Origin of the sequence: Tessaracoccus sp. MC1627 (assembly GCF_014164725.1) — a bacterium.
Taxonomy (GTDB): domain Bacteria; phylum Actinomycetota; class Actinomycetes; order Propionibacteriales; family Propionibacteriaceae; genus Arachnia.
The window spans coordinates 1-57,671 of sequence record NZ_JACJGA010000003.1 but is presented as its reverse complement, the minus strand read 5'-3'; the positions used below and the strand labels follow the sequence as shown (position 1 = coordinate 57,671).

Here is a 57,671-nt window from a genome sequence, read left to right as displayed (position 1 = left end):
TACGATCGATCCTCCACCTCACCGGCCAGACAGCGAAGGCATACTTCCGGAACGTGAGCCAGAACCAAAGGATGCTGATTGCATCCAGTCCGAGAAGGATCGCGAAGAGAACCCCGATATCAGATGTGATGTAGGCGGTCGCAAAAATCGCGGCAAGCTTCAGACTCGAAAAGGCTCCATTGCGAACCGCGATGCTCCTTGCGCGGCCCACGGAAACCATCAAGACCTGAAATATGGTCCCCAGGTTCAGCAAGAGCGGCCGAAACGCCAAATAGATAAACACGCCCTGCAACATCGGATTGTCGAAATAGCCAACCAATACGGACTGCAGAAGCAGAATGAGTACCCCAAGACCCAAACCTAGAACGACCTGCAGCGATACGGCCGTCCTTACATATAATTCGGCGTCAGCCGTTAAGCGCTTACGATTATAGAAGTAGTTGACGCCGTCAGCTAAGCCTAGGATCGTCAAATCCGCCCCAAGCATAACCACCATAATGCCCTGCGAGTAGGTACCGTATGCTCGAAGAGACAAACTGTGTGACAGAACGACCGTGCCTATGAGCCCACTAGCCAAGGTGAAGAATTTGACGAGGGCTAGAAGCAAGGAATCAAACGATGCCCCCCGAAACTTCCCCTTATCGCTCACGTTTTATCTGCTTCACGACGCGCGCAGGATTCCCAGCAACGATGGAGTACGGAGGTACGGACTTAGTTACCACGCTATGTGCCGCGACAACGGACCCCGCGCCTATCGTGACCCCCTTGAGCACCATCGCGAACTCCCCGATCCAGACATTGTCCTCGATGATAATCGGGCTAGCCTCGGCCTCCATCCAACTCCATAGTCGACCGCCGTGAGCACCATTGGTCATGAGAAGCCTCTTACCAGGGTCGACCGGATGGTTGTTATTATCATAGATGTGTACATGATTGGATATTATTACATTGGAACCGATGCGCACCGATTTCACCGCGCCAATTGCGGTGGATCCCGCGCCGCCGATCCAGCAGTTCGAGCCTATGTCGATTACTCCATTCCCGACCGTCACCAGCATGCAGTCGAGATACACGTGGCTGCCCACCGTGAGACCGACCGATTCCGGAGACGCGGAGATATTGACGCGTCTGGCACAGGGGCCCAGCGCAATGTCACTCCCGAGTCGACTCGCAGTCCCGAACGTCTGGGAAGCCCGATAAATGCGGGCCCTTCGCCAAGCGCGCTCAACAAGGCCGGTCAAACCCATCATTCTTCTCCTAGCTCGAAGAGTCTCGCACATCCTCCAAGGAACAATACGAGATAGAACATGCCCATGTTGTAGACAAAAATCTCTGTGATTGACATCAGTGTCATGGCACAATAGACGGCGGCGAGCGCCGCCTTCTCCCGAAGTCCGATAGCGGCGCGATCCACTTGGCGTCCCGCAACCAGAAGCAGTAGGATGAAGAGCGCTATCCCCACGAATCCGCCGTCATGCATCAATTGCAAGTACTGGTTGTGCGCCTGCCACAAAATAGAGCCATACCATGGCACGAAAGCACCGAAAGCGTCGTTCACACCGTACCCTACGATCGGAGCCGCGAGGAGAATCGGGATCGCATTGTCCCAGATCACAGTCCTCCCAGTCAGTTCCATAGACTTGCCGAGCCATTCCGAGATCAGAAACTCGAACGAATCGTGCGCTCTGAAAATCACGATCCCGAGGAAGGCGATGATGCCTAGGATGGAGATATTTCTCCAAGAGAAGAGGCTCACACCGCCAGGGATGAAGCGTACCGTGACGTATACCGCTGCCAGCACAACCAACCCTACATATCCCGTGGCGACATCGAGAATTGCGATCTGACTGATTCCGAGTGCTATGGCGAATAGGCTGCGCAATTGCCACCTCGAACAATCCAGAACATCAACCAGCACTGCAGCGAGGATCGCCGGGAAGATTACATCCGTGATACGGGTGCGAATCCCTAGGAAGTACACTGTCTGTTCAAACTCCCCAGGCCCCCAGGATGTCGATAGTCCGGAACCACCCAGGACCATTGCGAGGTTCAGGAACAGATAGAGTAGAAGAAGATTAGCGAGCCCCTTCAGGACGACCATTGCATGAACGCGCCCCTTCCCCAGTCCGTGCTCAAGGAGCACCAACAGCGCGATGAGCCGAACGGACTCGAAACCCCACGTGAGCAGGTCTCCGTTATGAGCTATCGTTCCTGGGAGAAGCGAAGCCCGCAGGGCGACCAGCGCCAGAAACACAGGGGAGACGGCTCTCTTGCTCTGTACGAGTCGCAGCACGAGATGCACGAACAGCAGGCCAGCGGCCAGTTTTAGGGCTCCCGACAAGGCGGGGTTACGCAACGCGAGGTGTGGAGGCAACAGCACAGCGAATACCACAGAGTACCCAAGCATCAGCCCAAAGGACTGATGCTTTACGCGGGCCAGTTCACGCTTCATCGATCGTCTCGGCAATCAACCGGACGGTCGTCACGAATAGGTGTCAAGATAGCCACCCATCATACGCTCCAGAGAGAAACGCTCTGCAGTCTCACGAGCACAGGCACTGAGACTTGACCAGCGTGCAGGATCTCTAGCGAGGTCGCTCAGGAGTTGGGCGATCTCTTGATGATCGAACCCAACAAGGTATCCATTCTCCCCGTTCTGCACCACTTCTGACATTCCGCCCACATTAGTCGCAACGACGGGCACACCGGCGGCCATCGCTTCTAGTACACTCATGGGAAGACCCTCGTACCGTGAAAGAAGAACAAAAACATCCGAGTCGCGATAGAACGACTCGGTTTGGCTTTGCAGGCCGGCAAAGGATACCAGTGACTCAACGCCCAATTGAGCCGCATAGCGCTCCAAGTCCTTCCTCATGCTTCCCTCTCCCACGAGCACCAACTTGAATAGTTGTCCCGTATGGGCGCCTTGCAGAGTGGCAACCACGTCCAACAAGAGTCGATGGTTCTTCACGGGCTCCAGCCGCGCCACGCACAAGAGTCGCATGGTGTGATCACTGGGAAGTTCCTTTTCGAATCGGAACCGGGACAACTCGACACCGTTCAGCACGGTCCTTACGCTCTCACTCTTAACTCTGTATAGAGCCAAGACAGAATCACGTACCTCGTCGCTCGGGGCGACCGCGACGACACCACTGCGAATGGCGACCCAGTTAACAATTCGGGTCGTAGGTCGCCGGGTCTCCATCATGGCAGTGCTGTGGAAGGTATGAACGATCCTGATTGAACGGCCACGCCAGCGAGCGGCCGGAAAGACATAGGGCAGGACCGGCAAATGCGTATGGACTACCGTTGGCTGGAAATCCCGGATCGCGCGGCGAAGCCGCGGAATCACACGAGGATCAAACCCAGGGTGCTTCTCAATGTGGTAGACCGAGATGCCACCTTGAAGCAAGCGCGATTCGATTGTGGATTGCACGCGGGCGAGTGGAACGACGACGACCGCGATCCCGTGTCGATGAAGAGCCTCCGCCAGAGAGGCAACCATTACCTCCGCGCCTCCGGTCGAGAGCGAGTGGACCACAAGCATGACTCGAAGCGGAACGGCGTTCACGGCCGTTCTCCAGTCAGGTTCATGTCGTCCAGCATTCGAGCGACGATGACGTCGGGAGCATAGTCACGAGCTTTCGCCAGACAATTCAGTCGCATGAGATTTCTTTCGGTTCTAGTCTGCGCAGTCAAGCGTTCCAACAGCCTAGCCAGACCTGCTACGTTCCCCGGCGATGTACTGAATCCGGTGATACCTTCCGTCAGCATCTCGTCGTGAAATCGCCATCGATAGGAAATGATCGGAACGCCAGCGGCTAGAGCATCGATTATCGACCCGGGAACACCCTCACCGCGCCACCTAGTTGGAAAGACGATGGCGAAGTAGCCGTTAAGAACGGCGGCGGCATTCTCAGGCGGCACAACACCCAAGTAGCGCACATATGGATTCTCATCCAGGATGGCGGAGAACTCCTTGCTGAAATCTTCTCCCACCGGCCCTATCACGTCCAATGTTGCGGCTGTCCCCTTAGCGTTGAGCATCCTGATCGCCGCCGCCGCATCCGGGATTCCCTTCTCCCGCGTCACGCGGCTAAGAGTACAGAAACGGTGGGGCGGTGCATCGTAGTCTTGCAACTCCGTGGGAGTGATTTTGGCAATCTCCTTAGCATTCGGAAGATAGCAAGCGTTGCGGACCCCGAGAGTCCGCAATTCGGCCGCAAGTCCTTCGGATTCCACCCAGTTGATTTCGAACGCATTGAGATAGGTCAGGAGTCGTGGTGATTCCTCAATATCCTGCACGAGGGCCCCCCCGATGAGGCTATGGTATACGCGAGTTCTCCTCAGGCGAACTGCAACATACAGAAGAGGAAATAGCGCTCGGCGTCCACCACGGGAGAGAAGGACGACGATGGCTTCACACGTCAGTACACAGTGAATGAAACGGAGAGTCACACTCAACCAGCGCCGAGCATAGCCCGTAGTATCAACGGAAAGGATACTCGCATCACCAAGTTGATTGATCATCTCTCGATGAACGGTCCGTGTCTTCACGGACTGCCCATCGATCATTGTTCCATCTGGATCGATGCGTCCAATCAGACCGATTCTCGTTGTCAACTGAATCACAGCATGACGCCTTTGAAAGTCTTCTTCTCAGGCAGGTTAAGCCGCGACCCGAACTCGCTGTCGTGCTCAATAGGATCGAAATCCGACAAACCATTACCCGGAGTGAATGTCACCTCACCAAAATACACCCGTCCATCGACCTCATAGAAGTCCACGCGGACCAGCGGGAAATCCGAACTCAAGGTCTCGGCAATTTCCACCATCTCGCGGAGAGCCTTCGGTCTCGCGATATCGTGGGGTTCGCCGGCTCGATAGCCGTAGTCGAAAGGCATGCGGCGCCAATGCCCGTCGTAAACACCGCTCTGCTCGTGCGTATACCGTCCTTGGATAGCGAGAATGAACTGAAGCTCGCCATGAATCATCATGAACTTGTAGTCGCGCAAACCCCCGCTGTCATCTGCCAGGTGCGCCTCGGCGATGACGCGTGGCTCACTGAACTCGTAGTGGAGCTCAAAACCGCCTGTCATGGCCTTTCTCATGTTCATCCATTGGGATACGCGTTTGCGGATGACCCGCTCTCTCAGTCTGGCTCGATCCTCAACAATGACGTTCCATCCAGAACCGTGCGTTGCCTTTAGTGCGAAGCGCTTGGGAAGCCCCTGGAGGGTGAATGTCTCATCATGCCCCCAGACACCGACTAGAGGAACTAAGTAATGCGCACCGATTTTGGCTTCGACCCACTCCCGTACGAGATACTTGTCAGCGAGCTGACCCTTCATCGGTGTGCTGTCGTAGAGTTTCAGCCATTGGATCTTCTCGCTCAACTTCTGGGGATCGTCCAGATTGCAGGACCAGCCCTTCGTCAGTCGAAACCATTCCGTAAGGGCCCGCCGATATTCCTGCGGCTTAAGACGAGTATTCCTTCGATAGAGTGACTTTCTCAGGAGATCTTCAGCCGCTGAAGGTAAGAGCGCTTGCGCGACGTTTTTTGGCCGTATCACTGGTTTCTCTCTGGTAGTCGCCCTGCGCGAATGACGCAAAGCCGTATGTTTCTGTAGGGCTAATGGCCCGTGTCTCATGAACTCGTGATTCGCCTATCGGAGTGGACGTGCGACCGAGGGTCGCCTGAATGACACAATCCCCGGTCTTCGCCTTCGGGTCGCATTGTAGAGTTGCGAGAGTAGGAAACCCAGTGCTGACGGAGCCTTCAGTCTTTCCACGTGCCGGTAGGTGTGCCAGGTCCGCCTGACTGCCTGTAGCTTGCTCGAAGATAGAGATCCAGATCGCCTGCGATATTTGGCAAGGGGTTCCTCGAGGCCGTGGAGTGTGTGGCCTGCTCGCAGAATCTGGAGCCAAGTTGCCGTGTCTTGGCCGCGCCTAAGATCTGGCATCCAGAGGAGCTCATGCGCGACCACGTTCGTGTCAATCACGATGCTTAGAGTAGACGTGATCGGATTGCGAAGGAATTGATTGTAGTTCATGCACTGGGGAACGATCACGAAGTTCCTGTGGTCTCCGTTCTCTTCGATCGTTTCGTATGATGTGATTGACACGCCTGCATTTTGCTCAGCCATGAAAGACAATTGCATCTCAAGCTTTTCGGGAAGCCAGCAGTCGTCGGAGTCCAAGAAGGCGACGTACCGTCCGCGAGCCTCATCAAGCCCGCGGTTCCGAGCGCTGGCGACTCCCGAGTTTTCTATCTGTCGCAAGACTCGGACTCGTCGGTCCGTGGAGGCAATCCTGTCAACCTCTCGGAGCGTCTCATCTTGCGAACAGTCGTCGACAACAATGAGTTCCAGATCAGGCATACTTTGAGCGAGGACGCTCATCATTGTCTCTTCTATGAAGTCCGCGCTGTTGAAAGTGGGAATGATCACAGAGACACATGGCAATTCCGATTTCGTCATCATCGTCGAGTTGGGTCCTTGCGATCTAGATATTCGAGCAAGTGCGCGCGACGAAGGAGGGCGCATGGTGCGCCTGCGAGCCCGTGCCCCTTCGTTGCCGGTCTCACGGACGGATGGTTATGAGACCTGCAGTCGATTTCAGGTCGATGGGGGCCAGGCAGAGCGTCAGTATGCGCCACTGGGGAACAACACCACCTTGATTGTACGAAGGATAATCGCGATATCGCCGGTCAGGGACCAGTTCTCCACGTATCGGAGGTCCAGTCGGATGCTGTCCTCGATGGACAGCCCGGAGCGTCCACTCACTTGCCACAGGCCCGTGATGCCCGGCTTGATCAGGAGACGGCGGTGGGCGGTGGGCGTGTACTCAGCGACCTCCCGGCCGACCTGAGGGCGAGGCCCCACGATGCTCATGTCGCCGTTTAGGACAGTCCAGAACTGAGGCAGCTCATCCAGTGAGAACTTGCGGAGGACCCGACCAACCCTGGTGATCCGTGGATCGTCCTCCATCTTGAACAGCAACGCGCTCCCGCCTGCCTGCTCGATCATCGCTGCGATCTTCGACTCTGCGTCCACGCACATAGTCCGGAACTTGTGGATGACGAACGGCTGCCCACCACGCCCCACCCGCTGCTGGCGGAACAGGATCGGGCCTCCGTCGTCGAGCTTGATGGCGATCGCCACCGCCAACAACACCGGCGCGGTCAGCACCAACGCAACCGCCGCGAACGCGATGTCAAACGTCCGCTTCATCCAGAAGTGGAGGCCCGAGTAGCGGGGCAGATCCACGTGGATCAGCTTGAGGCCCTCCACCGTGCTGTAACGCAGGCGCGGCCCGGCCACGTCGGTCATCCGTGGCATCACCATGAGCCGGACGCGGGAGCTCTCAAGGTCCCAGGCCAGCTTCCGGGTGGCCCCGCGGCTGAGGCCACCGGCCACGGCGACGGCCCCGAGGTGCATGCCCTCGAGCTCATCCGGGATCCGGTCGAAGTGAACGACGGGAAGGTCGAGCAGGCTCTGCGCCCCGCCAGTGCGCGGATGATCAGTCACGCACACTGCTGCTGGGAAGAAACCCGCCTCGGGGTTGCGGCGGATGTCGCTCACGGCGCCGTAAACGTCGTCCGCCGATCCGACCACCAGCGTTGCCACCAGGGCCTCCCCGCTGCGGCGCTTCGCGTTGAGACGCGACCGGCTCACCCATCGGACGGCTAGCAGCGCCAGGATGCCAAGAGGCAACAGCGCTATGAAGAAGAGTCGGGAGAGCTGCGCTCCAGCCAGGTACGAGACGACGGCGATGAATCCGAAGGCGTAGAACGTGCCCTTGATGACCCGCCGGTACTCCTCGGGTCCGGCCCCCAGGATCTCCCTGCTGCGAGACTCGTTGGCGGCGAGTGCCACCCACCACACCAGGCCGATCAGTGCGCCGGCGACGGGATAGGTGATCGGGGCCCCGGCAACGGTGCCCTCCGGCGAATCCCCAAACCGCAGAAGTCCCGTGAGGAGAATCGCAGTCAGAATGGCGATGAAGTCCAAGAGCGAGACAACTCGCTGATAGTTAGTTACCCATCGGCCGGCATCCACGGCAGCCTTTCGGCCTTCACCCACTCCACGAGCCGCGTCTGCCTGCTGGCCCATATCACGGTGGACACCAACGCGCTCTTCCTGAGCTTGAACGGCCTCAATCATGCGATCCCCCGATGCGCCTGTTGTGTGCGAGGCATCCATTCGGATGTCTCACGCGAAATCGTTACACGAAATTGTTACGGCAAGATGAACGAAAGCGTCAGTGTGCCGCTGAATAGTATGCGGCATAGGCTTCACCGGCGCGGACAGGGACGTCGTTAAGGACAACGCCCAGGAGGCTCACGTCCGCGGTGTCCATCATGTGAATGGCCTCGGCCACGTGTGCACGCCGCACGACACCGGAGCGCGTCACCAACACCGCACCACCGGTCTGGGCGGACAGGACGATGGCGTCTGTGACCGGCAGCAGAGGCGGCGAGTCGAACAGCACAAAATCATACTGACGCTCAACGGACGCGAGCAGTTGGGCCATGGCCTCAGAGCCCAGCAGCTCCGAGGGGTTCGGCGGGATGGTCCCCGCCGGGAGCACATCGAGCGTCCCGGCCCCCACCTTGAAGACCAGGTCCGAGAAGCCGGCCCTGCCGCTCAAGACATCTGAGAGACCCAGCTCGCCATCCAGGTGCAACCGTGCCCCCACCTGAGGCCGGCGGAGGTCCGCGTCGATCAACAGCACCGACTCACCGGCCTGCGCCAGGACGCGTGCCAGGTTGATGACTGTCTCCGTCTTGCCCTCGCCGGCCGTCGCGGACGTGACCACGAAGGACGATCTGCGCTCACCGCCCAGCCCGAGGAACCCGACGTTGGTTCGGAGCCGACGGTAGGCCTCCGCGTTCTGCCAGTGTTGACCGTCGTCGTCTGCAGCTCGCCCAGCGCTGGTGATGATGCGCCCCACAGACGCAAGCACGGGGGCGTCGGTGAGCGCCTCGATGTCCTGAGTGGTGCGCAGACGGGTGTCCGCCAGACTGCGCAGCACCGCTTGGCCCAACGCCAACATCAATCCCAGGACTGCGCCAAGAGCCAGATTCACGGCCGGGCGTGGGGCGGTCGGAGCGATGGGCACCTGCGCTGTGTCGATGACAGTCGCGCTCACGAGCGCGGCCCCGTCGGGGCTGGGTGGCGCGAGTTGTCCAACCGCGGCCTGCAGGCTGTCGGCGACGCTGTTGGCGAGGTCTGCGGCCAGCGCTGGGTCGCGGTCCTCTGCCTGGATCTCGATCACCGAGGTTGCGATGGGCGCGGTGACGGTGAGCTTTCCGGCCACTTCTCCCCGAGTAAGGTCTAGCCGAAGGTTACTAATAACCGGCTCGAGAACCATGGCGGAAGTGGCCACAGTCACAAACGATTTGACCTGTCGCTCGGCGTAGGTGGCACCCTGAGACAGCTCCCCTGCGGTGCCCCCACTCTCCACTGCGAGGAAAACGGAGGCAGTTGAAGAGTAGGTTGGCTTCTGCAGCAGAGTGACAACTGCGGCTATCGCGATGCACGCAAACAGCGTTGCCAGCGAGCTTCTCCAATACCGCTGCACGATTCGCAGGTATTGCTCCAGCTCCATTAGCCATCCTCGGGTGTCCGCCGCCTCAGATCAGGCAGCCTTGGGGTTCTCGGGGCACCGCGGGACGCGGCACGTCCCTGTGCGCCCTACAGTAATGTGGCTTCGAGCTAATGCTAAATCGGCCGGGAAGAGATCCATGAAATCACTGCGTGACGTCAGTAGGCTCAGTGCCGTCGGGTTGATCGTCCTCGGCCTGCTTGCCGTCGCCCTCAGCGCGTTGGCCCTCACGCGGTTCCGGCCGGTGGAAGCGGAGCCCGCGCCGTCGTCGAGCCGCCCTGCCAACCCGTCCGTTTCGGCTACCGCTTCGGCGTCGTCCTCGCCGTCGGTGGCGCCATCCTCATCGCCTCCCGCGAGCCCGACACCGAGCGCGACGGTCTCGTCACCGGCCCCCGTGAGTGGTCCCACCGTCGTAGTTGTAGGAGATTCGTTCTCGCTGGGTGAGCCGTCGGACACCTGGGTCGGCACCGCCGCCGAGGAACTCGGCTGGGGATTGGTGACCAATCTCTCGTCCCCCGGCCGTGGGTACATCACCGCGCCGCGCTCCTGTGACTTCGCGCCGTGCGACACGTTCATCGGCACCATCTCCGCCATCGCTGAGGCTCAGCCCGACATCGTCGTGACCTTCGGGGGCACCGCTGACGGCGACTACAGCCTGGCCGACCCGGCCGCCGAATACTTCGAGGCGCTGCGCGCCGCCCTGCCTCAGGCTGAACTGGTGGCCATCTCTCCCATCACGACTGAGGACCCGGCGCCGTTCTTCCTCACGCTGCACAACGACACGATCCGCGACGGCGTGGAGGCCGTGGACGGCACGTTCGTCGACGTGGGCCAACCCGGAGTGGGAGACGGCGAAACACTCTCCGGTGATGCACAGGCCGAGATCGCGCAGCAGGTCGTCGACCAACTGAAGTAGCCTCCGTCCCCCAGCCGAAGGAGCCCTCGTGCACGAGCTTCGAGTCACCCCCACCGAGATCCCCGGCCTACTGATCCTGCACCTGGGGGTGCAGTACAACGACGACGGCTGGTTCAAGGAGAACTGGCACCGCGCCAAGATGACGGCTCTTGGCCTGCCCGACTTCCATCCCGTGCAGCACAACGTCACCCACGTGGTGCAGCGCGGCGTCACCCGCGGCTTCCTCGCGGAGCCCTGGGACCGCCTCGTCGGCGTGGTGCGCGGCCGTGCGATGGGCGCCTGGGTGGACCTGCGCGCCGGGGAGGGGTTCGGCCGCACCGTCGTGGCGGACCTCGACGCGAACACGGCCGCCTTCGTCCCCCGCGGCGTCGCCAACGCCCACCAGGTACTCGAGGACGACACCACCCTCACCTACCTCATGGACCACCACTGGAGCCCGCAGGCGCGCACCAGGTTCTCGTCGGTCAACCTGTTCGACCCCGCCCTCGTCGTTCCCTGGCCCATCGGCCGGGATCGCGCCATCGTCGCCCACCGAGACGCCCTGAACCCGCTCCTCGCCGACGCCACCCCCGTGGAGCCGCGCCGCACCCTGGTGGTGGGAATCGAGACCCCCCTTGGCCGAGCGCTGCGCGCCGAACTCCCCCGCGCCGACGGCGCCACCTTCGCCGACATTGATGGCACGGATGCCATCGACACGTCCGCCTACGACACCCTCATCCACGCCCACGGCGAAGGCGCCACCGGCCGGCCGGATGCGGTTGCGGCGCGTGAGAGGTGGAGCGCCGCGGCGGAGCGAGCGCTGCACCTGGCCAACCTCGCCCGCCGGCACGGGATGCGCTACGTGCACGTCTCCTCGGATTGCCTGTTCGACCGTCCCGCCCCCGAACACCCCGAAGGCCACACGCTGAGTCTCGCCACCGGGCACGGACAGGCGTTGGCCGCGAGCGAGACGGTCGCGGCGGGGGTGCCGAGGCACCTCATCGTGCGCACTGGCTGGGTGGTGGGCCAGGACGAGGGGTTTGTCCACGACCTGGTGGCCTCCGCCCGCCACGGGCAGCGCATCACCGTCGACGGTCAGCGCAGTGGAAGGCTGACGTTCGCCTCGCAGCTGGCCGCCGGCATCACCCACCTGCTGGACTCCGGCGCGGCAGCGGGCACCTACAACGTGACCGGAGACGGCCGCGTGGTGACCTGGGACGAGGTGGCCCGACGGGTGTATCAGGCGATGGGGGCGGATCCTGGGCTGGTGCAGACGGCTCCGGCTGGCGTCGCCGCTGGTGGCGGTGTGAACACGGGCCGTGGAGCCGGGAGCCACGGGGTGCTGAGCCTTGAACGGATCAAGGGCACTGGATTCCGGCCCGGCAACGCGTGGCTGGAGCTGATCGACCACCTCCCCCGGCGATCTGGCGGCTCTGCACGGGCTGGTGCTGACGTCGGGAGCGAGGCCGGCGCCGAGCCGGCGGCGGCCTTGCGGCGAGCAAGGACGTACACGGTGCTGTTCGTGTGCACTGCAAACATCTGCCGGTCCGCGTACGCGGATGTCGCGGCTCGTTCCTCGGCGCCCGAGGGGATCGCGTTCGTGTCGGCGGGGACCCGAGCCCTCGTCGGCGAGGGGATGGATCCGCCGATGGCCGCTGAGCTGAAGGGGCGCGGGGAGCCAGAGGCGCATCTGGCGCGACAGCTGACGCGCTCGATGGTCGAGGAGGCGGACCTTATCCTCACGATGGCCCCCGAGCATCGTCGCTACATCCTCGACGAGTGGCCGACGCTCGGGCGCAAGGCGTTCGTCATCGGGCACGCCTCGCGGGTCGTGGCCGAACTCCCCAAGGATCTGAGGCTCGACGGGGTGGTGGACTACCTGTGGCATCATCGGACGTCGGAGGCGGGCGACGAGGTGGCGGATCCGTACCGACGCGGTGAGCAGGCTGCTGAGGTGGCGGCGCGGAGCATCGACGCGCACCTGGATGTGATCGTCGGGGCGTTGTCGCGGCTGGATGCGATCACAGGGTGAGCCCTCGCGAGGACTCTGAGGCGCTCGGGCAACCGCCCTGGTCCTGAGGCCTGCTCGGTTACGCGACGGGCCGCCGCGGCCCCACCGCGGCGGGCTCGTCGGCCCACTGCTCCTGGCCTAGATCGGTGACGCGCCTCGGCCTCTCGCCGCGGCCCTTCGTGCGATCGTCCGGCTCAGCCCGGTAGTACTTCGAGGTGTAACTGCCGTAGCCGTAGCCGAAAGTGGCCTCTCCCAGGTCCTTCTTCTCCACCTTGTTGAGCACCACGCCCAGGAGCTTGCCGTCCACCTGCTGGATCTTGCGCACTGCGACGCCGAGCTGTTCAGCCCTGGTCTTCCCGGACTGCACCACCACGTCGGCGCCGTCTGACGAGGAGGTGAGAAGCGCGGCGTCCGAGACAGGCAGGAGCGGGGGTGCGTCGATGAGGATGGTCGGCTCCCCCGCGTCGGCCAGCATGCCGGCAATGTCGGCCGCGAGCGTCGACTTGCCCTCCCCTCTGTGGAGGACGTGATCACGATGCTCTTCGCTGGGCTGTCGACGCTCACGAAACGGAGGTTGGTCCGAATCTGGCGGAGGGCCTCGGCGGCTGCTCCGGTCCCGGAGATCAGACCCATCTTCCCTCTGAGCTCGGGGCTGACGGGCACGATCCCCAGCGCGCTGGACTCGGCGATCTCCCTCCGCATCGCTGGCGTGCCGGATGACCCCGCTCCCCACAACGTGCGGCGGCCCGACAGCCGAGGTGACCGGCCGCGGCCATCGATGCTGGCTCATTGCCTAGCAGATGTCCTCTACCCTGGGTGGCCCGACTACTGCGCAGGGAATCGAGCCACCACCCCACCGAGGGATCTACTTGAACCAGATCTGAATCGGGTTCACAGGCGCATCGACCGCCTCCGATGCCGATTGGGCTGTGATCCAGTCCGGACTGCCCATGCCCGATTGCTGCACCGTGATGTGGTAGGGGTTCGCGGTTCGAGCGAGCTTGGGAGTCTTCAACACACAGACGTACTGGAGCGCGGTCGCGTCCCACCTACATGGAGCCATCGCCAATATGACCCCCTTGGCGTCAGCCTCCTCTGTGAGAACTACGCGAACCTGTCCACGCTCCGCCAACTCCTGCGAGATCGAAGGAAGCAGCAGGCCGTCCACGTCTCGGAGCGTGAACTTGACGGGAATGGTCGATCCGGACTTCGACCACGTGCTCTTCGAAAGAGGCGGGCCGTAGGCCTCGAGAGGGGCCGCCACCTGGTACTCCGCGGTCTCCGTGGCTGTGTTTCCGGCCAGATCACGTGCGTGACAAGTCAGCGTGAAGGTACCCAGATCGGCTGCGGACCCGGGCTCGCAGGTTGAACCCGTCTCATAAATCCCTGAGCCAGGCATCGGGTCTTCGGAATTCGGCGTTGACGACACGACCCCACCCCACACCACTGGATTCGGCGACACAGTTGGCGCCAAAACGGGAGCTGTGGCATCACGCTTGATCGTCACCAGCGACTTAGTCGTACCGCCGGCGTTGCTCGCGGAGCACGTGAGAGTCACACCATCGTCGTCTGTGTCAGACGTGATCGCTTGGCTCTCGCAGCCGACTGTGGTGGCCGACGTCGGCTCAACGGTCCACGAGACGGTCACATCGTCGGTGAACCACTCGTTGTCGCCCAGAGTCCCAGAGACGTGGGGCGAAATGACCGGTGCGGCAATCTCCGGAGTGATGAGGATCGAGATTGTTGCCGGGTACGAACGCAACAGGCCCGCCTGCACACTCACCTGAAGTGACTCAGTGCCCGAGACACCTGCGTTCGCCGAGTACTTCAAGCCAGTAGGCGTCACCTCTGCCGTACCGAGTGTGGGCGTTGAGAGGATGACATAAGAGACGCTGGCCCCGTAGGGATCCGCGCCGTCCAGTTGAAGTTCGACAGACTCTCCGGCCCTGACCGTGGCCGTGCCGTCACTGATGGTTGGATACTGAGGTGCAGCGGGAGCGCCGAAATCATCGAACCATTGAACCAAGGACTCAGGATCCGTCATCCTCATGATTTCCGTGACATCGAACTCCACCGACTTCTCACCGAACGTCGCCAGTTTCTGATCCGGTTGTTCGTTGTAGAAGTTCATACTCATTTCTCCGTGCTGGCCAGCCACGAATGTCAGACTGCCGACCTGCTGCCCAATCTTCCAGTCCAGCATGGGCGCATCGTCATCGAGACACCCTGTCGCACCGCCGTCACGGGAGTAGTCGATGATCCTTCGGCCATCCCTCCTGAACCCGAACTGACTGTAGGAATAAGACATGATGCTCTTGTAACTCGCGCATTTCTCCGGTTCGGCCGTGCGGTTGTGATGCTGAAGGCCAAGCAGGTGCCCCAACTCATGGGCGCCATTTGATGCCTGGGCGAACGAAGCGGCCTTTGAGAAATTTGCTGCATCCCAGCCGTCGAGCGAGTAGTTCCTGATCATTGCACTGAACCAGTTCAAACCCCAGCCGGTCCACCCGAAAACACCCTTGACATAGGCCTGACCAATCGTATTCTCCAAGTGCGATGGTTGGGCCAGGTTCATGAGTGACTTGAAGATTACAGGAACGCCACCGCCCCCATAACCCGGGCTGTTCAGATAGCCCGTGTAGGTGCCGACGCGCTGGATGGCTGCTCCCTCGAGAGAGTAGTAGCCGCTGTCGATGATAGACGCGGGAACCTCCGACCCTAATTCGATGTGGAGATTGATCCCTGAGGACTCGTCACCTTCAAGCGCCGGTGCCGCGGCAAACATCTGACGCATGTAGTCGAGTGTCTCTTGTGTGGGTTGATGACCCGACTCATAGTCGTAGCGTACGAAGAGGTCCTTCTTGTTCGGATCTGCGCCGAGCCCCGGGAGATCCAAATGCTTACTCTTCACCCAGACCCCATCGGTCTCCCACTTGTCCGGCAATCCATCCATATCACCGTCTGGCCAGTCCCACCAATTAGAATCAAGCGCGAACGGGGTCGGCACGTTGCGGGGATCATTCTTCACACGTAGGCCGTGCGTGCGCACCAACTGGCGGCCAGGATCGATGCTCACGGCGCGTACCCTGAGGGTTGGCATTGTCGTGACGGCTGCAAAAGAGATGGACACCTCACAAACATAGGTGGCGTTCGGTGGTCGAAGAGTGTAGGTGCATGAGGCTGAGACCCCGTCGCTGGCAACGTGCTCAAAATACGGCCCGCCACCCGAATCAACCGTAGCGCTCCACGTGTATGTGCCCGGTGTTAGAAGGGAGCAGTTCTCAGGACCGCCGGTCCAACTCAAGCCTCGGTCGGGCTCGTCAGAGCAAAGGCCGTTTCCAGAAAGGAAGTTGGCCAGGTTCTCAATGATCGGCTTTCGCGACTCGGCACCCAGCCAGTCAATGTCCATGAGAAGAGCGACCCTTCCCTTGCCCGACTGCATGTCAAGTTCGTCCCACACTCCGCCCACAACGATAGACGCGCTGCTCGCAAGAACGTTGCGGCCGGACACACCGGAGATGCTGGCTGTCACCATGCCACCAGGCGATTGAGGCACGAAATCAGTGAGCAGGTTCGGCTTGGACGCCACCTCGCTGAGCGCACCCCCGTTGAAGGCAAACGGGCCCGTGACATCACCCATTCCTCCCACTGTGACCTGCTCATTGAGAACGCGCCTGAGGAGGGTCGTGACCGAAGCGTTGAGCGCCTCGCAGCACGGGCGCTCGCCTGTCAAGTACAGATTCCCGCCAGCGTTGGCGTATTCGACCATCAGGTCAACCTCGCCGTTCGTGAGCCCCTCGTACGCTTCCACATACCAAATGCTCTGAAACTCCATGAGGTCCGCGAGCATCTCCGCGTGGGGCACGCCGAATCCCCACACATCAGTCAGGTTCTCTCGGACCCGAAGAGCTTCGAGCCCGAGCCCTTCAAGAGTCGACGCTAAGTTGTCGGCCTCGTACCCGTTGTCCCCTGACCCCAGCACGAGCGCTCTTTGGTCACTTGCGGGGGCCCCAACTACCGCCACCGCGAGAGATGGCGAAGTCAGCAGCGAAACAATGAGCGCGCAGGCCGCTACCAGCGACACGACGCGGATCTGGAGTTGGCGGCTGCGCCCTGGCCGCAGCGGTGTACTTCTCATGCTTTTCGATCCCCCCGGTTCGCGCTGGGCGCCATTGCCCAGCTTCGCCATCCGCTGTGACGGCTCGCCGTCATTCTGGCAGAACCGGTGCCGTAGCGTCAGTGATCTGGACGAACTTCCTGCAGCCTTGTCGGGTCCTTGATCTGCCACCAGCTGTGACGCCAGCCCCGCGTCTTGGTCGCTGTGTTCTCCAGACAAGTCGCATCATCCCAAGTCAGAGGCACCTTTCGCCATGAACCCGCCGCCAACCGTCGCGCCCTGACCGGCGCCGTGTCGATGGCGATGCCAGACGCAGGTTCGGCCCTTCCGTGCATGACCGTGGCCAGGTGTCACCGATGTAGCGGTGCTGCTCGCCGACGGCGGTGAGGCAATCTCCGACATTGACGTGCTGCGCCACCAATCCAAGGCGTTGGGGCCGGTCGCGTCGGCGCCGACGGTCTGGCGGGCGTTGGACAAGGTCACCCCCGCCAGGCGCATGAAGATCGCTACGGCCCTGTCGGTGTCCGGCACCACGTCGGGTCACAACCGGCGGCTGCGGGCGGAGTCGCGGCGAAGATCGCCGGCACCGATCTCGGCACCACGGTCGTGTTGGATGTTGATGCCACGATCGTGGTGGCCCGAGGAACCTGGAAAACCGCAGCCCGGCAGCGTCAGCCGGCCAACAGCCACGCACTCAACCGGCCCAGCGCTCAACCGCGACAGTTCAAGCCAGAAAGCAGCTCTCAAGCCGCCTCATGAAAGAGGGAGGCTAGTTGGGAAGTGGCCCGGGCCGTCGTCGGGCGGCAGCCCGGGCCTCACTCGTGTCAGCGAACAATGTTTACGGCGTCCTCTGCGTAGAACGGGGTGCCGTTCACTAGCATGCCCGCAAGATACAACGTCGTTGTATCGGTTGTGGCGTCGCCAATCTCTCGGTTGTGGACGCGGCAGATCAGGTCGAGGAGACCGTCGTTGTTCACGTCCTCGCCCTCAGAGGCGCAGGTCACGACGGCTTCGGTGCCGGTCGCGCCGAACCGCAGCGTGTTGATTTGCAGCGCGGTGAACGGGTCGAACTCGCGGGTCCCGAGGACTGCCAGTGGCGTGACCCCCTGCTTACCAAGGTTGATGGAGCTGGGCCAGGAGCGGGGCTTCACGTCGAGGGGTCCCCAGACTGCGGCGGCTGTGTCTGAGTCGACGGCGTGGGGGTCCTCGGGTGCGTTGCTGAGGATCGCCTCTACGTCGATGACTGATCGGGCTGAGCCGTCACACGTGACATGTACAGTGGCCGACTCCGCCACCGTCTGGTTGGCGTCGATCTGCCGAGTGATCAGGCTGGGCTGGGCCTCGACGCTGCAGCCGGCCTCCGGAGTAAACACGAACTGGGTCTGGGTCTGCACCGCCGTGGCCGGACCGTTGTTCATGGCCGCCAGTTGCGCTGTGCACATGAAGTCATTGGCGGTCGCTTCGCGCTGTGTGCAGGACACCTGGGTGAATGACGCCTCAAGGTCGACAGTCTCGAAGACCTCGGTTGTGGCCGTGGCTCCCATCGAGTTGTTGGCGAGCGTGTGGTCCTCCGCATGGTTATAGGTGGAGTTGACGGCGGCCGTCATGGTCGCGGGGTGGTAGCTGCGGTGGTCGCACGTCAGTTCCCACATGCCGGTGAACTGTTCGCTGCCGTTGAGTGCGAGGTTGCCAGTCCACACTCCGCCCGATGTCAGCTCGACTGTGCAATCGTCGAGCGCGTCGAGAGACAGGGTTGCACTGCTCGGGGTCGGTCCGAACGGGCCGTCGTTGGTGAGTGTCGCCGTGCCCTCGCAGGTGAAGGGTGTGTTCACCTGCGTTTGATCGTCGCAGGTCAGGGTGGCGCTTGTCACCGCCAGGTCGGAGTCGTCGAAGACTTCGATCGTCGCTGGGACTGTTCGCTCGTTGTTGGTGAGATCGGGGTCGAGGATGCCGACCTCACCGGCGAGTTCATCCATGGCCGTGAAGTCGTGATCCGACGGGTGTGCGCAGTTGACGGTGAACGTGCGCGAAAACGTTGTGGACGCCCCGGCTGCCAGTACGACCGGCACGGTGTAGGAGGCGGGGTTCACGGTGCAGTCATCCTCCGCGAGAAGGCGGATCTCGTCAGTGAAGTGACCTGGGCCGTCGGGGCCGAGGTTCGTCACAGTGGCCTCGACTGTGATCGGCGTGTCGACCCCGACATCGAGTCGCGTTGGGATGTCGACGAAGTGGAAGCCCGTCTTCGCCGCGTCCATCTGCTGCGTGACATCCACGGGGTGGAAGTTGCCGCACATCAGTGCAATGAACGTGTTCTCATCGCCGATCACCGTGAAGGGCATCCCGACCCAGAAGAGGCCCGACATCAGACTGTCCCTGACCCCCGCGATCTCGCAGAGCCCGTTGTCGGGGGTATCGTCGCATCCGCTCCAGCGGATGTCCTCGGTGACGTAGATCGTTTGCATCGGCGCATTCTCGATGAAGTCCCTCGTGAAGCCGTAGTGCTCGTAGAGCGCCAGGTTGCGGAGGAGGTCCTCGCGCGTGAGGAGCGAGCCGCTCGACGCGACAATGGAGGTGTCGACACACCCAGGCTTTGTGAGGAATTCCTCCTGCGAATAGCCGCAGCCAAGGTAGTCAGCGGACGCCGTGTCGACCGCGGGAGCGAGGGATGTGAGGACGAACACCGCGAGGGCTAGGAGAAGTATTCGGAGTGATCGTCTGGATCTGGACGTGATTGGCATTTGAGCCTCCTTGGCTTGGGTATGCGCGACCCAGGGGTTTGGGCAACTGCTCGGGAAACCGCGCTGCGCAACTTCTTTAAGCGCGTGGGTTTGGCGGCCATCGAGCCGTGTTCGGGGGATGAGAAGGGGTCAGACCTATTGCGTGATTGCGCGCCGAACTTCTCGAAGCCCCTGGCAGAAATCGTGGATCAGATGAGGCAGTGGCAACTAACGATCGGCGACGACGAACTGGAGAATCACAAGTTTGCGGGGCAATCCACTCGAGACCCGCACCGCTGCATCACAATGCAAAAGGTCGCCGTCGCATGACTGAAACGGTCTGATGAAGAGATCCTCACTTCACCTGCGGCGATGGAGGCGAGGGAATCACCAGTCATCAGGAACAAGGAAGGGCACAAACACAATCGGCGGACACCTTGCACACTTCGTCAACACAATGCCCCCCAAGGACAAACGCAAGCCTGAGAGTCATCATCATCGTCGACAATGGATATCCGCGTCGGATCTCTCGCGACGAATGCTACTGCACATGGGGATTAACTATTGGACAGATCTCCCCCATGACTTGAGTCTCGGTCCGTTGTGCGGAATGGAGATGCTGCCGGTGATCAGGGAGAGGGCAGCGGGATGAGCACGTCGACGGTGAAGGCGGCTGCTGCTGCAGGGTTGCAGGGTGGGGCCCCGGGGACGCAACGCGGCCGGCCACCGTATGGTGACCGGCCGCTGCCGTTGGTGTTGGACGGGCCTACTTGAAGATGTCCTTGACCTTCTCGCCGGCCTGCTTGATGTCGGCCGAGACCTGGTCGGCCTTGCCCTCGGCTTCGAGGCGCTCGTTGTCGGTGGCCTTGCCGAGGCCTTCCTTGACCTTGCCACCCGCTTCCTCAGCGGCGTTGCGGATCTTGTCGTCGGCTCCCATGATTCCTCCTGTGGGATAGATGGTTACCTGTCTCGTACCCACATTTGCGGGACTCAAACGGTGTGTCGCGGTGGGGTCGGGTCTCAGCACCGGTGCATGGGGGTTTCGACGCGCGCTGCGCCGCTGCGCGGCTTTGCCCGGCTCAACCAGCGAGGGTCCCCGGCCTTGAGGAGCGGAACGACGCGGCTGCGCCGCTTCGCGGGCGTGTGGCTCAACCAGCTGTAAGTCTTGATCTTGGCTGGCCTGGGGCTGGCTGGCAGGGTTCAGGTGTTTGCTCCTGGACTGGTTCGTGACTCTTCAACCAGCTGACCCGCGGTGACGTGTGTCTTGCTCCCGACATGTCCGTTCCAGTGCAGGGCTGACACCTGGACCCGGCCCACCACGGTGGCCTGATCAGAAGCTTGTCCAACCCGCTCCGTTCACGAGCAGGTTGTGACTCATTACAGGTCTGCCTCGTAGTGACCGTTCCCGGGACCCAGGCGTCAGCATTTCAGCGAGCGCACATCCGAGAGAGGAACACATCGCCAATGTCCATAGTGGCAGACCAGTACACCTTCGTCGTGGGTGTCGACACCCACGCCCGCACCCACACCTACGCCATCCTCACCGGCGGCGGCCGGCTCGTCGACCAGAAGGAGTTCCCCACCCAGCCCGCCGGCGTGTCCCGCGCGCTGGACTGGATCGGTCGCCGTACCGCCGGTGACATCTCCGGCACACTGCTCTCGGTCGAGGGCACCGGCAGCTACGGCGCCCAGCTCACTGCAACCGCCGCCGGGCACGGCTACCGGGTGGTTGAGGCCCCCCTCCCGACCCGGCACGGGCAGGGCAAAACCGACAGCCTCGACGCGCAGCGCGCCGCCCGCAACGTTCTGCCCGTCGAGCAGGACCGGTTGCGGGACCATCGCCGCCACGACGGCCAGCGTGACGTGATGCAGGCCCTCACCGTCGCCCGTGACCATCTCCAGACCCACCGCACGGCCACGATCAACGCCCTCACAGCCCATCTCCGAGTCCACGACCTCGACCTCGACGCACGCAAGGCACTCACCCCCGCCCAGATCCGCACCATCGCCGCCTGGCGCACCCGCAACGAGGATCCCTCCACCGCAGCCCTGCGGCAGATCGCGGTCGACTACGCCCGCGACATCGCAACCCTCGACGAGAAACTCGCCACCAACCACGCCACCCTCGACCAGCTCACCGCCCGCGAAGCCCCCGAACTGCGCGCCATCACCGGCATCGGGCCCGTCACCGCAGCCGTGATCCTCGCGGCCTGGTCACACCCCGGGCGGGTCCGCGACGAGGCCGCGTTCGCCATGCTCGCCGGCGTCGCCCCGATACCGGCATCCTCCGGCAACACACACCGACACCGCCTCAACCGCGGCGGTGACAGACAACTCAACCGCGGCCTCCACACCATGGTCAGCACCCGCCTCAGCCACAAGGACCCCGCCACGATCGCCTATTACCAACGACGCCGCAACGAAGGCAAAACCGACAAGGAAATCCGCCGCTGCCTGAAGCGCTTCATCGCCCGCAAGATCTACCGCACCCTCACCGCCGCCCGACTTGACACGGCATAGAAGCGTCGGGGTTCCGGCCGTGAGGAGCGGGCCACGCGCGTGGGGGCTCGGCTTTGGGGTCCGCGCCGAGGCGCGGCATGAGCCAGAGGCGTATGATCCGATGCCAGTAGCAGGACAGGCAGCGACGAGGAGGACCTGTGTCGTTGAACGGCGCACGCCCTTCAGTGATCGTGATCGGCGATCTCTGCCTCGACCACAACGAGGTGCCCGGCCGCGTGCTCGAGCCGTCGTGGGGGTCGCCCGCGCTGTTCATCGCCAGACAACTCCAGCAGGAGTACGGACTTCGCGCCCTGGTCAGCGGCCCCTACGGCGAGGACCTGCTGCCGTTCCTTGGCGACATCGCGTGCGATCGTGGGCCGTCGGGCCGGCGCTCCTTGTCGTACAAGAACGTCGCCGAGCCGGCACCGCCAGGCGACGATGACACGGCAGCCGCCCCAGGCAGGGTCCAGCACTGGCGCCCCGCAGACCGCCCACTGCAGCCGATCAGCCCCCGAGCCAACTGGTCCGCCTTCGACCTGGTGTACTTCTGCCCACTCGTCCCGGACGAGGATCGGGCAGCAGACGTCACGGAGTTCCGCGCCGCTCGACAGGACGGACACGCAGTCCACGTCCTCGTGGCACAAGGCCTCATGCGGGTCAGCGGCGAGCCGAGCGGCGACCACTACAGGCGGGTGGAGCGCCGCAACATCACCGACACCGAAGCAGCCTCCTGGTCATGCTTCGACATCGTCGTCTTCTCCGACGAGGACCAGAGCGACGCGCTCGCCAAGGCCATCCGCTGGTCGGCCCATGGCGGAGCGGCGGGCACAGGCTTCGTGGTGACCCAAGGGCGGCGGGGCGCCACCCTGTGTTTCCAGGGCAGGTTGATCCCCGTCCCGACGCTGCCGGTCACCGACGAGACGACCTCGGTGGGTGCCGGGGATGCCTTCGCCGCCACGATGGGGCTGGAGTTCTACCAGGCCTACGTGGTCGAAGCCATGAGCAGATCTGCAGCGCTTCATCGAGCGACGGTGAGGGCCACGGCAGCGGCCTCCGCGCGCGTGCTGGCCGGCGTGGCAGCATCGACCGGGGCTCAGTAGCAGGGGTCCTGGCGGCCGCGGGGGTAGAGTTGAGGATCCCCCGGGCCGGCCGTGGCTCTGGATTCATCCGAGGGTGGTGATCAGATGTCTGAACAGGTCGCGGATCAGCCCGTCGTCGACGGATCGGAACTCGACGGGTTCCTGACGTTCGCCGAGGTGGCGGCGCAGTTCGATCAGCTGGCGGACCGCCTCCGGGCGACAGAGAAGCCTCTGGCCAACGCGTTGGTTGAGGCCGCCATCGAGATGGCGGGCGCCCAATGGGGCACCATCACCCTGCAGGACGGCAACGAATTCCGTTCCCTGGTGGTCAGCGACGACTTCTCCCTCCAGCTCGACCTCCTGCAGTACGCCTTCGGCTCCGGGCCGTGCCTGGACGCCATCAAGCACGACACCCCCTTCATGGTGCCCGACCTCCGTCACGAGAACCGCTGGCCGGAATACACCGAGAGCGCCCGCAAGATGGGCGTGCGCAGCATCTTCGCCCAACCCCTCCACCTCATGGATCAGGACCGCACCATCGCGAGCCTGAACCTGTACGCGGACACCGAAGACGCCTTCCGCGACAGGGCCAACACGGGCGAAGCGGCGGTGGTGTCGACGTTCGCCGCCATGGGCACCTCGATCGCGCTGGGCCAGTCCAAGGCCGAGCAGCTGGAGAACGCGCTGCGCACCAACCGGGAGATCGCCATGGCGATGGGCGTGCTCATGGGCCGCCACTCCATCAGCCGCGACGCCGCCCTCAACCTCATGCGGCTGGCGAGCCAGAACTCCAACCTGAAGATGTCCGTCATCGCCGACGAGATCATCACCACCGGCGAACTGCCGATGGCCCGCGTCAGACGCGGTGGCGCTGCAACCACATCTCCAGCACGGTCAACTGCCACAAGCCATTGACGCCGGCCGGAAGCGCACTCCCCCGCTGCGCCGCCAGCAGTGTCTCCATCACGTGAGGCTGCAGCATCTCCCGGCCCCGGGCCGCCTGCGAGGAGAGCGTGTCGCGCACCAGGCCGAGCACCGGACCGTCCAGGTTCATCAACGCCGGCAGCAGCAGGTGCCCCTTCGGGCGGTGCACCACGTCGTCGGGCAGCAGGTGCCGGCCCAGAGCCGCCAACACGTCAGATCCTCCCCGCTCCCGCTCGGGGTGTTGCACCGCCAGCTCCACCAGGTGCCGGTCGAGGAACGGCATCGTCGCCTCCACCCCCCACACCCTGGTCATCCGCACCGCGTCCCCCAGCGGCTCGAGCTCCGCCCCAAAACCACTCCGGTGGTCCACCGCACCGCCGAGGACCTCGTCGGCGCCCTGCCCGGACATCACCGTGTCGGTGTGCTCCGAGGCGTGACGGGCCAGCAGATGGAACGCGGGCGCCTCGTGGGCGGCCATCGGCTCGGCCATGTCCTCCACCGCGGCGGCCACCGCAGGCACCAGCTCCGCGGTGGGGACGTGCAGGCAGTGATGGGTGGTGCCGAAGCGTCTAGCCACCACGCTGGAGTACTCGAACTCGTCGCCCGCAACGCCCTCCGAGCTGTCGAAACCGATGCTGAACGTGTTGATCCCGCCCCGATGGCAGTCAGCGAGCAGGGCCACCAGCAGGCTCGAGTCGAGCCCGCCCGATAGCAGCACCGAGACCGGCCCGGACCCCGGCAGCCGGCTCCGGACCGCCGCGAGCAGCGCCTCATGGGCGGCGTCGTGCCACTCGTGCTGCGACCACCGCTCGAGGTCGCCGTCGCTCTGGCGGTCCGGCTTCCAGTAGACGCGGTCCCGGGTGCCGTCGGCGTCGATGACCCGCAGGGTCGCGGGCGGCAGCTTGCGGACCCCCTTCACGATGGTCCGCGGCGCGGGAACCACCGAGCTCCGGCTCAGGTAGTGATGCAACGCCTCCGGATCGATCGACGTGTCCAGTCCCCCGGCCGCCAGCACCGCCGGCAGCGTCGAGGCGAACAGCAGGCCGCCGGCGGTGTCGGCCACATACAGCGGCTTCACGCCCAGGGCGTCCCGGGCCAGCAGCACCTTCCGCTTGGTCCGGTCCACGAGCACCACCGCGAACTCGCCGTCCAGGTGCTCGACGAAGTCATCACCCCAGCGGGCGTAGGCGGCCAGGATCAGGTGGGCGTCGCCGTCGCGGGTGGCGCCCAGCTGTCGGCGGAGCTTCTCGCGGTTGCCGAGATGCGCGTCGACCACGATCGCCACACCGGAGGGGACGTCGACCACGGGCTGCAGATCGTCGCAGTCCGGGGTTCCGGTAAAGCGGTAGGCCAGGATCGCGTGCCCGTCGCCCCAGATCCGCCGCGGCCCCCACCGTCGACCCTCCAGGGCCTCCAGCATCCGGCTCACCGTGTCGACGTCCGGCCGCACCCCTCGCCCGAGGGTCACGGCCCCCGCGAGGCCGCTCATGGCGCCGGGTGTGGCGCGGGGGGTTTTCGGTCTGAACCATCAAAGCGCATCGGTCTCACCTTCCAGCAGGTGGGGAGACACTCGTCGGCTCCCCTGACATGTCGCGGCGAGGAAGGGTCGCAGAAGCGGCCACCCTGACCGCGGGCGGTGAGCCGGCTTCTTGACTCATCGAGCACCCTAACCCAGGCGGGGTGTGAGAGGGAATAGACGTTCGCGGTCAGAGGAGGGATGAGCGGGCGTGCCGCGTGGCGAGGGCTGGCTGCTGGTCGATCAGGGGCCCAGCGCGCCGATCGGGATGGCGACCACCCCGTCGGGCCTGGTGTAGCCGTAGCCGCCGGCGGTGATCACCCCTAGCACGGCCGGCTCCCCCGCCTTCACTGTGTCGACCTTCGCAGCGAAGCTCAACAGCGATGCAGCCGCCCGGTCCACCTGCCCCGGACCCAGCTTCACCTCGAACGCACCCCAGGTCCCATCCCTGGACTCGACGATGATGTCGACCTCAAGCGCGTCAGAGTCTCTGTAGTGGTATATGGAAGCGTCCGCGGCCTCGGCGTAAACGCGCACATCGCGGACCGCGAGGGACTCGAACAGCAAGCCCAGAGTGTTGAGATCGCGGAGGAGCTTCGCAGGGCTGGCGTCGAGTGCGGCGGCAGCGAGAGACGGGTCGACGAGATGCGTGCGTGCCCTTTCACGCAGCCTCGCCCGCGATCGCAGGTGCGTGGACCAGGCCGGCTGGACCTCCAGGAGCATGAGCCTGGCCAGTGCATCCTGGTACTCGTGCGCCGAGGGACGCGAGAGCGAGATGTCTGGGCCATCAGCCTCCGCCGACAACTTGGTCACCACGTGTTCCATCGCAGTGTTCCGGGCGAGCGCCTGGATGAACCGCAGTACTCGAGCCGGGTCTCGCCGAGGTCCCGCGATCTGTCGAAGGTCCACTTCGGCGACGGTGCGCAGATAGTCGCGGTTGGCCGCGGCCGCATCCTGGACCGACAAGCCGAGGTTGATGGGCCACCCGCCCCGGACGATGAGCTCTGCGGCGTGCTGAGGGGTGACAGTGTCGGAAGGCGACGTGGGTCGCTCGCCGGCGAGCAGCGCGCGGAGGGACATGGCGCCCGTGGAATCGGACGACTCGAAGAGGGTGAGCGGACGCATCACGAGACGCGCGAAACGCCCCGCGCCGGAGTGGCGGCGCACGTCGTCATTCGGCACAGCCGACCCGGTGAGGATGAACTGCCCGGGCTTCCCTCGCCGGTCCACCTCAGCCCGCACGTGATTCCACAAGCGGGTGCCATCCAGCTGCCATTCGTCGACCAATCGCGGCGAAGGTCCGCCCAGTACGAGTCCAGGGTCAACGTCCAGCGCACGGATAGCTGCTTCATCGCGGTCCAGGTAGACGGCACTGGCGGCCGCCCGCTCGGCGGTGCGCGTCTTGCCGCAGGCCTTCGGCCCCTCGATGAGGACCGCGCCGGCGGAGTGAAGCCGCTTCTTCAGAAGGTCGTCGAGGATTCGGGGGAGGTAATCCACAATGCCTCCGATCTGGGTTGCATGACGAGAGTTTACACTTTGCAGGACTTATCGTTGACACTTTGCAGGACTTATCGTTGACAGTCTGCGTAGTGCAGGACGCTGGAGTCACACCGTGGCCAGGGGTGCGGGAAGGAGAGAGGTCCTTGTCACTCCCATTGCCTCGGGTGAGCCCAGACCACCAGCAGCCCACTTGTGCGATTATCACGATCGGGTAACAGTCGTGCTGTGCGGCTTGGACCGGGACATCTGTTCGATTAAAATGGAGCCATGCACCAACGGCGGCTCACCACGGACCAGGCGCTGACCGCGCTTGAATCCACGCTGTCGCTGGTTGATCACGCCGAGCGGGCGGCGCTTGATGCGCCAGCCAGGCTCCAGCTGATGCAGCGGGCACGGAGGCTGTCGGAGCGGCTTGAGTCGCTGGCCCACGTGCTGACAGACGAGGCCAACCGGGCGCAGGCGTCCATGAGGGCGGCAGGCACCCCCTTGACGTCCTTCCTCGCGGTGAGTGAGCAGCGCGATACCAGAGAAGCGGCCGCGCAGGTGTTCCGGGCGAGCGATGTGGCGGCGCATTCCCAGGTCCGGCAGGCCGCGCTCGACGGCGACGTGTCGCCCGCGCACGCCATGGCCATCACGAAGGGCATGGCGCAGCTGCCGGCCACCTTGAGCCCAGAGCAGCTGCAGCGGGCGGAGGAGGTGTTTCTCGGCAGGGCCGGGAGCACCACCCCGCGGGAGTTGTCGAAGCTGGCACCGGTGGTGCTGGCGGAGGTCGCGCCGGAGCAGCTGCCCACAGCGGAGCAGCGCGTGGCAGACGTGGAGGCGCAGGCGCGGCGAGCGAAGGCGAAGCGGTCGTTCAGCTATGGCGACGACGGCGACGGCTCTGTCTGGTTCCGCGGGTCGCTGCCGGCCGTGGACGCGGCGCCGCTGATCGCCACCGTCGAGGCCTACGTGCAGGCCGATCGACGGGCGGCGCGGGATCGGCTCACTGGTGTCCGTTCGCTGCGCCCCGGCCCGCAGGCGCTGCGCGATCACGCGGCGGCGGATCAGGGCCGCACCCCCGAGCAGCGCCGGGCGGACGCGTTCACGGTGATGGTCTCCCAGCATCGCGGGGCGCCGACGGTGGCCGGAGACCGGCCCCGGATCGTCGTCACCATCCAGGAGTCAGACCTACGCGAGCGCGCCGAGGCCGTCGGTGTGTTGGCCTCCGGCGCGGTGGTCGCGCCCGGGGACCTGCGCAGGCTGTGCTGCGACGCAGACCTCACCCCCGTGGTGCTCGGCGGCAGGTCCGAGGTGCTGGACCTCGGGCTCACCGAGCGGCTCGTCACCCCCGGCCTCCGCAAGGGGTTGACCATTCGCGACGGCGGCTGCATCTTCCCCAACTGCACCACCCCGGCCATCGCCTGCGAAGCCCATCATGTGGTCCCCTGGTACCTCGGCGGGCCCACGTCGCTGGGGAACATGGTCCTCCTCTGCGCACACCACCACGCGGTGGTCGAACCGCAGCGCTTCAACGACACCGCGGACCAATGGACCATCACCTTCGACCCGGTCACCCGGAAACCAGTCATCGCACCGACGAAACGGATGCAGCTCTACTTGAACGGCAACGGCCGACGACCTGGCCGGGATCCGCGACGCCCGTAGGTTGTGGCGCGCCTCGGCGCGGACAGCAGGCCGGGCCCGGGCCTCGAAACCTCGACAGGTGACCGTGTCCGTCTGAGTTTCCGAGGCTTCGAGGCCGCTGCGCGGCGCCTCAGCCAACTGTAAGTCTTGCCAGGGCGGGGGCTAGGGTGCCGGGGCCCGTGACCGCGACGTCCGACAGCCCCTGCCACTGGGCGGCCTCGGACAGGAGGGGCGCGACCCGGCTGGCCACCTCGTCGATCCTCCCCTGCTGGGCGGGCTCGATGTGGGCGTGCTGGACGCGCAGGACGCCCGCCTTGCGGTCGCTCTTGAGGTCCACGCGGGCCACGATCTGGTCGTCGAGGAGCACCGGCAGCACGTAGTAGCCGTGCTCGCGCTGCTCCTTGGGCGTGTAGATGGAGATGCGGTAGTGGAAATCGAACAGCCGCTCCGCGCGGGGGCGGAACCAGACCAGCGGGTCGAACGGGCTGAGCAGCGCCACCGCCTCGACCCGTCTGGGGACGCGCTGGCCCGCGGGCATCCAGGCGGGCTTCGCCCAGCCGTCGACGGTGACGGGCTCGAGGATGCCGTCGGCGGTGAGGTCGTCGACGGCCTGGCGGGCGGTTGCGGTCTTGAGGCGCGGGTGGTCGGCCAGGTCCTCCAGGGTGGCCACCCCGTGCGCGACGGCGGCGCGGCGGATCAGCTCGCGGACGGCGTCCTGCTTGGGCATGGGTTCGAGGGCCAGGGGTGGGAGTGTGGTGGTGGCCGGAGCGAGGACGCGCTCGAAGCGTTGGCGGCCGACGGTGACCAGCTCGCCGGTGTGGAACAGGCACTGCGCGGCCCAGTGGACGTCGTTCTTGTTCCACCAGCCGCCGCCGAGCGACACGTTCTCCGGATGGTCCAGATCGCGGATGCGCAGCGGGCCGCGGTCGGCGAACTCGGCCAGGACGTCGGCGATCAGGGGCCGGTGTTCACTGGCCCAGTTCTCGAAGCCGGGGCGCTTCGGGGCGGTGCGGTGCCAGTGCCACAGCGGCCAGTCCGAGACGGGGATGATGGTGGCCTCGTGGGCCAGGTACTCGGTGTAGCGGCCGAGGCGGGGCTTGGGGATGCCGTGGTGGAGGAGGGCGTCGAGCGTGGCCTTGGGGTACGGGCCGAGGCGTGCCAGGAGGGGGAGGTAGTGGGAGCGCTCGAAGACGTTGACGGTGTCGAGCTGGAGGACGCCCATTGTGGCGATCGCTCTGGTGAGTGTCGCGGGGGTGGGGGTGGTTGGGCGCGGGGCGGCGAGGCCCTGGGCGGTGATGGCGACGCGTCTGGCTTCGGGGAGAGTCAGATGTCGCGGCATTGGGACAGGATAGGCGGCTAGGGTCAGGGGATGGAGATCCCGGGGCTGACCTTCGTGCCGCTGACCGTGCAACGCGACGAGGACGGCTGGTTCGCGGAAGCCTGGAACGAGGCCAGGATGAACGTGCTCGGGCTGCGCCACTTCCGGCCCGTGCAGCACAACGTGCGCCACTTCAACCGGAGCGGCGTCACGCGCGGGCTCTACGCGGAGCCGTGGGACCGGCTGATCACCGTGGTGCGGGGGCGGGCGTTCTGCGCGTGGGTGGACCTGCGCCCCGGGGAGTCGTACGGCGCGGTGGTCACGGCCGAGCTCGACGCCGACACCGCCGTCTTCGTCCCCAGGGGCGTCGCAAACTCGGTGCAGATCCTCGAGGACGACACCACCATCACCACCCTCCTCGACCAGCACTGGACCCCCGAGGCGCGCGCCCGGTACTCCACCGTCAACCTGTTCGACCCCGCCCTGGACATCCCCTGGCCCATCCCAGAGCGGCGCGCCACCGTCTCCCCCGACGACGCCGCCAACCCGATGCTGGCCGACGCCGTGCCCTTCCGCGTGGCAGGCCGGAGGGAGCAGCCGGCCGTCGACGCGCAGCGGGGCGCTCGGGGGACGGATCCTGGGCCTGTGGGCGAGGGTGGGGGCGCGGTCGGGTCGTTCGGGTCTGGCGGTTCGTTTGGGTCGGGTGGGTCGGGTGGGTCGGGCGATGCGCAACGCGGCTTCGGGCGGTGGGCCGACGCTGCCCCCCGTCGGGAGGAGGCGGACTCCCCCGCTGCACCCACCTCGCCCCGCCGTCGGGCCTACAAGGTGCTGTTCGTGTGCACGGCCAACATCTGCCGCTCGGCGTACGCGGATGTCGCGGCCAACGCGGTGGCGCCGGCCGGGGTCCAGTTCTCGTCGGCGGGCACGCGGGCCCTCGTCGGGGAGGGCATCGACCCGCCCATGGCGCACGAGCTGAAGGTCGACGCGGAGCCGGGGGCGCACCGGGCGCGGCAGGTCACCCGAGACCTCGTGGAGGACGCCGACCTCATCCTCACCATGGCGGGCGAGCACCGTCGCTACCTGCTCGACGAGTGGCCGGCGGTGGGGCGGAAGACGTACGTGATCGGGCATGCCGCGCGGGTGCTGGCTGAGCTTCCTGAGGGTGTCACCCTGGAGGGTTTGGCCGGGCACCTGTGGAGGAACCGGACGGTGCAGGAGGGCGACGAGGTGCGCGACCCGTACCGTCGGGGGCAGGAGGCGGCGAGTGTCGCGGCTCGGGAGATCGACGGGCACTTGTCGGTGGTTGTGGGGGTGTTGGGGACTTTAGTGTCGCGGCGGTAGGCAGGGCGGTGCCTCGGCCGGTGGGACGCTTGCGTTTCATAGCTTCGAGGCCGCTGCGCGGCGCCTCAGCCAGCGGGGTGGGCCGGTTCCGCGGCTCAAACGTCACCTTTCCGCGTCCACAAACGATACCTCTCCGACACGGACGGCCCTGGCCACCTGAGAATCGGCACTTCCTCAGTAGCAACTGACCACCCTCTAACCGGACATTGTTGTCCGGTAGGCTGGGTGCGCGGCCCAGCGCCGACGAGCCAGAGTCCGGGTCGATGGCGATCCGGCAGAAGCGATGGAGGATCCGGCATGCAGATCAACGGCAAGGTGTTCGTCGTCACGGGAGGCGGACAGGGAATCGGGCGCCAGGTGGTACTCGGACTCCTGCGCAAGGGGGCCGAGGTGGCCGCGGTCGACCTCAACGCCGCCAAACTGGAGGAGACACGCGAGCTCGCTGGGCGAGAGGGGCACCGGTTGACGCTGCACGCGCTCAACGTCACCGACCGGGCCGCCGTCGCGGCGCTGCCCGGGGCCGTCATCCAGGCGCACGGGCAGGTGGACGGGCTGCTCAACGTTGCAGGGATCATCCAGCGGTTCGTGAAGGTGGTGGACCTCTCGTTCGAGGACATCGACCGTGTCCTCGACGTGAACTTCTGGGGTGTCGTCGCCATGACGAAGGCGTTCCTGCCCGAGCTACTCAAGCGCCCGAAGGCCGCCGTCGTCAACGTCTCCAGCATGGGCGGATTCATCCCCATCCCCGGACAGACCCTGTACGGGGCGAGCAAAGCGGCTGTGAAGATGTTCACCGAGGGGTTGCATGCGGAGTTGCGGGAGACGAATGTCGCGGTGACTGTGGTGTTCCCCGGCGCCGTGCGGACGGGAATCACGGCCAACAGCGGGGTGACGACGCCCGGCGGTGGCTCGGGTGGAACGGAGGGCCAGGGCCGGATGAAGCTCACCTCCCCCGAGGATGCGGCTCGGCTCATCATCCGGGGCATGGAGCGCGGGAGCTACCGTGTCGCGCTGGGACGGGACGCGCAGATGCTGGACCTGTTCACCCGGTTGGCGCCGGAGCGGGCGATGGCGCTGATCTCTGACCGGATGGGGTCGCTGCTGGACCGGTGAATCGGGATGCCTTGCGCCCTCGAAGTAGGGCCCGCGGACTCCTGAAACCTCGACTTCGATACTGCTGAAACTTCGACTTCGATGCAGCTGAAAACTTCGAGTGGTGGCGCGGAGCAGGGATTGTTCGGAGGCCGCCATTGATTCCCGGTGAGATTCCGGGGAGATGGACCGCATACAGCGCCATCTCCCCGGAATCGCACTCGGATGGTGACGTTGGGTCACCGACCCTGGGACAGCCGGGGCGGCTGCTTGGACTGACCAGGGGGCGGACTGGGCAGGGGCTAGGGTCGGGGCATGGTGTGGGTGGCTGCCGGGGTGGTCGCGGTGGTGGCCGCCGTCGTGATGGCGTTCGCGGTGCCGCGGGTGCGCGTCCTGGACGACGACGAGGCGCCGGACTTCGCCCTCCTGGTCACGCCGTCGAGCGTGGTGGGGGTGACGGTGGCTGCGTTCGTGGCGGCGATGGCGCTGTGGGTGCTGCCGACGGAGCTGTGGTGGCTGTGGGTGCCGTACCTCGGGATCGGCGCCCCCCTGGCCTACATCGACCTCCGGACCACGTTCCTGCCCCGGCAGCTGCATTACGTGGGTGTCGCGGCGATGATGCTCGGACTGGTCGCGCTCGCGGTGCTCGACATCTGGGCAGCGGTGGGCGCCGTCGTCGGGGCGCTGGCGGCGTTCGGGTTGCTGTATCTGGCGTGGCACCTCTCCCCCGGGCTGGGGTTCGGGGATGTGCGGTTGGCGCTGTTGATCGGGGCGGTAGCCGGGCAGGGCGGGGTGTCGATGTGGACGGCGTCGCTGTTCTTCGGCACCGTCCTGGGCGCCGTGCACGCCGTCGGGCATGCGGTGTGGGCGCGGCGGGACCCGGGGCGGCCCGGGTACTTCCCCTACGGGCCGGCGTTGTGGCTGGGCCCGATTGTCGCGGCGGTGTGGATGGGGTTGGTGTGAGTCGTCGCGGGCTGACCGGGGTTTGAGAGCTGGCCCCGCTCGCCCTATCGTCTATCAGTCCTTTGTGTGGTGGCGCCACTATTACGATGGCTCAGGGGCCTCCCTCAGATTCACAACCCATTGACAGGTGTGGCCATAGCCCTATCTTTGGCTCAACCTGCGCCCAGGGTGACAGCCGGAGGAACACCATGAATCAGGACGTTCTGATCGCAATTCTGGTCACTGCATTGGCTGGAGCCATCGGCGGCTTTCTGGCCCGAGTGGTACCCAATGGCGTGGGCAAGAAGCCACTCAAGGACGCACCCGCTGAGGCTGGGGCAGTTGTCTCAACTCTTGCGGGTGCCGCCGTTGCCGTCGCGGCTTTTCTCGCCACCGAGCCCATCTCCGCTGTCGCTGTATTCGCCACTGCCCCTCCCGTCGAGCCCACCACCGTCTGGATGTTCACCTGGGGCGATGTGGTGAATGCCTTCGTGGCCGGCTTGGCAGGCATCAAACTGCTGCTCACGTACCAGGACTCGAAGACACTCCGAACTGCGTTGGGAGTGGCCGCAGCCCGTCCTCCGAGCCCCGATTTGGCCGCCGCGGTCACCGCGACGCCGCGTGAAGTTCTGGCGACCGCTCGCGGCACCAGCCATAACTGACCGATTGTCAAGTGGGGGGAGAAGACAATGCCTGAGAAGGTGCGGATTGCGCTGGTCATGAACGGTGGGGTGAGTCTCGCGGTGTGGATGGGGGGCGTGACTCACGAGATCGACAGGCTGCGCAACGCCACGGTGAATGACCTGAGCCCCTGGGGTGTAATACTCGCTGCCGCCAAGAGGGAAGTGGAGGTTGACCTGATCGCCGGTAGCAGTGCAGGCGGACTGAATGGTGCCATGTTGGCTACTGCCATCGCACGAGGCGGAGAACTGCCGCCACTACTCGACATGTGGCGAGAGCAGGCACGGCTCCAACGAGGGAAGCTCCTTCGAAGCGATCCGGGAGAATCGCCGAACTCACTTCTCGACGGCGACTTCTTCAGTAAATCGCTCACCATCGTGATGAACGGGATCAGCGCTTCGCAGCCCGGAGGCGCGGACGTCACTCTCATGGTGACGGCTTCAGCGCTCCAGGGGTCGAGCAGGGCGGTGATCGATGCTTGCGGCGAGAAATTCGTTGCCTCCGACCATCGGCGGGTCTATCGATTCCGCAGGCGAAACGGCAAGAAAAAGTGGGATCAGATGCTTGGAGCCTTTACCCCATTGCCACTGGACGAGTTCACACCCCCACCAGAAGGTATCCATCCACTGATAGTGGCCGCACGGGCATCGGCCGGGTTCCCCGTCGCGTTCGAACCCGTCCAGGAGACCCCGGCCCTGCACGCGCTCAACGTTGTGGATTCAGAAGGCGAGCCGGCATGGCTGATGGATGGCGGTGTCCTGGACAACGCACCATTCGGCCCCGTGCTTGACGAACTCATCGAACGGCCCCGCGGAGACGCTGGTCCCCGATGGGTGGTCTACGTCGTCCCGCATACCGATTTCCCCGCCCTCCCTACACCTGCCGACCCGAACCCCCGGCCCCCAGCGTGGACCAATGTCTTGGGCGCGGTGCTCACGTTGAGCCGCGAATCCGACCTCCGTTCCGATGTGATGTCGGTCAGCGATCGACACCGGGCAGCGCACAGCACCGTCGCACGCCCCGAAGAGCTGCTCGGCGACGGAGTTCCGGGGGTGGACTGGGCCGACGCAGTTGCGCTGGCTACGGATCTGCTGCCCGTGTACCGTCGCACCACTGCGAAGGAGACTGCCATCGATGTCCTCGGCGCCGGGGCGGCCGGCAGCCCCGTAGCTGCTGTTTCCGTCGCCCCGGTCTCGATCGATGCGGTGCTGGCGCTCAACCCGTCCTGGATCGCCACGAGCTTGAGTCCAACACGACTCATCGGCGACAACTTACTGTGGCAGTGGGGCGTCGGCCGGGCCAAGCAGATGGCTACCTGGATCTCGCGGGCAGTTCGACAGCTCGATCTGGAACCGGCGGAAGCGGAGGTGGCGCTGGCGCAGATTGTCGCGCTGCAGGAGGATCTACTGGCGCTCCACGAGGGGTTCTCTGCGCTGCACTCGGAAGCATTCGCCGCGCCCGAGCCGATCGTGGGCAACCTCGTCGGGTTCAACGAGGCCGTTCAGGAGTCCCCGCTGCTGCCTGCACTCACCACCACGATGAACAGCCTCGTCAACGTGTGGGAGACGTCCGCCGGCCTCAACGGTGGGGAGGGCATGCAGCGGCTCCTCACCGTCGAAGTCTTGAGTCATGCGCTGTCCTGGGGGCAACCCATGACCCCGCCCTTCGATCTGGTGCTCCTGGGGCCCAAGACGCCCGACGGACCGTGGTTGAGCCCCTACGAGATGCGCCCCAGCCTCTCCAAGCTCGACGGGTGGCCCAACCCGAAGTTGTACGGCGACCGCTTCATGAACTTCGGGGCGTTCGGCCGGGACAGCTTCAAGGAGTGGGACTGGATGTGGGGTCGGCTCGACGGAGCCATCACGCTGGCGAAGGCGCTGCTGCCGGACTCCTTGTCGGACGAAGCGACGTCAGCACTGATCACTCCCTTGGTTGACGAGATTCTCAGCGCCTGCGAGATGGATCTGAGCGCGGTGTACGACCACTGTGTCGAGGTTCTGTCGATGAAGCCGTCAGCACTGATTGCGTCCTCCCGCGACTCGGAAGAGACAGATCTCGAGCTGTTGATCGACCGCGCGGCGAGGATGCTGACAGAACATCAGATCGTGACCAGTCTGACGCTGCGTCAACGCCTGGCCACGCGAGGTGCAGTCTGGTGGCTGTCCCGGAAGGCGAAGCGAGCCGCCCGCAAGCCCTGATTGCCCCGCAGGCATAGGTCCTTGCCAACGGCGTTTGCTGCTTCGACCGAGATCCTATTGCCGTACGACTGTTCGATTATCACGATTGGGTAACAGTGCCTCCCCGTGCTTGGATTGGTGCTTGTGTTCGATTAAAATGGGGGCATGCATCAACGGCGGCTCACCACGGATCAGGCGCTCGATGCGCTGGAGTCCACGCTGTCGCAGGTGGATCACGCCGAGCGCGCAGGGCTGGATGCCCCGGCGAGGCTGCGGTTGATGCAGCGTGCGCGGCGGCTGTCGGAGCGAGTGGGGACGCTGGCCCTCGTGCTGACCGACGAAGCCAACCGGGCGCAGGCGTCCATGCGGGCGGCCGGCACGCCGTTGACGTCGTTTCTGGCGGTGTCGGAGCAGCGTGACACGAAAGAAGCCGCAGCGCAGGTCTTCCAGGCGCGGGATGTCGCGGCCCACTCCCATGTGAAGCAGGCGGCGCTCGACGGCGAGGTGTCTCCGGCGCATGCCGTGGCCATCTCGAAGGGCATGGCAGAGCTTCCGGCCTCGCTGACCGCGGAGCAGCTGGAGCGAGCGCAGGAGGCGTTCCTCGGACGGGCAGGCACCACCACACCGCGGGAGTTGTCGAAGCTGGCGCCGCTGGTCCTGGCCGAGGTTGCGCCGGAACAGGTGCCCACCCGGGAACAGCTGGTCGCGGATATGGAGGCCCAGGCCCGGCGGGCGAAGGCGAAGCGCTCATTCTCCTACGGGGATGACGGCGACGGCTCGGTGTGGTTCAGGGGGTCGCTGCCCGCGGTGGACGCGGCACCGTTGATCGCCACCGTCGAGGCCTACGTCCAGGCGGATCGACGAGCGGCGCGAGATCGGCTCACCGGTGTCCGTTCGCTGCGCCCCGGGCCGCAGCTACTGCGCGATCACGCGGCCGCAGACCAGGGCCGCACGCCGGAGCAGCGCCGCGCCGATGCTTTCACCACCCTGGTGGGCGAGCACCGCGGGGCCCCGACTGTCGCGGGAGACCGGCCCCGGATCGTGGTCACCATCCAGGAATCCGACCTCCGCGGGCGCGCCGAAGCCGTCGGCGTGCTGGCCTCGGGCACGAAGGTCTCCGCCGGGGAGCTGCGTCGCCTGTGCTGCGACGCAGACCTCACGCCCGTGGTGCTCGGCGGCGGGTCTGAGGTGCTGGACCTCGGCCTCACTGAGCGCCTCGTCAGCCGCGGCCTCCGCAAAGCGCTGACCATCCGCGACGGTGGCTGTATCTTCCCCAACTGCACGGCTCCGGACACCGCCTGCGAAGCCCATCACGTGATCCCCTGGTACCTCGGCGGGCCAACCTCGATGGGAAACCTGGTCCTCCTCTGCGCGCACCACCATGCCGTCGTGGAGCCACAACGCTTCAACGACGCGGCGGACCAATGGACCATCACGTTCGATCCGGTCACCCGCAACCCGATGATCTCGCCGACGAAACGAATGCGGCTGTATCTGCACGGTCGTGATCGACGGCCGGGCGAGGTCCACCGTCGGCCTTAGGACCCGGCCGCCCGGGTCTGAACGCGCGCGACACGACCCTTCGAGACAGCCGACGGTCGCTCCGCGACGCCGGCCTCCTCAGGGAGCGGGTGCAGGGCCGACCTTCGCGACGCCGGCCTCCTCAGGGAGCGGTGCAGGGCCGACCTTCGCGACGCCGGCCTCCTCAGAGGGCAGGCAGGAACCCGCCGGCACTTCGCCTGCGAGGCTGCGTTACGACCCTTCGAGACAGGGCCACGCCGCTCCGCGGGTGGGCCCCTCCTCAGGGAGCGGGAATGGGCCCCCGCGGTGCCTCAGCAACACCACCGGCGGCTGGGCCCGGGTGTTCATCCCAGGGGGTCTTGAAGGTCACGTTTCACAGGCTTCGAGGCCGCTGCGCGGCACCTCAGCCAGCGGTAGGGGGCCTTGCGCTGTACCTCAACCAGCGGTGATGGGCTGGTCCGGAAGGTCACGTTTCATAGGCTTCGAGGCCGCTGCGCGGCACCTCAGCCAGCGGTAGGGGGCCTTGCGCTGTACCTCAACCAGCGGTGATGGGCTGGTCCGGAAGGTCACGTTTCATAGGCTTCGAGGCCGCTGCGCGGCACCTCAGCCAGCGGGAATGGGCAGCTCGGCCTGCGGGAGAGGGGCCCTGCGCCGTACCTCAGCCAGCGGAAAAGGGCAGCTCCGCCGGCGGGAAAGGTCTCGTCAGCGGTTGGTGGCTTCCACCCAACGGTCGAGGGTGGAGGCCGCGGCGCCGGAGTCGACGGCGTCCTGGGCCGCCTTGAGAGGCTCGCGCATCTGGTCCACCAGCGGCAGCACCGTCGAGATCCCCCGATACGCCAACAAGGCCGCGGCCGCGTTCAACACCACGATGTCGCGCACCGGGCCCGGCTTGCCGGCCAGCATGTCCCTGGCCACCTGCGCGTTGTGCGGCGCGTCACCGCCGTGAAGGTCGTGCGGTGCCGCCGGCTCCAGGCCGAGGTCCTCCGGGTTCAGCACCGTGCGGTGCACGCGACCCTCAGAGATCATCCACACGTCAGACTCCGACGTCGTGGTCAACTCGTCCAATCCGTCGAACCCGCGGAACACCATGCCCCGCGTGCCGCGTTCGGCGAGCACCCGCGCGATCACCGGGGCCACGTCGTCGTTGGCCACACCCAACGCCATCGCCCGCGGCCGGGCCGGGTTGGCCAGCGGGCCGAGGAAGTTGAAGGTGGTCTGGATCCCCAGCGCCTTGCGTACCCCGGCTACGTTCTTCATCGCCGGGTGGTACAGCTGCGCGAAGAGGAACACGATGCCCACCTCGTCGAGGATCCCCGCCTGGCGCGCGGGCTCGACGTCGATCCGCACCCCCAGCGCCTCCAGCGTGTCAGCGGTGCCCGCCATCGACGATGCCGCCCGCGACCCGTGCTTGACCACCTTCGCACCCGCACCAGCAGCGACGATGGCGGCCATCGTCGAGATGTTGACGGTGTTGGCGCGGTCGCCGCCCGTGCCCACGACGTCCACCGCGTCAGGATCCAGCGCGATGGGCAGCGCGTTGGCGAGCATCGCGTCCGCCAGCCCCGCGATCTCGTCCTCGGACTCGCCCTTCGCACGCAGCGCCGTCAGCAGAGCAGCGATCTGCACCTCGGAGGCGCGCCCCGCAAGGATCTCGTTGAGCGCCCACGTCGCGGCGGTGGACTCAAGGCCCTCGCTGCGCACCAGGCCGGTCAGGATGTCGGGCCAGGTGTAGCCCGACATCAGCCGACCTGCGCCAACCGGGCACGGATCAGGTTGGCCGCCTGGACAGGCATGGTGACCGGGTCGATCGGGAAGGGGGCCACGGCCTCAGCACGCGCCCAGGACGCCAGCCACGCGTCCGCCTCACGCGAGACGAGCAGCATCACCGGAGGACAGTCGGCGTACTCCTCCTTCACCTGGTGCGCCAGCCCGAACCCGCCCGAGGGCTGGGCGTTGCCGTCGAAGATCATCACCGCGTAGTCCGTGCCGGCGTCCAGCGTGCGCAGCAGCGCGCCCTGGGTGGCGACCTCGAAGATCTCGATCGGCGGCAGATCGCGGGCGACGCTGCTGCCCAGGGTCAGCCGGACCTGTTCGCGCACCGTTCGGTCGTCGGAGAACACCAGCACCTTCGCGGTGGCTTCGCTCATCTTGGGTCTTCCTTCGCGTTGTCGCCGACAACCGTCGGCCGAGGATCCTTCTGGGGGTCATCGTAGCCAAGACCCGGCTGCCTGGTGCGCTGGGCCTCCTCCCGGTCCAGGGCCCTGTCCACCCGCTTGGCCTCCCGGTTGGAGTCCTTGATCCATTGGATGAAGATCGTGATCATGGCCGCGAACATCGTGATGTCCCCCGTGGCCCACATCAGTCCCCCCGCCCAGGACTGATCCTCCATGGGCGACAACCCCCACGACCGCTCAAAGGCCAGGTACCACTCCTCCGCGATCAGCCGCGTCGAGCCCATGATGGTCACGCCCAGGAAAGCGTGGAACGGCATCGTGAGCAGGAACAGCAGGATCCGGATGGGATACGGCATCTTGATCGGCACCGGATCCACCCCCAGCAGCGGGAAGAAGAACAGGCAGCCCAGAGTGATCAGGTAGAAGTGCAGGAAATCGTGCCAGAAGTCGTTCTGCAGCGTGATCTCGTACCAGCCCGACATGTACAGCGCGAACGGGCTGGCCACCATCAGCCCCGTGGTGAGCGGCGGGAACAGCAGCACCTTCGCCACCGTCGAATGCAGCACCGCCAACAGCCAGCCCCGCTGCCGCTTCGGGAGGGTGCGCAGCGCCAGGGTGGCCGGCGCACCGAACACCAGGAACACGGGCGCGATCATGTTCAGCAGCATGTGCTGGAGCATGTGCACCCAGAACAGCACAGTGTCGTAGACGCCCAGGAAGCTGAAGATCGCCACCGCGATGGTGCCCAACCCGAGTCCGACGAATGACACGGTGCGCATGACCGGCCACCGGTCACCGCGACGGTGCAGCGTCCACACGCCCCACAGGTACAGGCCACCCACGACGAGCAGGCCCAGCACCGCGTAGAGCGGGAATTCCCAGGCGGTGAAGTAGCGCGCACCCACCAGCGGAATGATGTCGTCGTCGGGCTTGGCGTGCAGCGGAAGTGCGGCCAAAGCCTGGACAAACATGCGCGGATTATCGCATGCCCCTCCGCCGCGAAACCAGGGGGGTACCCCTAATCCGGCCGCTGGCGTGACCTCAACGGGTTTTACCGCAATAATGACCTCGTGGCGACCAATCATGACACCCTCATCGCACCGACGGAGCTGCCGACGGGCGCACTCCACGCTGTCCCCTCCGCACGACTGAACAAGCCGATGGGCAGGCCGGACACGGTCGCCGTCGGCACCATCGTGTGGCTCGCGAGCGAGCTGATGTTCTTTGCAGCCCTGTTCGCCGCCTACTTCTGGATCCGCAGCATCACCAACGACGCCGCGGCCGCCGCCGGGGTGACGTCGCTGTGGGACGCCAACACGGTGCACTTGGACACCACCTTCGCCGCCGTCAACACCGCCATCCTGGTGCTGTCGTCGGTGACCTGCCAGCTCGCCGCCAACGCGGCCGAGGCCGGCCGGGTGTCGGGCTCCTGGCTCAACCCCATCAAGTGGGGCATGCGGCAGGGCTTCATCGTCACCGCCACCCTGGGTTCCATCTTCGTCGCCGGCCAGGTGTGGGAGTACTTCACCCTCTTCGGCGAGGGCTTCACCATCTCCACCAACCAGTACTGGTCCGTGTTCTTCCTCGCCACCGGCTTCCACGGCCTCCACGTCATCGGCGGCATCGTCGCCTTCTGGTTCATCCTGGCGCGCTCCTACATGACGCGCACCCACACCCACGAGCAGACCGTCGGCGCCCACGTCGTGTCCTACTACTGGCACTTCGTCGACGTGATCTGGATCCTGCTCTTCGGCGTCCTCTACTTCCTCCGCTGACCGCACTAGACCTGGAGACACCGTGAAGTTCCTGACCAACCTCCGGCGGCATGCGGCGGCGCGTCCCTTGCTGCTGATCTTGGCCCTCCTCGTCGTCGGCCTGGGCTACAGCGTCGTCAGCCCCCAGCGGTCCTCCGCCGAGACCGAGATGACCCAGCAGATCGAGGAGGGCAAGGCCCTCTTCGACTTCACCTGCTCCTCCTGCCACGGCCTCGGCGGCGAAGGCACTTCGCAGGGCCCGTCCCTGGTGGGTGTGGGCGCCGCGTCCGTGGACTTCCAGATGGGCACCGGCCGTATGCCGGCGGCCCGGGAGCAGGCCCAGCTGCCCGCCCGCCAGGTCAACTACTCGCAGGAGCAGATCGAAGCCGTGGCAGCCTACGTCGCCACCCTCGGCGCCGGCCCCGCCATCCCGACTGAAGACCAGTACTCACCCGAGGGCCTCACCGAGGAGGAGATCGCTCGCGGCGGTGCCCTCTTCCGCGCCAACTGCTCCGCCTGCCACGGCATCGTCGGCGGCGGCGGCGCGATGCCCAACGGCAAGTACGCCCCCTCCCTGGTGGAGACCGCACCGGTCCACATCTACGAGGCCATGCGCACCGGACCCCAGCAGATGCCCACGTTCTCCAAGGACGTCATGCCGGACCAGAGCGTCCGCGAGATCATCGGCTACCTCGACGAGGCCAACTCGCAACCCAACTACGGCGGCCTCACCATGGGCGACGCCGGGCCCGTCTCCGAAGGCTTCTGGGCCTTCGTGATCGGCATCGGCGGCCTCGCCATCGTCGCCACCTGGATCGCTAAGAAGGGGGCCCGGGCCCGATGAGCCACGACAACCTGCCGGTGCGTGACCCCGAGCTGGGTCACAGCGTCGCCAACCCCGGCCTCGAGGAACACGTCGAGCGTTACGCCGACGCGGACAAGGGCGCAGGCAACCGCGCCTACACCGCCATCCTCCTCATGCTCGGCGCCGTCCCCCTCCTGTCCATCGCCTTCATCGTGATCTACTTCGCCGTCCCGCGCGACATGGTCATCGACTTCGGCATCCTCCGGGCGAACGCGCAGAACGTGGGCTTCGGCCTGACCGGCGGCCTGTCGGCCGTGCTGATCGGTGTCGCGGTGATCCAGTGGGCGCGCGTCATCATGGACGACCGCGAAATGGTCGAGACCCGCCACTCCGCCTCCTCCTCCCCGGAGGAGATGCGCACCATGCTGCAGGGCTGGGACGACGGCGTCGAACAGTCCGGCGTCCGCCGTCGCAAGCTGATCCTCGGCGCCCTCGGTGGCGCCGTCGGCATGTCGGTGGTTCCCCTCGTGGTCCTGCTGGCGGACATGGGGCCGCATCCCACCAAGGCCGTCCGCGCCGAGACCATCGAGCAGACCATCTGGGCCGAGGACGTCCTCATCCTCAACGACGAGAACTGGCTGCCGATCCGCCCCGAGATGCTGGAGGTGGGTCAGCTGGTCAACGCCCAGCCCGCGACCCTGCGGGACCTGCACGGCGTGGAGGCGCACCAGGCCAAGGCCAAGTCGTCGCTCATCCTCGTGCGGATGGACCCCAACTCGATCCAGATCCCGGAATCGCGCCGCGACTGGCACGTCTCCGGCATCCTCGCCTACTCCAAGATCTGCACCCACGTGGGCTGTCCCATCTCGCTGTGGGAACGCCAGACCCACCACCTGCTGTGCCCATGCCACCAGTCGACGTTCGACCTCGGCAACAGCGGCGTCGTGGTGTTCGGGCCCGCGGCCCGCTCGCTGCCGCAGCTGGCCATCAAGGTCAACGCGGACGGCTACCTGGTGGCCCAGGGAGACTTCACCCTCCCCGTCGGCCCGAGCTTCTTCGAGCGCGACTCGAGCAACGACTTCAAGGATGGTGACCAGTAATGGCCGATCCCACCACAGTCGCCCCGTCGTCGCCGACGATTGAGCCGAAGGTCGCGCCGGTGACCAACCCGGAGGCACCCGGCCTCGTCAAGTGGGCCGACGAGCGGGTCGGGCTCACGAAGCTCACCAAGCCCCTCCTGCGCAAGGTCTTCCCCGACCACTGGTCCTTCATGCTCGGCGAGATCGCGCTGTTCTCGTTCATCGTCCTGCTCCTCACCGGCGTGTTCCTCACCATCTGGTTCGTGCCGTCGATGGCGGAGATCGAATACGACGGCTCGTACCAGCTCCTCAAGGGCATGCCTGTCTCCGAGGCGTTCGCCTCCACCCTCAACATCTCCTTCGACGTGCGCGGCGGCCTGCTGGTGCGCCAGATCCACCACTGGGCGGCGCTGCTGTTCGTGGCGGCGGCCACGGTGCACATGCTGCGCGTGTTCTTCACCGGCGCGTTCCGCAAGCCGCGCGAGGTCAACTGGCTGATCGGCGTCGGCCTGCTGTCGCTGTCGCTGATCGCCGGATTCGCCGGCTACTCCCTGCCTGATGATCTGCTGTCCGGCACCGGCCTCCGGTTCGTCAACGGGCTCGTGCGCTCCATCCCGATCATCGGCACCTGGGCCGAGTTCTTCGTCTTCGGCGGCGAGTTCCCCGGCGACATCCTCATCCCCCGGCTCTACATGGTGCACATCCTGCTGGTGCCCGGCATCCTGCTCGGCCTGATCTCCGCGCACATGGCGCTCATGGTCTACCACAAGCACGGACAGTTCCCCGGCCCCGGCCGCACCGAGAACAACGTCGTCGGTTACCCGATGTTCCCCGTCTACATCTCCCACATGGGCGGCTTCTTCTTCATCGTGTTCGGCGTCCTGGTCCTCATGGGCGGCTTGTTCCAGATCAACCCGGTGTGGCTGTACGGGCCCTACGACCCGTCGAAGGTCACCGCGGGCTCCCAGCCCGACTGGTACATGGGCTGGGTGGAAGGCGCCATCCGCATCATGCCCGCCCTCGAATCAAGCTTCTGGGGCACCACCTGGACATGGAGCGTGTTCCTGCCCGGCGTCGGCCTGATGGGCGTGCTGTTCACCGCGCTCGGCGCGTGGCCGTTCATCGAGGCGTGGATCACCGGCGACAAGCGCGAACACCACCTTCTGGACCGTCCGCGGAACGCGCCGGTGCGCACGGCGCTGGGTGTCGCGGGGATGACCTCGTACGGCATGTTCTGGATCGCCGGCGGCAACGACATCATCGCCACCCGGTTCGCCCTGGACCTCAACGCCATCACGCTGTTCACGAGGGTCGCGGTGTTCGTGGGTCCCATCATCGCGTTCATGGTCACGAAGCGCATCTGCCTCAGCCTGCAGCGTGCGGACCGCGAACGCGCCCTGCACGGCTCGGAGGACGGCGTGATCGTGAGGTCGCCGTCGGGCGGGTACTCGGAGTCCCACGTGCCGGTGTCACACGGGGAGCAGTTCGTGCTCACCCAGCACCTGCAGCACAAGGTGCTCGTCGCGGGGGCCGACACGGACGCCGCGGGTGTCCGCCGCAAGGGTGGAGTGTCGCGGCTGCGGGCTCGACTGTCGCGGTGGTACCTCGGCCACGACATCGCCAAGCCGACCGCCCAGGAGCTTGAGGCGGCTGCGCATCATGGGTCGCATGGGGGCCATGGGTCGCTCAATGGGGTCGGTCCGGATGGCCACGCCGTCGACGGTGTCGCGGTGGAGGGTCGCGAGCTGGACGGTCCTCGCCACGGGGCCGGAGCCGACAAGGCGGGTCTGCACCACTAGATGGGTTGAAGAGTTGGCCGGAGGGCGTCGTCTGAGGACGGCGCCCTCCGTCGCGTTTGGGGTCGCGGCCTTGGGTCACGTCGGGGCCGCGCGGCTGATGTTCCTCCAGAACGCATGTCGAGCCCCCAGGGGGCCCGGAGACCGATCTGGAGGAACGTCAGCCGCGCGGGTCTGCCCCAACCGCCTGGGAGGGCAGGCAGGGTAGGCGGCAGGTTAGGCGCGACGGCGGCGGAAGCGGGGCTTGAGCCTGGTTGTCGGGAGCGGTGGGGCGTCGAGGCGCTGCGTGGCGCCCTTGTAGCCGCGGACTCCGCCGAACCTGTCGTCGCCCGCCTGCCACGCCTCACGCAGCTCGACGATCTCCTCATGGCTCCGTCCGATGAAGTTCCACCACATGACGATGCCCTCCTCGAACGGCTCACCGCCGAGCAGCATGAGGCGGGCGTCGCGGTCTGTGGGGTTCCGGAGGCGGAGATGGTTGAGGCCGGCGTCGCGGACGCCCATGGCGTCCTTGTCGATCAGCACCCCGTCCACCTCGACGGCGCCGACGTCGACCAGCACGCCGTGTTCGTAGCCGGGCTTCACCTCGAACTCCCACTCCGCCCCTGGCCGCAGGATGATCTCGGCGCCCAGCAGGCCGGTCTCCGTGGTGATCGGCGACGAGACGCCCGCCAGCTCCCCCACCATCACTCGCGCGCTGCCGCCCGGGATCTCGATGACGTCGGGGCGGTGATGCTGGAAGCCGCGCTGCATGTCCTTCGCGTGCTCGGGCAGCACCACCCACAGCTGAACGCCGTGGAGGTACTCGGTCTGGGCGGTGGTCACCTCGGAGTGCGAAATGCCGAAGCCGGATGTCATGAGGTTGACCTCGCCTGGGCGGACGAGGTCGTGGACGCCGCCGGAGTCGCGGTGTTCGATCTCGCCGTCGAACAGCCAGCTGACCGTCTGGAGCGAGGTGTGCGGGTGCGGCGCGACGTCCATTCCGCCGGTGGCCTCGACGAGGTTCGGGCCGTAGTGGTCTGCGAAGCACCAGGCGCCGACGAAGGACCGCTCGAGCTGCGGGAGGGTGCGCCGAACGGTCATCGCGTCGGGCCCTTCGCCGAGGCTGACGAGCTTGGGCTCCAACTGCTGGATTTCGGTGGGCGGATGGTTGTGGTGCTCGCAGTCGACGAACTGGGGCGAAGACTCGGTGTTGCTCATGGCACTCCTTGCGCGGGTGCCTCCACGCTACCCGTCGGATGCTTCCTGCACCGGGTGCCAGGGGCTTCGACGCGGTCGGCGGCGCTCCGCGCCCGACCGGCTCACCCAACGGCGAGTGAAGACCGCGGAACTCAGCGCCCGGCTCACCTAACGGGACTCAGGTAGACTCACCCGACGTGCGATTCCTTCATGGTGACCCCAGCTACGACCTGACCTACAGCGACGTCTTCATGGTCCCCAGCCGATCGAGCATCAGCTCCCGGCTCGACGTGGATCTGACCTCCACCGATGGCCTCGCCACCCCCACCCCCCTCGTCGCCGCCAACATGACGGCAGTCTCCGGCCGCCGCATGGCCGAGACCATGGCCCGCCGCGGCGGCTTGGCAATCTTCCCGCAGGACATCCCCAGCGACGTCGTGGCCCGGTCGATCGACAAGGTCAAGGCCGCGCACCCCGTCTTCGACACCGCCGTCACCGTCTCCCCCACCACCACCGTCGGGGAAACCCTCAGCCTGATCGGCAAGCGGGCCCACGGCGTCGCCGTCGTGGTGGACAAGGACCGCCGCATCGTCGGCCTCGTCACCCCGCAGGACGCGTCGGACTCCGACCGCTTCGCGCAGGCCAAGGACGTGATGACCAGCGACGTCACCCGCGTGGCCGCGGACACCACCCCCGCCGGCGTCTTCGCCACGCTCAGCGAGCAGCATCAGAAGGTAGCGCTGGCCGTCGACGCCGACGACCGCCTCGTCGGCCTGATGACCCCCAAGGGCGCCCTGCGATCCGCGATCTACTCCCCCGCCGTCGACCACGAGGGCCGCCTGCGCGCGGGTGTCGCGGTGGGCATCAACGGTGACATCTCGGCCAAGGTCCGCGCCGCGTTGGAGGGTCGCGCGGATGTGATTGTCATGGACACCGCCCACGGGCACCAGGAGAAGATGATCTCCGCGCTGAGCCTCGCTCGGGAAGCGCGAGACGCGTTCGAGGCCGAGACCGGCCGACGGGTCCTCATCGTCGCGGGTAACGTCGTGACCACCGACGGCTGCGACGACCTTATCGACGCCGGTGCCGACATCCTCAAGGTGGGCGTCGGGCCAGGCGCGATGTGCACCACGCGGATGCAGACGGGCGTCGGCCGGCCACAGTTCTCCGCCGTCCTCGAATGCGCCGAGGCGGCCAAGGAGCGCGGGAAGTCGGTCTGGGCCGACGGCGGCGTCCGCCACCCTCGCGACGTCGCCCTCGCTCTCGCCGCCGGCGCCGGCTCGGTGATGATCGGCTCCTGGTTCGCGGGGACGCACGAGTCGACGGGCGACCAGCTGATGGACAACCAGGGGCGCGTGTACAAGGAGTCGTTCGGGATGGCGTCGTCGCGGGCGGTGCGGCAGCGCACCCGCGAGCAGTCGGCGTTCGACCGGGCCCGTGCCGCGATGTTCGAGGAGGGCATCTCGTCGTCGCGGATGTACCTCGACCCGAGGCGTCCAGGGGTGGAGGACCTTATCGACTGGATCACCTCCGGCGTACGGTCGTCGTGCACCTACGCCGGGGCGAGGAGTCTTGACGAGTTCGCCGAGCGGGCTGTTGTCGGGGTCCAGTCTGGCTCCGGTTACGAGGAGGGTCGCCCGCTCGATCAGAGCTGGTGAACGTTCGGTCGCGGACGCCAGGGCGGACCCGCTTGAATGTGCGGTCACGACCCTTCGAGACGAGCCCGCCGCTTCGCGGATGGCTCTCCTCAGGGAGCGGGAGGGGACGTTCACCATCGGCCAGACCTCGTCGTTGACACGCTTGTCGCAAGCAATGGGCCTGTATTCTCTCAAGGCCCTCTCAGGTGTTAAGGTGAGCTAGACCATACGCCTCGGTACAGACGTACCGTTTCAGAGGGGGATCCCACCATGGCTTTTGACTCAGCCGCACCTATCAATCGTCGCACCGTGGCCAAGGGCATCGCCTGGTCGGTGCCCGCCGTCGCCATCGCCGGCACAGCGCCCGCGTTCGCAGCCAGCCGCTGCGTGCCCGAGCCTGTCGCTGACCCCACGAAGTCGTGCAAGAAGGCTGGGCAAGAGCAGTCGTACAAGCTCTACTTCGCCATCAGTGGAGAGACGTGCAACCTTAACGATTGCAGCGGCACCATCACCCAGATTAAGGAAAAGACCGGGCAGGGCACAGTCCTCTGGACCGGCACTGCGGCTCTGGACGGGAACACCCCAGTCATCATCTGCAACACCAACAACATGGCGAGCAGCGTTCTGGTGAACGCCACCATCACTTGCGGAACCACCACCACCACGTACACCGATTTCGAAGTGGACATGCCGAACTTCAACAGTGCTGGCAATACCTGCACTGACAACGTGTTCTGTGGCGCTGCCTGAGCCACTGCGGGGGCAAACAGGCATGGGCGCTAGCGCTCATTAGCTTGGTGAAGGGGAGAGGGCTGACCACCGTCAGCCCTCTCCCCTTCGTTTTGCTCCATGGCAAGCAAGTCCTCAACGCAAAGCAGTGGGGGCCCGGTCCTCATCGAACCAGGCCCCTCTTCGTTCTGGTCGTCAGTGCTTGTAGTCGCCCCGATAGAACTCGAGGATCCAGCCGCTGGCCGACCAGATGCCGATCCCGAAGCCCACAAGGCTGATCCACGGCTGCGACAGGGCAGGGCCCAGGAAGATGACCATGACGGTCAACGCCGCGAAGAACGGCCAGATGCTCTTCGGCGCGAAGAACCCGATGGTGCCCGCCCCCTCGATCACCTCAGCGTCCTCACGATCCTCCGGGCGCGGGTCGAAACTCCGCGCCGTCAGGGTCAAGTAGCCCGCGATCATCAGGCCCAGCAGCCCACTGAACCCCAACACGAACGTGCCGGCGATCTCCTGCGCCATGAACCAGTAGATGGGCGTCACCACAGCGAAGAAGACGAAGATGAACCAGAAGACGTACTTCTCGGGCCTCACAGCTTCTTACCTTCCGGCTCGACGATGGGGTTGACGCGGTCCAGCAACTCGCCCGGGTCTTCCGCGTGCAGGTTCGCAGCCTCAACCAGCTCAGGCCGGTGCATGTCCAGCGCGGGGCTGAGGGAGCGGATGCGCGGCAGCGAATCGAAGTTGTGACGCGGCGGCGGGCAGGACGTGGCCCACTCCAGCGAGCGTCCCCATCCCCACGGGTCGTTGACGCCCACCATGGGCGACTTCCGCGTGATCCACACGTTCCACAGGAACGGCAGCATGGACACACCCAGCAGGAACGCACCGAACGTCGACACCTGGTTCAGGAACGTGAAGCCCTCCCAGGCGCCGTAATCCGCAATGCGTCGCTGCATGCCCTCGACGCCCAGCCAGTGCTGCACGAGGAAGGTGGTGTGGAAGCCGACGAACAGGAGCCAGAAGTGCACCTGCCCCCACGTCTCGTTGAGCATCCTGCCGGTGAACTTCGGCCACCAGTAGTAGAAGCCCGCGAACATCGCGAACACCACGGTGCCGAACAGCACGTAGTGGAAGTGCGCCACCAGGAAGTAGCTGTCCGAGACCTGGAAGTCCAGCGCAGGAGCCGCCAGGATGATGCCGGTCAGGCCACCGAACAGGAACGTGGTCAGGAACCCGATGGCAAACGTCATCGACGCATTCAGCGTCAACGATCCGCGCCAGATGGTGCCGATCCAGTTGAAGAACTTCACGCCCGTGGGCACCGCGATCATGAACGACATGAACGAGAAGAACGGGAGGTTGACCGAGCCGGTGACGAACATGTGGTGCGCCCACACCGACACCGACAGCGCGCCGATGGACAGCGTCGCGAACACCAGGCCGTAATAGCCGAACACCGGCTTGCGGCTGAACGCGCTCAGCACCTCGGTGATCACGCCGAAGAACGGCAGCGCGATGATGTAGACCTCGGGGTGACCGAAGAACCAGAACAGGTGCTGCCACAGGATGGGGCCGCCGGAGGCGGGGTCGAACACGTGCGAACCCAGGACGCGATCCGCCTCGAGCACCAGCAGGCCCGCCGCCAGCACCGGGAAGGCGATGAGGACCATCAGCGAGGTGACCAGGATGTTCCACGAGAAGATCGGCATCCGGAACATGGTGAGGCCCGGCGCACGCATGGTGATGATCGTGGTGATGAAGTTCACCGAGCCGAGGATGGTGGACAGGCCGAGCAGGTAGAGACCCATCACCCACAGGTCGTGCCCAACCCCGGGCGAGTGGATGGCATTGGACAGCGGCGCGTAGGCGAACCAGCCGAAGCTGGCGGCGCCGTCGGGGCTGAGGAAGCCGGCGCACGCCATGAGCGAGCCGAACAGGTACAGCCAGAACGAGAACCCGTTCATGCGCGGGAACGCCACATCCGGGGCGCCGAGCTGCAGCGGCAGGATGGCGTTGGCGAAGCCCGCGAACATCGGCGTGGCGAACATCAGCAACATGATGGTGCCGTGCATCGTGAAGAACTGGTTGAACGTCTCGTAGTTGACGAACTGCATGCCCGGGGCGGCGAGCTCCGCGCGGATGTACAGCGCCAGGATGCCGCCGAACATGAAGAAGCCGAACGCGGTGACGAAGTACATGTTGCCGATGACCTTGTGGTCCGTCGTCGTCAGGTACTTCATCGCGGTCTCGCCGAGCCGGTGCGGCTCGGTGCGGGTCTCCTGCTGGATCGCCGTGCGCTCTGTGATGGTTGCGCTGCTCACTGCTGCTCCTCCGGTGCTTCCGTCGGCAGAACGGCCTGAAGGGCCTCCTGCAACTCCCTCTCGCCCGCGTTGCCGTTGGCGGCGAGCTCCCGAACGTGCTCTGCGTACTCCTCCTGAGTCACCACATGCAGCTTGAACAGCATCAGCGCGTGATACTCGCCGCACAACTCCGCGCACTTACCGTCGTAGATACCCAGACGGTTGGGCGTCACCTCAAAGGAGTTGGTGGTCCCGGGAATGACGTCCATCTTGAAGTAGAACGACGGCACCCAGAAAGAATGGATCACATCGGCGGACTGCAGATTGAACCGCACAGTCTGATCGACCGGCAGATACAGCTCCGGAATGGTCTCCAGCGTTCCGACGGTGAACGCATCAGTGCCGATGTCCGGGTTGTCCGCCTCCAGGTAGTTGAACGTCCACGACCACTTCTGACCGATCACGTTGATGGTGACATCCGGATCCTCGGAGGTCTGCAGCACGGCGTCGGAGGCCTTGACGGTGTAGAAGAACAGCACGCCGATGATGAGGAACGGCACCAGGGTGTAGAGCAACTCGAGCGGCAGGTGGTAGGTGGTCTGCCGGGGAGCCGGAGCATCGCCGTCGCGGCGGCGGTAGCGGATGACCGCCCATCCGATCAGGCCCCAGACCAGCAGGCCGATCACCAGGGACGCGATCCAGGCACCCACCCAGACGTCGCCCATCACGGGCGCCTGTTCGGTGGCCGCGACCGGGAGGCCGAACCGCGCCGCCTGCTCGGAGCACGCCGTCAAGCCCATCAGGGAGAACGGGACTCCGACAAGCAAGGCTGCACGAACCATCCGCCGACGCGATGGAGCAGGATTGCCACTCACAAGTTGCCCTTCCGTAGACCGAACAGCCCTGCGAAAAACCATGCTGGATTCACAGGACACCACTGCTGGGGCCCACCTTAACGCAAAAAGCCACCCCCGCGGAGATGTCTCCACAGGGGTGGCCTAGCATAGGAAGTTTCAGGCGAAACTCAGTGGAAGGAGTCTCCACAGGCGCATGACCCTCCCGCGTTGGGGTTGTCGATGGTGAAGCCCTGCTTCTCGATGGTGTCCACGAAATCGATGCTGGCGCCGCCAAGGTAAGGGGAACTCATCTTGTCCGTGACGACGACCACGCCGTCGTAGTTGGTCGCGACGTCACCGTCGAGCTGACGGTCGTCGAAGTAGAGCTGGTAGCGCAGGCCGGAGCAGCCTCCGGGCTGCACCGCGATGCGCAGCGACAGGTCGTCGCGGCCCTCGGCGTCCAGCAGGGCGCGCACCTTCTGCACGGCCACGTCGGTGAGGACGACGCCGGTCTGGATCTGGGTATCGGTCACGCTTGACTCCAAATGTTGTAAGTACGTGTGGTGTGACGATTCTACGCCGCGCCGGCAAGAAACCCCATCCCCGTATCGCCGACGGCGTAGGAGAGACATCGCGGAGGGCGTAGGAGATCTTCACCACGACCAGGTGGCGGCCACCTTTGCGGCCATCTCGGCCAACTGCTCCGGGGTCGACGGCTCGTCGCCCGCGCCCGGAAGCAGGGGGTAGGCGGACTCCAGCCCGGCCAGGCGCAGCTCTCTGGCGGAGACGAAGTTGCGGCCCACCACCGCGATCACCGGCCGCAACGCCTCCCCCGCCAGCGACACCACCCGTTTCACCACGGGCCCGCCGACGGCGTGGAAGTCCAGGGACTCGGCCCCCGTCACCACCACATCGGCCTGCCCCAAGGTGCCCGCGAGCCCGTAGCTCTCCTCGAGGAACGTCAGCGGGTCCGTCACCACCCCGCCCATGGCCTGGATCAACAGCCCCGCTCCCCCGGCGGCCCCGGCCCCCGGCCCGGGGACCAGCCCCAGGTGAGCGGCCCAGCGCCCGGCCACGGAATCCGCCGCGAGCACCGCCGCGAGGTCAGCGCCGCGCTCACGCCCCTCCGTCGCCGCCATCCCCGTCAGACCGGTCAGCGGCCGCTCGGGCTGGCCCTCGGGGACGAGCGCCACGAGCCGACGACCCGCCCACGCCTCCCCCGCGACCTTCAACGCCGCGACAGGCTGCGCATCGAACGCGTCCAGCGCCTCCCGGGCCAGGTCGTCGACCCGGCAGCCGGTGAGATCCACCACCAGGTCGCCGTCGGCCTCGGCAAGGAACCGGCCCAGCTCGACGGCGTCCACCGGCGACACCAGGGTGGCCGCAGGCGCCGCCACCGCGACCGCCGCGGCCAGCGCCTCGCCCTCCACGCCCAGTGGGACGACGACCACCTCAGCGCCACGCTCCATGAACGCCCCGGCGATGAGTTCGGACGCCCCGGCCGCGCTGAGCCCGGCCAGGGCGTCCGAGGCAACAACGACTCTCAAAGCTCCGTCGACTCCGGGTCCGACTCGCTCAGCTCATCGTCGGCGTCCGGGATCAGCCCGTAGTACTCGCTGATCTCCTCCAGCAGCTCGCGCATCTCCTCGAGGGTGACGTCCACGTCCGGCAGCACCAGATCCGACTCCGCCAGGACGTCCTCGGGGACCTCGATGCCCCGGGCGCGCACACCCTCGACGAGGCCCTTCAAGGCCTCGAGCATGCCAGGCTCGTCGCCCGCCGCCACCCGATCCTCCAGCGCGCGGTCCAGCTCGTTGAGCTCCATCAGATGCTCAGGCTCCAGGACCCACTGGCCCTGGCCCATGATCCGCACGATCATGCCTGCGACTCCTGGCCGGGCGCCGGCTGCGCGGCGGGCTGCTGCGCCTCCACAGGGGTCGCGGGCGAGGCCGTCGTACCGTTGCCCGGCGCCGAGATCTCCGCGCGGGGCGCCGGGGCGCCGGTCAGCTGAGCCTTCAAGGCGGCGAGCTCGTCCTCGACGACGGAGTCGGAGGCCAGCGCGTCCAGCTCGCGGGTGATGTCGTCCTTGTACATGCCGCTGGGGTCCTCCAGCGCGCCGGAGGCCAGCAGCTCGTCGACGGCGGACGCCCGCGCCTGCAGCTGCAGGGTCTTGTCCTCGGCCCGCTGGATCGCGAGGCCGACGTCGCTCATCTCCTCGGAGATGCCGGTGAACGCCTCGTTGATGCGGGTCTGCGCCTCCGCGGCAGAGTAGGTGGCCTTGATGGTCTCCTTGCGGGTGCGGAACGCGTCCACCTTCGCCTGCAGGCGGGAGCTGGCGCGCACCAGCTTCTCCTCCTCGCCCTGAAGCTGGGCGTGCTGGGTCTGCAGGTCATCGAGCTGCGTCTGCAGGCCGGCCTTGCGGGTCAGCGCCTCGCGGGCAAGGTCCTCACGGTTGGCCTCCAGGGCGCGCGCCGCCGCCGCCTGCAGCCGCGCCACCTCCTGGCTCATCTTCGTGGCCTGCAGCTCCACGCGCTTGCGGCTGGTGGCCACATCCGCGACGCCGCGGCGCACGTTCTGCAGCAGCTCCAACTGCTTCTGGTACGAGTAATCGAGGGTTTCACGGGGATCTTCGTACTTGTCCAGGGTCTTGTTGGCCTTGGACTTGAAGACCAGAGCGATGCGCTCAAAAATGCTGGCCACGGGGTGTCCTTCCACGGAAGTGCAATGTGCGCCTCCACGGTAGCGCGGCGCCGGTCCGCCTGGAGTGGATCGCTCCCCTGAATCAACCCTGAGGCGCCTCGGGTAGAATGGGCAGCCGTACCCGCCCCTCGCGCAAGGACACCAGCACCGTGGCACTGTTCCGCCCCTACGAGCGCTCGCAGAAGACCAGCTCAGCAGATCACATCTCGACGCTGACCCCCAAGGGGGAGAAGGCGGCCGCGAAGAATTCCTCCGGCGCCGCCCCCGCGCCCGCCGTCGAGCAGGGCACTCCGGCAGCCGCGCCGAAGCAGGCGGTGCGTAAGAAGGAAGGCGCCACGCCCACGCGTCGCGCCGCCGAGGCTGCCCGGATGGAGCGCCTGCACCCCACTCTCACCCCGAAGCAGCAGCGCAAGGCCGACGCCAACTCGAAGGCCCGCGCCCGCAACGAGGCGTGGGAACGGGTGGAGAAGTCCCCCGAGCGCCAACTGGTGCGCGACTACGTCGACACCCGCTGGACTGTCGCGGAGTTCATGCTGCCCGCCATGATCCTCGTGATGGCCGCCGTGATGGTCACCATGAACAACGTCGTGCTGTCCAGCTGGATCTCGATGAGCCTGTGGGTGCTGCTCGGCCTCGTCATCATCAACGTCGGAATCATGTGGCGCGGCTTCAAGAAGCTGCTCGCCGAGCGCCACCCCGACGCCCCCACCAGGGGCCTGCTGGTCTACATGTTCAACCGCTCGCTGATGATCCGGCGCTTCCGCCAGCCGTCGCCCCGCATCAACCGTGGCGACCCCATCTGATGAGCTACCACTGGAAGCCGGAGACGGGCGCCTTCTCCCTCGCGGATTTGGAGGCTGTCGGGCTGCTGCACCGCTTCGAGGATCAGGCCGCAGCCGAGGAGTGGCTCGGCGTCTTCTACGGCGACCTGCTGGAGCAGGGTGTCGCGGAGGTCAGCCTCTACGAGGAGGACCGCCTCATCTACGGTCCGATGTCGCTGCATCCGTGACCCGCTGCTGACGCGCCACCACCACCCCGAAGGCCACCATGCCCAGGCCCGCCGCTACCGCGAACGGGGCCTGCTGCCTGGCCACCGCAATCCGGTCCTCGTAGCGCTGCACCTTGCCGCCCCGCTCGTTGGTGAGGCTGGAGTACTCGCAGACGTCGCCGGGCCCCATCTCGATGCCGCGGCAGGACGTCGACGGCGCCGCCCACGACACCACGCCCCACGCGGCCACGGCCAGGCCCGCCACGACGAACGCCCACAGGCCCACCCGCTTGATCATGGGCGCAAAGGTACCCGCGGGATGCGGACCGCCCCAACTCCCATGTCGGTAGGCTTGCGCGGGTGAGCCGGAACCCAAACCTGACCCTGACCAAGTCCCTCCCGAAGGGCGTCGACGTCGTCGTGCTCGGCCTGGTGACCATCAACCAGGCCGGCCAGGCCCTCGTCGGCCTCGTCGGAGACCTCGACAAGGCGTGCTCGAAGATCTACGGTCGCGGCGTGGCCGATCTGGCCGCGGCGCTCGGCGCCTCCGCCAAGCGTGAAGAGGTCACCTTCCTCCCCGTCGTCGACGGCGCCCGCGTGGCCGTCGTCGGCCTGGGGGACGCGGACGTCACCCCCGCCGGGGTGCGGCTGGCTGTCGGCACCGCGCTCCGGAAGATCGCCGAGCTCCCCGAGGCTCAGGGGCTGGACGTGGCGGTGTCGCTGGAGCTGACCGACCCCGAGCTGCTGCGCGCCGCCGGCGAAGGCGCGCTGCTGGGGGCCTACGCGTTCCAGCCGATCACGGCCACGTCAAAGGTCGCGGCGGTGGGCTCGGTGTCGCTGGTGTCGTCGCTGCTCGGCGCCGAACAGAAGGACGCCGTCACGCGCGCCAAGACCACCGCCGACGCCGTCTGCCAGGCACGCGACTGGGGCAACACTCCCCCCAACCTGCTCTACCCCGAGACGTTCGCCGAGGCCGCGCGGGTCCACGTGCGCGACGAGCGGATCACCGTCGACATCCTCGACGACAAGGCCCTGGAGCGCGGCGGCTACGGCGGCATCATGGCGGTCGGCGGCGGCTCCGCGCGCGGGCCCAGGCTGGTGCGGTTGAGCTACGCGCCGCGGGGCGCCGAGACCCACCTGGCACTGGTGGGCAAGGGCATCACGTTCGACTCGGGCGGCCTGGACATCAAGCCCGCCGGGCAGATGGCCGGCATGAAGTTCGACATGTCCGGGGCGGGCGCGGTTGTCGCGGCGACTCGCGCCATCGCCGCCCTGGGCCTCAAGATCAAGGTGACTGCCTACGCCGCGCTGGCGGAGAACATGCCCTCCGGCAGCGCGTACCGCTCGAGCGACGTGCTCACCATGTTCGACGGCCAGACGGTGGAGAATTTCAACACCGACGCCGAGGGCCGCCTCGTGATGGCCGATGCCATCGCCCGCGCCGGCCTGGACAAGCCCGACCTCATCGTCGACGTCGCCACCCTCACGGGCGCCTGCATGGTCGCGCTCGGGCTGCGCACCGGTGGGCTGCTCACCAATGGGGAGGCCACCTCGGACCTGCTGCTGGACGCGGCGGAGGCCGCCGGCGAAGATTTCTGGGAGCTGCCCATCACGGAGCACACGCGGGAGCAGCTGAAGTCCACGGTCGCGGACATGAAGTCGGGCGCCGGGCACCGCTGGGGCGGCGCGCTGGTCGCGGCGGCGTTCCTGGAGCGCTTCGTGCCCGACGGTGTCGCGTGGGCCCACCTGGACATCGCAGGCCCGGCCGAGAACCCGGACGCGCCGTACGGCTACGTGCCGAAGGGCGGGACGGGTGCGGGTGTGCGGACGTTGGTGTCGCTGGCGGGGTTGCTGTCGGCCTGACCTGTTGAGGGGTGCCCCGGTTCCCGTTGCCCGGTCCCCTTTGCCCGGTCCCCGTTGTCGGTGCCGAGAGGCGTGACTCAAGGCCCGGGCGGCCGTTATCCACTCCTTACACCGTCGACGGTGCAGGGAGGTGGGGGGGGGGGGGGGGGGGGGGGGGGGGGGGGGGGGGGGGGGGGGGGGGGGGGGGGGGGGGGGGGGGGGGGGGGGGGGGGGGGGGGGGGGGGGCGCGCGGGCGCGGGCGGGCGGGGGGGGGGGGGGGGGAGGGG

At 66.1% G+C, this 57,671-nt stretch carries 50 protein-coding genes and 1 pseudogene (1 of these 51 running past the window's edge); 22 read left to right on the top strand and 29 right to left on the bottom strand.

Annotated elements, in window-relative coordinates:
• The 10 genes and pseudogenes from H5399_RS08200 to H5399_RS18505 all read right to left on the bottom strand — a co-directional run.
• A protein-coding gene (locus H5399_RS08200; RefSeq protein ID WP_182782562.1) for a lipid II flippase MurJ crosses the window boundary here: on the bottom strand, nucleotides 1-649 show its start. 824 nt of this gene lie to the left of the window's left edge; the window shows 649 of its 1,473 coding nt (coding positions 1-649); it begins with the start codon at nucleotides 647-649; its stop codon lies off the left edge, out of view.
• The gene (locus H5399_RS08195) at nucleotides 639-1,058 is read right to left on the bottom strand and encodes a DapH/DapD/GlmU-related protein (protein ID WP_220490915.1); all 420 of its coding nucleotides are present in this window, start codon (nucleotides 1,056-1,058) and stop codon (nucleotides 639-641) included. The genes H5399_RS08200 and H5399_RS08195 overlap by 11 nt, the downstream gene beginning before the upstream one ends.
• Nucleotides 1,059-1,246: 188 nt before the next feature.
• A complete protein-coding gene (locus H5399_RS08190; RefSeq protein ID WP_182782561.1) occupies nucleotides 1,247-2,452 on the bottom strand; it encodes an O-antigen ligase in 1,206 nt (401 codons plus the stop codon).
• Between the two features lie 30 nt (nucleotides 2,453-2,482).
• Nucleotides 2,483-3,571, bottom strand: a complete 1,089-nt coding sequence (locus H5399_RS08185) for a glycosyltransferase (protein WP_182782560.1) — start codon at nucleotides 3,569-3,571, stop codon at nucleotides 2,483-2,485.
• Nucleotides 3,568-4,530, bottom strand: coding sequence for a glycosyltransferase family 4 protein (locus H5399_RS17995; RefSeq protein ID WP_255422183.1), 963 nt, complete (start codon nucleotides 4,528-4,530; stop codon nucleotides 3,568-3,570). The genes H5399_RS08185 and H5399_RS17995 overlap by 4 nt, the downstream gene beginning before the upstream one ends.
• 98 nt (nucleotides 4,531-4,628) lie before the next feature.
• The gene (locus H5399_RS08175) at nucleotides 4,629-5,396 is read right to left on the bottom strand and encodes an ATP-grasp fold amidoligase family protein (protein WP_220490914.1); all 768 of its coding nucleotides are present in this window, start codon (nucleotides 5,394-5,396) and stop codon (nucleotides 4,629-4,631) included.
• A 270-nt stretch (nucleotides 5,397-5,666) separates the two neighbouring features.
• Nucleotides 5,667-6,479, bottom strand: coding sequence for a glycosyltransferase family 2 protein (locus H5399_RS18510; RefSeq protein WP_370585725.1), 813 nt, complete (start codon nucleotides 6,477-6,479; stop codon nucleotides 5,667-5,669).
• Between the two features lie 165 nt (nucleotides 6,480-6,644).
• Nucleotides 6,645-8,012 carry a sugar transferase gene (locus H5399_RS08165; RefSeq protein ID WP_182782557.1) on the bottom strand — a complete coding sequence of 456 codons (1,368 nt, stop codon included), beginning with the start codon at nucleotides 8,010-8,012 and terminating at the stop codon, nucleotides 6,645-6,647.
• Nucleotides 8,013-8,262: 250 nt separating this feature from the next.
• Nucleotides 8,263-9,321 carry a polysaccharide biosynthesis tyrosine autokinase gene (locus H5399_RS17990; RefSeq protein ID WP_370585724.1) on the bottom strand — a complete coding sequence of 353 codons (1,059 nt, stop codon included), beginning with the start codon at nucleotides 9,319-9,321 and terminating at the stop codon, nucleotides 8,263-8,265.
• Between the two features lie 36 nt (nucleotides 9,322-9,357).
• Nucleotides 9,358-9,612, bottom strand: a pseudogene (locus tag H5399_RS18505) (Wzz/FepE/Etk N-terminal domain-containing protein); the annotation flags it as partial.
• 391 nt (nucleotides 9,613-10,003) lie between these two features.
• Between H5399_RS18505 and H5399_RS08155 the strand changes: the two are divergent.
• Together H5399_RS08155 and H5399_RS18500 are read left to right on the top strand one after the other, a co-directional pair.
• On the top strand, nucleotides 10,004-10,525 hold the full coding sequence (locus tag H5399_RS08155; protein WP_182782555.1) for an SGNH/GDSL hydrolase family protein: 522 nt from the start codon (nucleotides 10,004-10,006) through the stop codon (nucleotides 10,523-10,525).
• A 28-nt stretch (nucleotides 10,526-10,553) separates the two neighbouring features.
• Nucleotides 10,554-12,536 (top strand): dTDP-4-dehydrorhamnose 3,5-epimerase family protein, encoded by a 1,983-nt coding sequence (locus H5399_RS18500; protein ID WP_182782554.1) that lies wholly within the window; start codon nucleotides 10,554-10,556, stop codon nucleotides 12,534-12,536.
• A 58-nt stretch (nucleotides 12,537-12,594) separates the two neighbouring features.
• On the opposite strand, the gene H5399_RS17975 is transcribed toward H5399_RS18500, so the two are convergent.
• From H5399_RS17975 to H5399_RS08135, 3 genes are all read right to left on the bottom strand, one after another.
• Nucleotides 12,595-13,305 (bottom strand): hypothetical protein, encoded by a 711-nt coding sequence (locus H5399_RS17975; protein WP_255422172.1) that lies wholly within the window; start codon nucleotides 13,303-13,305, stop codon nucleotides 12,595-12,597.
• A 75-nt stretch (nucleotides 13,306-13,380) separates the two neighbouring features.
• Nucleotides 13,381-16,497 carry an Ig-like domain-containing protein gene (locus H5399_RS08140; protein ID WP_182782552.1) on the bottom strand — a complete coding sequence of 1,039 codons (3,117 nt, stop codon included), beginning with the start codon at nucleotides 16,495-16,497 and terminating at the stop codon, nucleotides 13,381-13,383.
• Between the two features lie 959 nt (nucleotides 16,498-17,456).
• Nucleotides 17,457-19,313, bottom strand: coding sequence for a hypothetical protein (locus H5399_RS08135; protein WP_182782551.1), 1,857 nt, complete (start codon nucleotides 19,311-19,313; stop codon nucleotides 17,457-17,459).
• Between the two features lie 72 nt (nucleotides 19,314-19,385).
• Here H5399_RS08135 and H5399_RS08130 point away from each other — a divergent pair, with 72 nt between their 5' ends.
• On the top strand, nucleotides 19,386-19,679 hold the full coding sequence (locus H5399_RS08130; RefSeq protein WP_182782550.1) for a hypothetical protein: 294 nt from the start codon (nucleotides 19,386-19,388) through the stop codon (nucleotides 19,677-19,679).
• 436 nt (nucleotides 19,680-20,115) lie between these two features.
• On the opposite strand, the gene H5399_RS08125 is transcribed toward H5399_RS08130, so the two are convergent.
• Nucleotides 20,116-20,286, bottom strand: a complete 171-nt coding sequence (locus H5399_RS08125; protein WP_182782549.1) for a CsbD family protein — start codon at nucleotides 20,284-20,286, stop codon at nucleotides 20,116-20,118.
• Nucleotides 20,287-20,813: 527 nt separating this feature from the next.
• Here H5399_RS08125 and H5399_RS08120 point away from each other — a divergent pair.
• The 3 genes from H5399_RS08120 (at nucleotide 20,814) to H5399_RS08110 (ending at nucleotide 23,842) form a co-directional block, all read left to right on the top strand.
• Nucleotides 20,814-21,869 (top strand): IS110 family transposase, encoded by a 1,056-nt coding sequence (locus tag H5399_RS08120; RefSeq protein WP_182782548.1) that lies wholly within the window; start codon nucleotides 20,814-20,816, stop codon nucleotides 21,867-21,869.
• 137 nt (nucleotides 21,870-22,006) lie between these two features.
• Nucleotides 22,007-22,948, top strand: coding sequence for a PfkB family carbohydrate kinase (locus tag H5399_RS08115; protein WP_182782547.1), 942 nt, complete (start codon nucleotides 22,007-22,009; stop codon nucleotides 22,946-22,948).
• An 84-nt stretch (nucleotides 22,949-23,032) separates the two neighbouring features.
• Entirely contained in the window at nucleotides 23,033-23,842 is an 810-nt protein-coding gene (locus H5399_RS08110) for a GAF and ANTAR domain-containing protein (RefSeq protein WP_182782546.1), read from the top strand.
• Here H5399_RS08110 and H5399_RS08105 read toward each other — a convergent pair.
• Complete coding sequence (locus H5399_RS08105) at nucleotides 23,784-25,340, bottom strand: asparagine synthase-related protein (RefSeq protein WP_182782545.1); 1,557 nt, start codon at nucleotides 25,338-25,340, stop codon at nucleotides 23,784-23,786. The genes H5399_RS08110 and H5399_RS08105 overlap by 59 nt on opposite strands.
• 270 nt (nucleotides 25,341-25,610) lie before the next feature.
• Nucleotides 25,611-26,864 (bottom strand): DUF4143 domain-containing protein, encoded by a 1,254-nt coding sequence (locus H5399_RS08100; protein WP_182782544.1) that lies wholly within the window; start codon nucleotides 26,862-26,864, stop codon nucleotides 25,611-25,613.
• Between the two features lie 270 nt (nucleotides 26,865-27,134).
• On the opposite strand from H5399_RS08100, the gene H5399_RS08095 reads away from it, so the two are divergent.
• Entirely contained in the window at nucleotides 27,135-28,511 is a 1,377-nt protein-coding gene (locus H5399_RS08095) for an HNH endonuclease signature motif containing protein (protein WP_182782543.1), read from the top strand.
• Between the two features lie 109 nt (nucleotides 28,512-28,620).
• Here H5399_RS08095 and H5399_RS08090 read toward each other — a convergent pair whose 3' ends face one another.
• Nucleotides 28,621-29,829 carry a winged helix-turn-helix domain-containing protein gene (locus H5399_RS08090; RefSeq protein ID WP_182782542.1) on the bottom strand — a complete coding sequence of 403 codons (1,209 nt, stop codon included), beginning with the start codon at nucleotides 29,827-29,829 and terminating at the stop codon, nucleotides 28,621-28,623.
• A gap of 30 nt (nucleotides 29,830-29,859) precedes the next feature.
• Between H5399_RS08090 and H5399_RS08085 the strand changes: the two genes are divergently transcribed.
• The 6 genes from H5399_RS08085 (at nucleotide 29,860) to H5399_RS08060 (ending at nucleotide 37,583) form a co-directional block, all read left to right on the top strand.
• Nucleotides 29,860-31,149 (top strand): dTDP-4-dehydrorhamnose 3,5-epimerase family protein, encoded by a 1,290-nt coding sequence (locus H5399_RS08085; RefSeq protein ID WP_182782541.1) that lies wholly within the window; start codon nucleotides 29,860-29,862, stop codon nucleotides 31,147-31,149.
• A 297-nt stretch (nucleotides 31,150-31,446) separates the two neighbouring features.
• The gene (locus H5399_RS08080; RefSeq protein ID WP_182782540.1) at nucleotides 31,447-32,262 is read left to right on the top strand and encodes an SDR family oxidoreductase; all 816 of its coding nucleotides are present in this window, start codon (nucleotides 31,447-31,449) and stop codon (nucleotides 32,260-32,262) included.
• A gap of 294 nt (nucleotides 32,263-32,556) precedes the next feature.
• The gene (locus tag H5399_RS08075) at nucleotides 32,557-33,204 is read left to right on the top strand and encodes an A24 family peptidase (protein ID WP_182782539.1); all 648 of its coding nucleotides are present in this window, start codon (nucleotides 32,557-32,559) and stop codon (nucleotides 33,202-33,204) included.
• Between the two features lie 188 nt (nucleotides 33,205-33,392).
• Nucleotides 33,393-33,845, top strand: a complete 453-nt coding sequence (locus H5399_RS08070) for a hypothetical protein (RefSeq protein WP_182782538.1) — start codon at nucleotides 33,393-33,395, stop codon at nucleotides 33,843-33,845.
• Nucleotides 33,846-33,872: 27 nt separating this feature from the next.
• Nucleotides 33,873-36,062: a DUF3376 domain-containing protein gene (locus H5399_RS08065; RefSeq protein WP_182782537.1), complete on the top strand. Its 2,190-nt coding sequence runs from the start codon at nucleotides 33,873-33,875 to the stop codon at nucleotides 36,060-36,062.
• 144 nt (nucleotides 36,063-36,206) lie between these two features.
• Nucleotides 36,207-37,583: an HNH endonuclease signature motif containing protein gene (locus tag H5399_RS08060; RefSeq protein ID WP_182782536.1), complete on the top strand. Its 1,377-nt coding sequence runs from the start codon at nucleotides 36,207-36,209 to the stop codon at nucleotides 37,581-37,583.
• Between the two features lie 681 nt (nucleotides 37,584-38,264).
• Here H5399_RS08060 and trpD read toward each other — a convergent pair.
• The 3 genes from trpD to H5399_RS08045 are packed head-to-tail and all read right to left on the bottom strand — an operon-like array spanning nucleotide 38,265 to nucleotide 40,707.
• Nucleotides 38,265-39,302: an anthranilate phosphoribosyltransferase gene (gene trpD / locus H5399_RS08055; RefSeq protein ID WP_182782535.1), complete on the bottom strand. Its 1,038-nt coding sequence runs from the start codon at nucleotides 39,300-39,302 to the stop codon at nucleotides 38,265-38,267.
• Nucleotides 39,302-39,709, bottom strand: a complete 408-nt coding sequence (locus tag H5399_RS08050; protein ID WP_182782534.1) for a response regulator — start codon at nucleotides 39,707-39,709, stop codon at nucleotides 39,302-39,304. The genes trpD and H5399_RS08050 overlap by 1 nt, the downstream gene beginning before the upstream one ends.
• Entirely contained in the window at nucleotides 39,706-40,707 is a 1,002-nt protein-coding gene (locus H5399_RS08045; RefSeq protein WP_182782533.1) for a cytochrome c oxidase assembly protein, read from the bottom strand. The genes H5399_RS08050 and H5399_RS08045 overlap by 4 nt, the downstream gene beginning before the upstream one ends.
• 189 nt (nucleotides 40,708-40,896) lie before the next feature.
• On the opposite strand from H5399_RS08045, the gene H5399_RS08040 reads away from it, so the two are divergent.
• The 4 genes from H5399_RS08040 to H5399_RS08025 are packed head-to-tail and all read left to right on the top strand — an operon-like array spanning nucleotide 40,897 to nucleotide 45,173.
• Complete coding sequence (locus H5399_RS08040; protein ID WP_182782627.1) at nucleotides 40,897-41,511, top strand: heme-copper oxidase subunit III; 615 nt, start codon at nucleotides 40,897-40,899, stop codon at nucleotides 41,509-41,511.
• A 22-nt stretch (nucleotides 41,512-41,533) separates the two neighbouring features.
• Nucleotides 41,534-42,334: a c-type cytochrome gene (locus H5399_RS08035; RefSeq protein ID WP_182782532.1), complete on the top strand. Its 801-nt coding sequence runs from the start codon at nucleotides 41,534-41,536 to the stop codon at nucleotides 42,332-42,334.
• Nucleotides 42,331-43,395 (top strand): ubiquinol-cytochrome c reductase iron-sulfur subunit, encoded by a 1,065-nt coding sequence (locus H5399_RS08030; protein ID WP_182782531.1) that lies wholly within the window; start codon nucleotides 42,331-42,333, stop codon nucleotides 43,393-43,395. The genes H5399_RS08035 and H5399_RS08030 overlap by 4 nt, the downstream gene beginning before the upstream one ends.
• Entirely contained in the window at nucleotides 43,395-45,173 is a 1,779-nt protein-coding gene (locus H5399_RS08025; RefSeq protein ID WP_182782530.1) for a ubiquinol-cytochrome c reductase cytochrome b subunit, read from the top strand. The genes H5399_RS08030 and H5399_RS08025 overlap by 1 nt, the downstream gene beginning before the upstream one ends.
• Before the next feature lie 213 nt (nucleotides 45,174-45,386).
• Here H5399_RS08025 and H5399_RS08020 read toward each other — a convergent pair whose 3' ends face one another.
• Nucleotides 45,387-46,370 (bottom strand): pirin family protein, encoded by a 984-nt coding sequence (locus tag H5399_RS08020; protein WP_182782529.1) that lies wholly within the window; start codon nucleotides 46,368-46,370, stop codon nucleotides 45,387-45,389.
• Between the two features lie 176 nt (nucleotides 46,371-46,546).
• Between H5399_RS08020 and H5399_RS08015 the strand changes: the two genes are divergently transcribed.
• Nucleotides 46,547-48,007, top strand: coding sequence for a GuaB1 family IMP dehydrogenase-related protein (locus H5399_RS08015; protein ID WP_182782528.1), 1,461 nt, complete (start codon nucleotides 46,547-46,549; stop codon nucleotides 48,005-48,007).
• Between the two features lie 249 nt (nucleotides 48,008-48,256).
• Entirely contained in the window at nucleotides 48,257-48,736 is a 480-nt protein-coding gene (locus H5399_RS17570; RefSeq protein ID WP_220490912.1) for a hypothetical protein, read from the top strand.
• 174 nt (nucleotides 48,737-48,910) lie between these two features.
• Here the strand turns inward: H5399_RS17570 and H5399_RS08005 are convergent, their stop codons facing one another.
• The 7 genes from H5399_RS08005 to H5399_RS07975 all read right to left on the bottom strand — a co-directional run bounded on the left by H5399_RS08005 (nucleotide 48,911) and on the right by H5399_RS07975 (nucleotide 54,554).
• The gene (locus H5399_RS08005) at nucleotides 48,911-49,309 is read right to left on the bottom strand and encodes a cytochrome c oxidase subunit 4 (RefSeq protein WP_182782527.1); all 399 of its coding nucleotides are present in this window, start codon (nucleotides 49,307-49,309) and stop codon (nucleotides 48,911-48,913) included.
• Complete coding sequence (ctaD, locus tag H5399_RS08000) at nucleotides 49,306-50,958, bottom strand: cytochrome c oxidase subunit I (protein WP_182782626.1); 1,653 nt, start codon at nucleotides 50,956-50,958, stop codon at nucleotides 49,306-49,308. The genes H5399_RS08005 and ctaD overlap by 4 nt, the downstream gene beginning before the upstream one ends.
• Nucleotides 50,959-51,035: 77 nt before the next feature.
• Complete coding sequence (coxB, locus tag H5399_RS07995; RefSeq protein WP_182782625.1) at nucleotides 51,036-51,743, bottom strand: cytochrome c oxidase subunit II; 708 nt, start codon at nucleotides 51,741-51,743, stop codon at nucleotides 51,036-51,038.
• A gap of 299 nt (nucleotides 51,744-52,042) precedes the next feature.
• Nucleotides 52,043-52,399 carry an iron-sulfur cluster assembly accessory protein gene (locus H5399_RS07990; RefSeq protein WP_182800084.1) on the bottom strand — a complete coding sequence of 119 codons (357 nt, stop codon included), beginning with the start codon at nucleotides 52,397-52,399 and terminating at the stop codon, nucleotides 52,043-52,045.
• Between the two features lie 108 nt (nucleotides 52,400-52,507).
• Complete coding sequence (locus H5399_RS07985; RefSeq protein WP_182782525.1) at nucleotides 52,508-53,401, bottom strand: glycerate kinase; 894 nt, start codon at nucleotides 53,399-53,401, stop codon at nucleotides 52,508-52,510.
• Nucleotides 53,398-53,733, bottom strand: a complete 336-nt coding sequence (locus H5399_RS07980) for a hypothetical protein (RefSeq protein WP_182782524.1) — start codon at nucleotides 53,731-53,733, stop codon at nucleotides 53,398-53,400. The genes H5399_RS07985 and H5399_RS07980 overlap by 4 nt, the downstream gene beginning before the upstream one ends.
• Nucleotides 53,730-54,554, bottom strand: a complete 825-nt coding sequence (locus H5399_RS07975) for a PspA/IM30 family protein (RefSeq protein ID WP_182782523.1) — start codon at nucleotides 54,552-54,554, stop codon at nucleotides 53,730-53,732. The genes H5399_RS07980 and H5399_RS07975 overlap by 4 nt, the downstream gene beginning before the upstream one ends.
• A 149-nt stretch (nucleotides 54,555-54,703) precedes the next feature.
• Here H5399_RS07975 and H5399_RS07970 point away from each other — a divergent pair, with 149 nt between their 5' ends.
• Nucleotides 54,704-55,357, top strand: coding sequence for a DUF3043 domain-containing protein (locus H5399_RS07970; protein ID WP_182782522.1), 654 nt, complete (start codon nucleotides 54,704-54,706; stop codon nucleotides 55,355-55,357).
• The gene (locus H5399_RS07965; RefSeq protein WP_182782521.1) at nucleotides 55,357-55,563 is read left to right on the top strand and encodes a hypothetical protein; all 207 of its coding nucleotides are present in this window, start codon (nucleotides 55,357-55,359) and stop codon (nucleotides 55,561-55,563) included. The genes H5399_RS07970 and H5399_RS07965 overlap by 1 nt, the downstream gene beginning before the upstream one ends.
• On the opposite strand, the gene H5399_RS07960 is transcribed toward H5399_RS07965, so the two are convergent.
• Nucleotides 55,532-55,840, bottom strand: coding sequence for a hypothetical protein (locus H5399_RS07960; protein ID WP_182782520.1), 309 nt, complete (start codon nucleotides 55,838-55,840; stop codon nucleotides 55,532-55,534). The genes H5399_RS07965 and H5399_RS07960 overlap by 32 nt on opposite strands.
• Before the next feature lie 62 nt (nucleotides 55,841-55,902).
• Here H5399_RS07960 and H5399_RS07955 point away from each other — a divergent pair, with 62 nt between their 5' ends.
• Complete coding sequence (locus H5399_RS07955; RefSeq protein ID WP_182782519.1) at nucleotides 55,903-57,405, top strand: leucyl aminopeptidase; 1,503 nt, start codon at nucleotides 55,903-55,905, stop codon at nucleotides 57,403-57,405.
• The last annotated feature ends 266 nt before the right edge of the window (nucleotides 57,406-57,671 follow it).

Coding starts and splice junctions, on each gene's coding strand:
- H5399_RS08105 (WP_182782545.1), bottom strand. CDS start 25,340: ATGAGCGGCCTCGCGGGGGCCGTGACCCTCGGGCGAGGGGTGCGGCCG.
- H5399_RS08095 (WP_182782543.1), top strand. CDS start 27,135: ATGCACCAACGGCGGCTCACCACGGACCAGGCGCTGACCGCGCTTGAA.
- H5399_RS08040 (WP_182782627.1), top strand. CDS start 40,897: ATGGGCAGGCCGGACACGGTCGCCGTCGGCACCATCGTGTGGCTCGCG.
- H5399_RS17570 (WP_220490912.1), top strand. CDS start 48,257: ATGGCTTTTGACTCAGCCGCACCTATCAATCGTCGCACCGTGGCCAAG.
- H5399_RS08090 (WP_182782542.1), bottom strand. CDS start 29,829: ATGCCGCGACATCTGACTCTCCCCGAAGCCAGACGCGTCGCCATCACC.
- H5399_RS18510 (WP_370585725.1), bottom strand. CDS start 6,479: ATGACGAAATCGGAATTGCCATGTGTCTCTGTGATCATTCCCACTTTC.
- H5399_RS08190 (WP_182782561.1), bottom strand. CDS start 2,452: ATGAAGCGTGAACTGGCCCGCGTAAAGCATCAGTCCTTTGGGCTGATG.
- H5399_RS08195 (WP_220490915.1), bottom strand. CDS start 1,058: ATGCTGGTGACGGTCGGGAATGGAGTAATCGACATAGGCTCGAACTGC.
- ctaD (WP_182782626.1), bottom strand. CDS start 50,958: ATGAAGTACCTGACGACGACGGACCACAAGGTCATCGGCAACATGTAC.
- H5399_RS08025 (WP_182782530.1), top strand. CDS start 43,395: ATGGCCGATCCCACCACAGTCGCCCCGTCGTCGCCGACGATTGAGCCG.
- H5399_RS08020 (WP_182782529.1), bottom strand. CDS start 46,370: ATGAGCAACACCGAGTCTTCGCCCCAGTTCGTCGACTGCGAGCACCAC.
- H5399_RS08120 (WP_182782548.1), top strand. CDS start 20,814: ATGTCCATAGTGGCAGACCAGTACACCTTCGTCGTGGGTGTCGACACC.
- H5399_RS08045 (WP_182782533.1), bottom strand. CDS start 40,707: ATGTTTGTCCAGGCTTTGGCCGCACTTCCGCTGCACGCCAAGCCCGAC.
- coxB (WP_182782625.1), bottom strand. CDS start 51,743: ATGGGCGACGTCTGGGTGGGTGCCTGGATCGCGTCCCTGGTGATCGGC.
- H5399_RS08125 (WP_182782549.1), bottom strand. CDS start 20,286: ATGGGAGCCGACGACAAGATCCGCAACGCCGCTGAGGAAGCGGGTGGC.
- H5399_RS08075 (WP_182782539.1), top strand. CDS start 32,557: ATGGTGTGGGTGGCTGCCGGGGTGGTCGCGGTGGTGGCCGCCGTCGTG.
- H5399_RS17975 (WP_255422172.1), bottom strand. CDS start 13,305: ATGAGCCAGCATCGATGGCCGCGGCCGGTCACCTCGGCTGTCGGGCCG.
- trpD (WP_182782535.1), bottom strand. CDS start 39,302: ATGTCGGGCTACACCTGGCCCGACATCCTGACCGGCCTGGTGCGCAGC.
- H5399_RS08065 (WP_182782537.1), top strand. CDS start 33,873: ATGCCTGAGAAGGTGCGGATTGCGCTGGTCATGAACGGTGGGGTGAGT.
- H5399_RS08085 (WP_182782541.1), top strand. CDS start 29,860: ATGGAGATCCCGGGGCTGACCTTCGTGCCGCTGACCGTGCAACGCGAC.
- H5399_RS08080 (WP_182782540.1), top strand. CDS start 31,447: ATGCAGATCAACGGCAAGGTGTTCGTCGTCACGGGAGGCGGACAGGGA.
- H5399_RS08030 (WP_182782531.1), top strand. CDS start 42,331: ATGAGCCACGACAACCTGCCGGTGCGTGACCCCGAGCTGGGTCACAGC.
- H5399_RS07980 (WP_182782524.1), bottom strand. CDS start 53,733: ATGATCGTGCGGATCATGGGCCAGGGCCAGTGGGTCCTGGAGCCTGAG.
- H5399_RS07960 (WP_182782520.1), bottom strand. CDS start 55,840: ATGATCAAGCGGGTGGGCCTGTGGGCGTTCGTCGTGGCGGGCCTGGCC.
- H5399_RS08050 (WP_182782534.1), bottom strand. CDS start 39,709: ATGAGCGAAGCCACCGCGAAGGTGCTGGTGTTCTCCGACGACCGAACG.
- H5399_RS08060 (WP_182782536.1), top strand. CDS start 36,207: ATGCATCAACGGCGGCTCACCACGGATCAGGCGCTCGATGCGCTGGAG.
- H5399_RS17995 (WP_255422183.1), bottom strand. CDS start 4,530: ATGATCAATCAACTTGGTGATGCGAGTATCCTTTCCGTTGATACTACG.
- H5399_RS08070 (WP_182782538.1), top strand. CDS start 33,393: ATGAATCAGGACGTTCTGATCGCAATTCTGGTCACTGCATTGGCTGGA.
- H5399_RS07965 (WP_182782521.1), top strand. CDS start 55,357: ATGAGCTACCACTGGAAGCCGGAGACGGGCGCCTTCTCCCTCGCGGAT.
- H5399_RS08110 (WP_182782546.1), top strand. CDS start 23,033: ATGTCTGAACAGGTCGCGGATCAGCCCGTCGTCGACGGATCGGAACTC.